We start from the raw sequence: 53,692 nt of genomic DNA, 5'->3' as shown, positions 1-53,692 counted from the left end.
CGGCGGTGGCCGGTGTGTTCTTCGTCGGCCAGTTCATCGAGGGCAACATCCTGCAGCCCAGGCTGGTCGGCAAAAGCGTTGGCCTGCATCCGGTATGGCTGATGTTTGCGCTGTTTGCCTTCGGCGCGCTGTTCGGCTTCGTCGGCCTGCTGATTGCCGTGCCGGCTTCCGCCGCCGTTGCCGTTCTGGTGCGTTTCGCCATCGCCCGCTATCTGGAATCGCCGCTCTACAAGGGCCATGCCGACGAGCCGGTGCCGCCGCTGCAGGTGCGGCGCCGCGGGGGCGCGCGCGGTTGAGCCAGATGCCGGACAAGATCGATCCGCCGCGTCAATTGCCGCTCGATCTAGGCCACGGCACCGGCTATTCGCGCGACGAGCTCGTCGTCTCCAGCACCAACAGCCAGGCGGCGGCGCTTGTCGACCGCTGGCCGGACTGGCCGTCGCCGGTCGTTGTGCTGGCCGGGCCGGCCGGCTCGGGGAAAACCCATCTGGCCTCGATTTGGCGGACCCGCGCCGACGCCGTGAAAGTGGAGGCCGGCCGCATCGGCGACTGCATCGAAAACCTCGGCCCGCATCCGGCCCTGATCGACGATATCGATGCCGAACCGATCGATGAGCACGGCCTCTTCCACCTGATCAACGCGGTGCGCGGCGCCGGCTCGAGCTTGCTGTTGACGGCGCGGCGCTTCCCGTCCGCCTGGGGCGTCAGGCTGCCCGACCTGGCGTCGCGGCTGAAGGCGGCGGCGACCGTCGAGATCCACGAACCCGACGATCTTCTGCTGGCCGGCGTCATCACAAAGCTGTTCGCCGACCGCCAGGTCGAGGTCGAGCCGCATGTCGTGCAATATCTGGTGCGCCGCATCGAGCGCTCGCTGGCCACTGCCATGCGCGTGGTCGAACGGCTCGACCGCACCGCGCTCGAGCGCAAGACGCCGATCACCCGCGCGCTCGCCGCCGAGACCGTCAGCGCCATGGACGAAGGGCAGGGCGAGTTCGAGATTTAGAGGATACAAAATGACGTCTGAATTCAGTGCATACGACATCATTGATCCGTTTCTGATGTCGTGGGCAAATCGGCACGGAATACGGGTCGCCACTAAATATCGCGACGACGATGTCCGTTCTATCTGGGTTTACGACAAGAATGGCAATCGTCGTGCTCAGTTGTGGCTCAATTTGCCTGACGTCAACGGCAACGTAACCATTGTGGCGTCGGTGCTGGATCCTAAAAGCGCTACACAATGGGGTGCCAGAGAGGAACGCCACGCGTCTCCCGAAATGCTGCAAGCCGCCCTTGAAGAACTACGGCCAATGGTTTTTGGCTGGGCCGGGGAAGGTGCATATACCTAGTTCTTACCTCGGCCGGTGTCTCATTTCGGGAAACAAACCTGGCATCTGTCTTGCACCTGACAGCTTGCCGGCTAATCCCGGTCCTGATTGCGTATCAAATCAGGTAGTAGGCTCGCCGGGAGATGGGGCGGTTGGGGTTCTCTTCCCGGCGAGCTTGCCATATGCGGCGATCCGACCAGTCGCCTTGAAGTGTGATTTTCTCGCCAGCTGATAGCGATATTCTCAACGCTGTCGGTCTTGCCTGGAAATAATATCGGCGACGTATTTTGATCGAGAGCCGTCCCACCCGCAGGCCGTGCATCGGTCGCTTTCGAAATTATGTTCGCAGTTTGGATATCCATAGAGCAGAGATGCGCATTCGGCACATAGACTGGCCATTGCGCTGCTGTCGGAAAAATATGTGCTGCCGCACTCATCGCAGGTCGCGATTGGTCGGTCCGTCATTGCTCTAGCCTCGCTACCGTTTCAGACCGATCGTCTCCCCCAAGCGCCGCTTGTTCCACGCCAAAGCGCCGGCGGTAATCGCCAGGCACGAGGCCGGTTATCCTGGCGAATACCTTGCGGAAGGAGCCGGGATCGTCATAGCCGACCTCCCAGGCGATCTGGTCGATCGATCGCATCGTGGTTTCCAGCATCTCGCGCGCCTTGCCGACGCGCAGGTGCTGACAATATTCGGTCGGCTTGAGGCCGGTGGCGCTGCGGAAGCGCCGCAGAAAAGTCCGCTCCTCCAGCCCGGCATGCTCTGCCATGGCGCCGAGCGTCACGTCGCGCGCGCCGTTCGCCTGCAGCCAATGCTGCACCTTGAGGATCGCTTCGTCGTCATGGGTCAATCGCGGCGCAAACGGGCTGTAAAAACGTTGCTCGCGGCCCGGCGGATCGATCAGCATGAAACGGGCTGTGTCCATCATGACGGTTGACCCGAGCACCCGGTCCACCAGCTTCAGGCCGAGATCGGTCCAGGCCATGTAGCCGCCGGCGGTGATGATATCGCCATCATCGATAACCAGCCTGTCGGCGTCGAGCAGGATGTCTGGAAAGCGTAGCGCCAGCGCGTCGCGATAGGCCCAGTGCGTCGTGGCCGCGCGACCGGACAACAGGCCGGTCTCGGCAAGCACGAAGGCGCCGGCACAGACCGAACCGAGCGTCGCGCCTGCCGTGTGGCGATCCCTGAGCCAGCCGGCATAGGGCGCGGCTGCTCCCCGAGCGATCGGATCTCCCAAGGTCGGCGGGAGGATAACCATGGCTGGTTCATTGTCGGCGCCGGGGTCGCTGTCGAAGGTGCGGACTACGGTGTGGCCCGCGTCCTCCAATTGCCAATGACTGACGCGAAGCCTCGCCGCCTCGGGCGACCGCTCGACAGCCAGCCGGTTTGCCAGCATGAAAAGATCGGTCAGGCCGAGCACGGCTGCTTCCTGCACGCCGGGATACAAGACAAGGCCGATTTCGATCAGATCACGCGCAGCCGTCATTTGTCAGTTTTGCCACGTTGAATGTCCGTTTTGCCAATGCTCACCCTGGCCGCACTGTTATAATTTGTCCAGCTGAAGGGGGCTAAAAGCTTCCCTGTTACCCCCAACTTTTCCATCAAGGAGTAGGACGATGAGCACATTCACCACCCATGACGGCACCGAGATTTTCTACAAGGATTGGGGCAAGGGCCAGCCGATCGTGTTCCATCACGGCTGGCCGCTGAGCTCAGACGACTGGGACAACCAGATGCTGTTCTTCCTCGAAAAGGGCTACCGCGTCATCGCACATGACCGCCGCGGCCACGGCCGCTCGTCGCAGACCGCGACCGGCAATGAGATGGACACCTACGCCGCCGACGTTGCGGCGCTGGCGGCGCATCTCGATCTCAGGGATGCGATCCACATCGGCCATTCGACCGGTGGCGGCGAGGTGGCCCGTTACGTCGCGCTTTATGGCGGTGGCGGCCGCGTTGCCAAGGCGGTACTGATCGGCGCCGTGCCGCCGATCATGGTCAAGACCGACAGCAATCCGGGTGGCCTGCCGATCGAGGTCTTCGACGGCTTTCGCGCCGCTTTGGTCGCCAACCGCGCCCAGTTCTACAGGGATGTGCCGGCCGGCCCGTTTTACGGTTTCAATCGCGAGGGCGCCAAGGTCTCGCCAGGGGCTATCGACAATTGGTGGCGCCAGGGCATGATGGGCGGCGCCAAGGCCCATTACGACTGCATCGAGGCCTTTTCCGAGACCGACTTCACCGACGATCTCAAGAAGATTGACGTGCCCGTCCTGATCATGCATGGCGACGACGACCAGATCGTGCCGATCGCCGATTCTGCGCTGCTTGCGGCCAAGCTGGTGAAGCACGGCACGCTCAAGGTCTACAAGGGCCTGCCGCACGGCATGTGCACCACGCATCCGGAGATCATCAATCCGGATCTGCTGGCCTTCATCCAGGGCTGACGGCTTGCATATCGGACGGGCAGCGCGGGCTCGTGCTGTCCGTCCGTCGCTTAAACATGACCGGCGACGGGAGACACACTCGAGCGTGATCCGCTTGCCCTGCCGACGAGATTTGCTTGATGAATGGTCGGAGTGGAGAGATTCGAACTCCCGACCCTCTGGTCCCAAACCAGATGCGCTACCAGGCTGCGCTACACTCCGAACGGTCTGTTGCCTAGTGATTTCGGCCCGCCAAAGCAAGCGTAAAAAGCCATCGGCCTTGCTGCCGACGGCATTGCGCAGTAATGACGGGCTAGTGCATGGCCAGAGAACAGTAATGTGGTCTCGGGGTCGTGTGCTTGCAACCAGCAATGAGGTGGTCATGTCAGCCCGCATTTTCAGCCCAGCCAAAACCGCGATGCAGTCCGGCAAGGCCAAGACCGGCTATTGGGTGCTGGAATTCGATCCGGAGCAGCGCAAGAAGATCGATCCGCTGATGGGCTACACCACGTCCGGCGACATGCGAAGCCAGATCAGGCTGACCTTCGACACCAGGGAAGAGGCGGTGGCCTATGCCGAGAAGGAAGGGCTCGCTTTTCGCGTCGAGGAGCCGAAGGAAATCAAGCGCCGCCAGATTTCTTATGCGGAGAATTTCCGCTATGACCGCAGGACGCCCTGGACGCATTGACGGCCATGCCGGCCCGTGCCGGCGCCAAGAACAAATCAGCCGGTCGTGCGGCCGGCCAGCGGTCCCGTAGCTCAGCTGGATAGAGCACCGGCCTTCTAAGCCGATGGTCACAGGTTCGAATCCTGTCGGGATCGCCAATATTTTCAATGTCCATTCCGGACAGGTTCACTCGCCAGTCGCACAGGATTTCCAACACATGACAGCGATGGGCGCGGCGGCATTGCTGATCCTTGTCCTGACCTATGCCGGCGTCGCAATCGGCAGGATACCCGGGCTGCGCCTCGACCGGGCAGGGATCGCGCTGCTCGGCGGTGCGGCGATGATCGCCATCGGCGCGCTCGACATGGAGGACGCCTACCGCGCCATCAGCTTCGACACCATCACGCTTCTGCTCGGCATGATGATCGTCGTGGCGCATCTGAAAGTGTCGGGCGCCTTTCGCGCGCTCGGCGGGTTCGCCATCGAGCATGCGCATGCGCCGTTCATGCTGCTGGTGATGGTGACGCTGTTAACCGGCGTCCTGTCGGCGTTCCTGGTCAACGACGCCATCTGCCTGGTCATGGCGCCGATCGTCGTCCATGTCACCCGCGTCATCAACCGCAACCCGGTTCCCTATCTGATCGCCACCGCCACGGCCTCGAATTGCGGCAGCGTCGCCACCATCACCGGCAATCCGCAGAACATGGTCATCGGCGCGCTGTCGGGGATTTCCTATCCGGCCTTCTCGGCGGCGCTGGCGCCGGTCGCGGCGTTCGGCCTCGTCGCCGTCATCGTCATCATCCGCATCGTCTACCGCGCCGAATTTTCGCGCAAGGCCGAGCTCAGCCCCGAAGTCTATCGCGGCCGCATGCTGCCGGGGCAGGTGGTGAAGGCGGTGGTCGTCTGTGTCGGTTTGGCGATCGCCTTCTTCGCCGGCGTTCCAGTCGCCAAGGCAGCGCTGATCGGCGGCGCCATTCTTCTTTTGACCCGCGCCATCAAACCTGAGCGCATCTATCGCGAGATCGATGGGCCGCTGCTGTTCATGTTCGCCGGGCTGTTCATCGTCGTCGCCGGGGCGGAGAAGACGCTGCTGACGCCCGACATCGTCGCCTCGGCAAAGGACCTCGGGCTGAATGATGTCTGGCGGCTGTCCGGCTTCACCGCAGTGCTATCCAACATCATGAGCAATGTCCCGGCCGTGCTGGCGCTGAAGCCGTTCGTGCCCGGACTGGAAAACCCCGAGCGGGCCTGGCTGGTCGTCGCCATGAGCTCGACGCTGGCCGGCAATTTCACGCTGCTCGGCTCGGTCGCCAATCTGATCGTTGCCGAGCACGCGCGGGTCTCCGGCAAACCGCTGGGCTTCATCGCCTTCTTCAAGGTCGGCCTGCCGTTGACGCTGGTCACGCTTCTCGTAGGGACGGCATGGCTGGCGGCCTAAAAGCGCGTCGCATTGGACCGGCCTCATGCGGCGCGCATTGGGCTCTTTTTTATGCATGTCGTTGTCGCAAAACCGCTGCACACTTTGCGCGGCATGCATCAGCCAGTCAGGGCGATGTCACCGTCAGATGGCCCCTCATGTTGGGATGGAAGCGGCAGAAATAATCGACCGATTCCGCCTTCTTCACCGTCAGGCTCGCCGCCTTCTTCGGCGGGATCATCACTTCCCAACCGCCGTTGACGGTTGCCGTGTGGGCGAACACGTCCTTGTTCACCCACCTGATCGTGTCGCCGACCTTCGCCTCGATCTTTGCCGGCGAAAACACAAGCTTCTCGATCGTCACCTCGATGGTTTCGGCCTTGGCCGGCGCGGCACCCAAGGCCAATGCCAGCGCAACCCACAGATGCCGCCTCGACATCATTGGCCCAATCCTCACTTCAGCATGCCGGCGACGTGTTCGGCGTGCTGTTCGTGGCCCTGGAATATTTTCAGGCCGGTTTCCAGCAGGCTCTTCAACTCGGCATTGCTGGCCGACGGAATCAGCAGTGTTTCGAGCGCGCCATTGACCTGCTTGTGGTAGGCCACTTCGCTGGCGACATAGGCCTTGTCGAACGCCGCGCCCTTCAGCTTGGCAAGCTTGGCACGTTCCTCGGCCGCCGCCTTGGTCAGCGCCTTGCTGGTCGGATTGTCCTCAGGCGTGACCTTGAGCTTCTTGACCAGGTCGAGAGCCTGTTTGTTGACCGCCTCGTGATCTCGCACCATGTCCTTGGCGAAATCCACGACCTCCTTGTTCTTCGATTTCTTCAGCGCCTGCTTGGCCGCCTCGACGTCAAGCACGCCCGCTGTGTAGGCGATATGTGCGATCTGCGGATCGGTCGGTTTGTCGGCAGCTTGCGACAAGGGCGCTGCGCTAAGCAGGAAAACTGCGGCCAGTGCCGTGGTCGATCGAATAAACATGATGCTCTCCTTCGCCCCGACGCGGAACTGCATCGGGCTTCGTTTTCAGTGATGCTCATTGGATGCAGGTCGCCGCCAAACGTTCCCGCGAAAATCGGCGCGGCCTATCCGGAAAGACCAAGCCGCTGCATCACGGCATTGGTCAGCCGTTCGCAGCGCCGGCCCGCGAAGGGAAAGGCGTCGAGCAGCACCGGGCCGATCTGGTCGTCCAGCGCCTTGCGCACCAGCGCGCGGGCGCGGTGCAGCCGGGTCTTGATGGTTTCTGGTCGCACGCCAAGCAGTTCGGCGGTTTCCTCGATGCTCAATCCCTCGATGACGCGCGCCACGAACACCATCCGGTAGACATCGGGAAGACTGTCGGTTGCCCGTTCGACAAGCTCAAGGATCTGCCGTTGCGCCATCGTCCGCTCCGGATCGTCGCTCGGGTTGAGGGGAAACCGGATGATTTCGGCTTGCGGGTTTTCGGGCATCGCTACCATTCGCCGCTTTTTGCGCAAGCGACCGAGCGCTTCGTTGATGACGATACGCGATAGCCACGTGGCGAGCGAGGCATCGCCGCGAAAGGCCTCGAGATGGGCAAAGGCGCTGACATAGGCCTCCTGGACGATGTCCTCGGCCTCGCTGTCGTTACGCACGACGCCGCGGGCGATGCGGTAGAGCCTTTGGTTGTGCGTCTTGATGATGGTGCGGAATGCATCGCCATCACGTGCCAGAGCGCGGCCGACAAGCTGCATGTCGCCGGAAGCGGCGGGAGTTGCCGTCAACGCAGCAGGCATGGCCGATCTCCTGATAGGCTTCTCATCGCGACATTGGATGCATCGGCCGACAAAAGGTTCCCGACCGATCCCGCCGGCCAGCCTCAATCCGTGTCAAGGACTGGCAGAGGCTATTCTACCGCCTTCACCACACCGCCGCCTCTATTTTGTAGAGCCGTATCATCGGCCGATCGGTCGCCATGATATCGCTCAGGATCGCAATTTTTCCAGGCTGTTACGCCGATTTTCTGACTCAGTGTGAAAAGGTGCTGGCTCAGGCCTCAGCGGCCGCCGCCAGCCCGCGCGCCAGGTCGGCCTTCAAATCCCCTACATCCTCGAGCCCGATCTGCAGGCGCACCAGCGGCCCGTCATACGGGCCCTTGGCGATGGTGCGGTCGCCAAGGAATACCGGCACGGCAAGGCTCTCATAGCCGCCCCAGGAATAGCCGAGGCCGAAAAACTTCAACGCGTCGAGGAAGGCGTGCTGCTGCTTCTGTCCGCCGCCCGCGAGAACGATCGAGAAGATGCCGCTCGATCCGCAAAAATCGCGCTTCCACATGGCGTGGTCGGGATGACTGGGCAGCCCCGGATGCAGCACCTGCGCTACGCCCGGCTGACCCTCCAGCCAGCCGGCGAGGGAAAGCGCGCTCTTTTGATGATGCTCCAGCCGCACGCCCATCGTGCGCAGGCCGCGCAGCACCTGGTAGACGTCGTCAGGCCCGGCGCAGCAGCCCATCGTGTTGAACGTCTCGAAAAGCTGCTTCCAGCAGTCCGCATTGGCCGACACCGTGCCGAGCAGCACGTCGGAATGGCCGGCCGGGTATTTCGTCGCCGCGTGGATCGAGATGTCGACGCCATGGTCGAGCGGGCGAAAGTAGAGCGGCGTCGCCCAGGTGTTGTCCATCATGACGATGGCGCCGGCGGCGTGTGCTGCCTTGGCGATGGCCGGTATGTCCTGCACCTCGAAGGTGTTGGAGGCCGGCGATTCGGTGAGTACCACCTTGGTGTTGGGCCTGAGCAGCGCCGCAATGCCGGCGCCGATGCGGGGCTCGTAATATTCGACCTCGATGCCCAGCCGCTTCAGCATCGTGTCGGCGAAATTGCGGGTCGGATGATAAACGGAATCGACGATCAGCAGATGATCGCCGGCCGACAGGAAGGCGAGCAGCGGCAGCATCACCGCCGCTAGGCCGGACGGCACCGCGACCGTGCCGGCGGAGCCTTCCAGCGCATCGATGGCGCTGGTCAGCGCATCGGTGGTCGGCGTGCCGCGCGTGCCGTAGGTGTATTTCTGGCTGCGCGCCGCCATCGTCGCAGCATTGGGATAGAGTACGGTCGAGGCATGCACGACCGGCGGATTGACGAAGCCGAAATAGTCATGCGGGTTGTTGCCGGAATGGGCGAGCCGCGTGTTGACGCCCATCTCGCTGTCGTCTTTTGCCATTGCTTTTCGTCCCATGGGTTGGTCGTTAGCCATAGTGCGGCGGCATTGGCCGCGCAACCGCACCGCACTCGCCAGGCCAAGGTCTTGAATATGCCAATTCAGCAACGAGCCGTGGATCCGCGGGAAGGCTGCCAAGTGCGCTTGGCAACTCACGGTCGGACTTTGCCGGCTTTATTGGCGCGCTGACCAATTTGCGAGCGCGTTTGTCTGCAATTTCAGGCATTTCAGGCGGTTGGTTTTCAAAGTCTTTCGGATTTGGTCATTTCCCTTGACCTCACAGGAATAATCGCCTTCGATGTTGTTCGTGAATGGGAGGCAGCGCGTCGGTGACGATGCGGGATTCCGGTAACGGGCCGGGATACTTAGCTGCGTTCACACGGGAAAAAGTCAGGTTCGCCTGGAAAAAACAGAAAAGGGTCAGTGGGTCATGAAACACATTGCAATCGGCCTTTTGGGCGCCGCCGCGTTTGGATTCGCGGCTTCGGCCGCATCGGCGAGCACGCTCGACGATGTCAAGGCGAAAGGCTTCATCCAGTGCGGTACCAATACGGGTCTTGCTGGCTTCGCGGCGCCTGACGACAAGGGTGAATGGAAAGGCATCGATGTGGATTTCTGCCGCGCCGTGGCGGCCGCCGTCTTCGGCGATGGCACCAAAGTCAAGTTCACGCCGCTCAGCGCCAAGGAGCGGTTCACCGCGCTGCAGTCGGGCGAGGTCGACATCCTGTCGCGCAACACCACCTGGACCATCAACCGCGATACGGCGCTTGGCCTGAACTTCGTCGGCGTCACCTATTATGACGGTCAGGGCTTCATGATCAACGCCAAGAAGCTTCCGGGCGTGAATTCGGCACTGCAGCTTTCGGGCGCGGCGGTGTGTGTGCAGAGCGGCACCACGACCGAGCTCAACCTTGCCGACTATTTCAAGTCGAACAAGATGGAGTACAACCCCGTCGTTTTCGAAAAGCTGGATGAGGTCAACGCCGCATATGACGCCGGCCGCTGCGACGTCTACACCACCGACCAGTCGGGTCTCTACGGCATTCGCCTGACGCTCAGCTCGCCGGCCGACCACGTCGTGTTGCCCGAGATCATCTCCAAGGAGCCGCTTGGGCCGGCCGTGCGCCAGGGTGACGACCAGTGGTACCACATCGTCAAGTGGACCTATTTCGCGCTGCTCAACGCCGAGGAACTGGGCATCACCCAGGCCAATGTCGACGAGATGAAGAACTCGGACAATCCCGAGATCAAGCGCGTGCTCGGCCAGGAAGCCGACACCAAGATCGGCACCGATCTAGGTGTCTCCAACGACTGGGTCGTCAACATCGTCAAGGCCGTCGGCAATTACGGCGAGATGTTCGAACGCAATGTCGGCTCCGGCAGCCCGCTGAAGATCGCCCGCGGCATCAACGCGCTGTGGACCAAGGGTGGCCTGCAGTACGCTCCGCCGATCCGCTGATCGAAAATGGATCCGGAAGGCAGATCGTCTGCCTTCCGGTCTCTCTTTCCAGGGGACTGTCGAATGGCATCGCAGGAAGTTCTTCGCGAGGAGCCAAGCCGCGGTTCCTTCATCAATGATCCGCGCGTCCGCGGCATATTCTTTCAAGCACTGGTCCTCGTCCTGCTGGTAGCGGGTGTCTGGTGGGTTACCCACAACGTCATCGCCAATTTGACGCGGCTGCATATCGCTTCCGGCTTCGGCTTTCTTAAGGGCCGCGCCGGCTTCGACATCAGCGAAAGCGCCATCGCTTATTCATCGGATTCGACCTATTTCCGTGCCATCCTGGTTGGCTTTATCAACACCGTCATCGTTGCTGTCGTCGGCATCATCACCGCCACCATCATCGGTTTCATCGTCGGCATCGGCCGGCTGTCGCATAACTGGCTGATCAGGAAGATCTGCACCGTTTATGTCGAGGTGTTCCGCAACATCCCACCGCTGCTGGTCATCTTCTTCTGGTATTCCGGCGTGCTCGCTGTGCTGCCGCCGCCGCGCGAGAGCATCAATCTGCCGTTCGGCTCCTTTCTCAACCAGCGCGGCTTCTATTTTCCCCGCGCTATATGGGGCGAGGGCTCCTGGCTGATCCTGGTCGCACTGCTCCTCGGCATCGCCATGGCCTGGTTCGTCGCCCGCAAGGCGCGGCAGCGGCAGATGGCGACGGGTCAGCCGTTCCCGGTGTTCTGGACATCCATGGCGTTGATCGTCGGCCTGCCGTTGCTGGCCTACGCGCTGAGCGGCTTTCCGCTGAGCTTTGAATTTCCAAAGCAGTCGACCTTCAATCTCGTCGGTGGCTTTCAGGTCAGGCCCGAGTTCCTGTCACTCTATCTGGCGTTGTCCTGCTATACGGCCGCCTTTATCGCCGAGATCGTGCGCGCCGGCATCAGGGGCGTCAGCGCAGGCCAGACCGAGGCGGCCGCGGCACTCGGGCTGCGCTCGGGATCGATCCTCAGGCTTGTCGTCGTGCCGCAGGCGATGCGCATCGTCATTCCGCCGCTGACCAGCCAGTATCTCAACCTGACCAAGAATTCCTCGCTCGCCATCGCCATCGGCTATCCGGACCTGACGGCGACGGCCGGCACGGTCTTGAACCAGACCGGGCAGGCAGTCGAAGGCGTGGTGATCATGATGGCGGTGTACCTGGCGCTCAGCCTGATCACGTCGGCGATCATGAACGTCGTCAATGCCAGGATGGCGCTGGTGGAGAGGTAGGGCCATGCAAGAGCACGATATGTCCTGGGTGCGGACGGAGATGGCGCTGGCGCAGCCGGCGCCGTCGAGCGAGCGCGGCCTCACCGCCTGGGTCCGCAAGAATCTGATCGCATCGACCGGCGACGCCATCCTGACCATCATCGGCATCGTGCTGGTTGCCATGATCCTGCCGCAGATCGTCAATTGGGCTTTCATCAACGCCCAGTGGACGGGACCGGACCGCACGGTCTGCGCCACCGTGGCGCAGGGCGGCATCCAGTCGGACGGCTGGACCGGCGCCTGCTGGGCTTTCGTCAACGCCAAGTTCGGCCAGTTCATGTTCGGCCGCTATCCCCTGGAAGAGCGTTGGCGCCCGATCCTAGTCGCCATCCTGTTCGTGGCGCTGCTGGTGCCGCTGCTCGTTCCGCGCGTACCGCGCAAGGGGCTGAATGCCATTCTTCTCTTTTTTGCACTGCCGGTCGTCGCCTTCGTTCTGCTGATCGGCGGCATGTTCGGCCTGCCCTATGTCGAAACCCCGCTCTGGGGTGGACTGCTGGTGACACTCAGCCTGTCCTTCGTCGGCATAGCTGTGTCGCTGCCGGTCGGCATCGTGCTGGCGCTCGGCCGGCGCTCGAACATGCCGATCGTCAAGCTGCTGTGCGTGATCTTCATCGAGACGGTACGCGGCATCCCGTTGATTACGGTGCTGTTCTTTGCCAGCGTGATGCTGCCGCTGTTCCTGCCGGCCGGCGTCAGCTTCGACAAGTTCCTGCGCGCGCTGATCGGCGTGTCGCTGTTTGCCGCCGCCTACATGGCCGAAGTGGTGCGCGGCGGCCTGCAGGCGATCCCCAAAGGCCAGTATGAGGGCGCCGATTCGCTCGGCCTCAGCTACTGGCAGAAGATGGGTCTGGTCGTCATGCCGCAGGCGCTGAAGCTGGTCATTCCCGGCATCGTCAACACCTTCATCGGCATGTTCAAGGACACCAGCCTGGTCATCGTCATCTCGATGTTCGACCTCCTCGGCATCGTCAAGCAGAACTTCTCCGACGCCAATTGGGCGACGCCGCAGACGGCCAGATCCGGCCTGGTGTTCGCGGCGTTCATCTTCTGGCTGTTCTGCTTCGGCATGTCGCGCTATTCAATGTACACGGAACGCCGTCTCGACACCGGCCACAAACGCTAAAAAAGGGGACCTTGTCATGGCCATAGAAAACGCCGTCAGCGCGGAAGAGATCAAGGTCAATGCCGCCAAGATGCACATTTCCACCACCGATGTCGCCATCGACATCATCGCCATGCACAAATGGTACGGCGAATTCCATGTGCTGAAGGACATCAATCTAAAGGTGATGCGCGGCGAGCGCATCGTCATCTGCGGCCCGTCGGGCTCCGGCAAATCGACGATGATCCGCTGCATCAACCGGCTGGAGGAACACCAGAAGGGCAAGATCATAGTCGACGGCAAGGAACTGACCAACGATCTGAAGAAGATCGACGAGGTGCGCCGCGAGGTCGGCATGGTGTTCCAGCACTTCAACCTGTTCCCGCATCTGACCATCCTGGAGAATTGCACGCTGGCGCCGATCTGGGTGCGCAAGATGCCGCGGAAACAGGCCGAGGAAATCGCCATGCATTTCCTCAAGCGCGTCAAGATCCCGGAACAGGCCAACAAATATCCCGGCCAGCTTTCCGGCGGCCAGCAACAGCGCGTGGCGATCGCCCGCTCGCTGTGTATGAACCCGCGCATCATGCTGTTCGATGAGCCGACCTCGGCTCTCGATCCGGAAATGATCAAGGAAGTGCTGGAGACGATGGTCGGGCTGGCCGAGGAAGGCATGACCATGCTCTGCGTCACCCACGAAATGGGCTTTGCGCGCAAAGTCGCCAACCGGGTGATCTTCATGGACCAAGGCCAGATCGTCGAGCAGAACACGCCGGCCGAGTTCTTCGACCACCCGCGCCATGAGCGCACGAAGCTGTTCCTGTCGCAGATCCTGCACTGATCCTGTACGCCGGTTCGGGACAAGACCGGCGGACCGGGCTCTCTGTCTTGCTGGCTTCGCGCGTATTCGACGAGCGCTGACCGTGCGCCCGGCGTCGCCTAGGCTCGTTCCAGCCGGTGCACCGGCCCGGACGCCATGCAGTGGCTGGGGCCAAATTTTCTCTCAAGCTGAGGTGATCTGCCAGACAGCGACGCCGGCAAGGGCGAGACCGGCGGCGCCCTCGATGGCCCGGGAGATGGTTTCGAACAGCCGTGGCTGGCGCGCGAAAAACTGTACAAGCCGTTCGCGAAACACGATCGACAACACGGCGACGCAGGACAGCGTCAGCGCCACGCCGACCATCATGGTGATGGCAAACAGGACGCCCGCTGCCGGAACATCCCTGGACATCGCGAAAGTCATCGCGAAAAGCGTAAGCGGACAAGGGATCAGGCCTGCCATGACGCCGACAGCCTCGCCCTCGTGCCTGTGGTGATGGCTGTGGCTCAAAGCGCGCCAGAGCATCCAGACGCCGATGAGGCCGAGCAGCCCGCGACTGATGTGCTCCAGAAGCGGAGCGCGGCCGACGCTGCCCAATGCTATTGAGACCAATGGCAGCGAGAGAGCCGCAATCAGAACGGCAATCGTCACATGCGTGAACGATAGCGTGATAGATACGAGCAGACCACGCGAGACCTTCGCATCCGAACCGGCAAGATACGTCGCCAGGACGGCCTTGCTGTGCCCCGGCGTCAGCGCATGGGCAGCCCCGAACACGACGCCCATCGGCAGGAAGGCCATGAACGCCAGCCAATTGCCTCCGGCCGCAAGCAGCTTGATCTGTTCGCCGAGCGTCAGATAGATCGTGCGCTGAAATTCGACGAGCGTCTGGAACATCGGACGAGACTAGCAGAAAATCGGCGAGCGTCAGTGCATGTGGCCGTGGTCATGCGTGTGCTCGTGAGGATGGTCGTTCTCTCCACGTTCCGTTGAAAACCGCACATTCGCCTCAGCCAGGGCCGGCATATGCTGGGATAGTTCGTCCTTCAGCGCTGCGGCGATCTTGTTCGCCGCCGACAGCGGCAGGGTTTCGTCCGCGGCAATTGCGATGTCGGCGTGCAATCTATGACCGATCCAGCGCGCCTTGGCATCGACAATGCGCGCGCCCGGAACATGCTCGGCGGCATGTCGGATGTCGTCCATCACACCGGGTTCGATTCCATCCAGCATGCGGGTCAGCACCGAGCGGGCCGATTGCCAGACGATACCGAAGATCGCAATCGTGATCAGCAGACCGACGATCGGATCGGCCAAGGAAAAGCCGAACCAGACGCCGATGGCTCCGATGACCACGGCAAGGCTGGTAAGTCCATCTGTGCGGGCATGGTAGCCGTCGGCAATCAGTGCCGCGCTGTTGATTTCGCGACCGACGCGGATACGGAACACGGCAACCGCCTCGTTGCCGAGGAAGCCGACAATGCCCGCCGCAGTCAGCCAGCCGAGGTGTGTCACCACTTGTGGATTGATCAGCCTGTCGATGGCTTGGTAGGCAGCGACCACAGCGCTGAACAGAATGATGAGCACGATGATGATGCCGGCCAGATCCTCGACCCGGCCCAAGCCATACGTGAAGATCCGCGACGGCTTGCGCCGCGCCAGCACGAACGCAATCCATAGCGGGATCGCCGTGGTCGCATCGCCGATGTTATGGATCGTATCGGCCAGCAATGCCACGCTCCCCGACAACGCAACCACGACCATCTGCAATGCCGCGGTGATGGCCAGGATCACGAACGACCATTTGATTGCCCAGATGCCCCGGTCGGTGGTGGCAATTGTCGCGTCGATGACGCCATGGCTGTGACCGTGCGGACCGTGACCGCCGTGATGATGTGCGGCGTGCGAGCCGAACCCGAGCCATTCCAGAATGGGGACTACGATGGCATTCATAGATATTTCGCCAGCTGCTTAAGTTCCGCCAGCGAGTTGCCGCCGGTTTCCACGCTGTCCGTCAGGCAATGCTCGATGTGATCGTTGATCAGCTCGCGCTTGGCGCTGCTGATGGCCCTTTCGACGGCATGAAGCTGCTGCGCCAGGTCAACGCAAGGGCGATGCGCCTCGATCATCGCCAGCACCGCCGCAAGGTGGCCTTGCGCGCGCTTCAGGCGCTTTACGATGGAAGGATGCGAAGCGTGGAGATGATCTGACATGCCTTCAGCATATCCTCCCGGGGAGGATACGCGTCAAGCTCTAAGTCAGCTGTTCAATTTCCGGAGAGGCTTCACCTTGAACATTGCTTGGTCTATGCCTTCCCCATGAAGAAGCTTGCCCGTTTTCTTGGCCTGCTGGTCGTTGCAGCAGTCCTTGCGGTGGCGCTGGGCACGCTGCTGCCGCGCCCGCTCTGGCCGGCGGCCGTTGCCGATCCGATCGGCACAAGCCACCGTATCCTGATGCTGCAAAATCCGATCCACACCGACATCGCCATCCCGGTCGACGACGATGTGCGCCGGCGCTTCCATTTCCTGGTCGATGCCGGCATTCCAGCAGACATGGCGGAGGTCCGCTACATCGTCTTCGGCTGGGGCGGCCGCGCCTTCTATCTGGAGACGCCGACCTGGTCGGAGCTGAAGGCGGTGCCGGTGATGAAGGCGCTGACGGTCGATGCCTCGGCAATGCATGTCGACATTTCCGTCGACATCGCCGAGCCGCATCGCGACGTCGCTAGCTTCGACATCGGCGAGGAGCGGTTTACGGCGCTGCTAGATTACATTGCGGCAAGCTTCCGGCAGGGGCCGAACGGGGCCATCCCGATCGAGAGTGCGGCCTATTCCCGCTTCGGTCGGTTCTTCGAAGCCAATGGCCATTTCAACGCGCTGGTCGGCTGCAACACCTGGACGGCGGCGGCACTGCGCACGGCCGGGTTGCGCACCGGCTGGTGGAATCCGCTGCCGGCCTCGCTCGGCCTGTCGATGCGGCTTTACAATTGAAGAGGGTTCCGGCTGATCAACGCCGCGATCCTTCGCGCCCCCCTCTGTCCTGCCGGACATCTCCCCCACGAGGGGGGAGATTAGCGGCTTCGACGCCTTGCTAGGTCATGCAACCTTGAAGATTGGCGAAAGCCAATGTGATGGCCAATCTCCCCCCAAGTGGGGGAGATGTCCGGCAGGACAGAGAGAGGCGCTGTCCCGCCAGCCTGTCGTGCGTATCATCGCGCGCCATCGTCCAACGCCCGCCAGCCATAGAGCCAGTCGAGATCGGCGGCGAGTTTTTCGGGCGAGCGCATCGCCAGGAACAGGTTGCGGGCCATCGCCACCGGCCCGGCCGCATGCCAGGCGAGGCGATTGACGGCGCCGCGGCGGGCGACCTGGGCGACGCGCGGCCGCCGCGCCTGTTCCCAGGCGACAAGCGCGCTGCTGAGATCGGCAGGCGAGGTGGCAACGAAACCGGCAAGGGTTACCGCGTCTTCGATCGCCATCGCCGCGCCCTGTGCTGCAAACGGCGTCATCGCGTGCGCCGCATCGCCGGTCAGCGCGATGCCTTCCGGCGTCGTCCACCGCCGCTGCTCGACAATGTGGATCGGCCATGCCGTCCACGGCGCGGCCTCGTTCGCCAAGCGGACCAGCGCCGGCGCGGCGCCACGCATGGCGCTGGCGAGGATGGCGGGGTCGGCATGCCCTGACCAGCCCTCGGCGATGCGCTCGCCCTTGGTGAAGGCCGCGAGGTTGAAGGCAGTGCCACGGCTGACCGGATAGGCGACCATATGGAAGCCTGGATAGAGGAATGCGGTAACGCAATCGGGCGCACCGATCACCCTGAAGGCTTGTCCGGCGGGGCTGTCGGCGGCCACCGTGGCGCGCCAGGCAAGCTCGCCCGAAAACCGGCTTCTCCGGAAATCGGCTGCGTTGCGGGCAAGCGTTTCTCGCACCGACGACCAGACGCCATCGGCGCCGATCAGCAGACAGCCAGCCTCGACCGTGTCGCCATCAGCCGATGCAGTGACGGTAACACCTTTCGATCCGGCTGCGATGTCGGTCACCCGCGCGCCGGCGATCAGATCGATACCGGGCTGCTCCGAAACTCGCTGCATCAGCGCTGACTGCAGATCCGCGCGGTGGGCAACGAGATAGGGCGCTCCCCAGCGCGTTTCGGCCGCCTGGCCAAGCGGTACGCGCGCCAGCTTGCGCAGCGTGGCGGCATCCTTGAGCACGACCGCCTCCGGCCGCACCGCCGTCGGCAACAGCCGATCGAGTACGCCGAGCTGCCGTAGGATGCGCGTCGCGTTGGGCGAAAGCTGGATACCGGCGCCGGCAGCCTCGAGGTGCTGCGCCTGTTCGAACAGTTTTATCCGATAGCCGCGCTCGGCGAAGGCCAGTGCCGCGGTCAGCCCGGCGACGCCCGCCCCGGCGATGACCACCTGCCGGGACTGCGTTTCCTGCATCAGGCTTGTCGCGGAAGAATCAGGCGGCCTGGTCGAGATAGAGGCAGCCCGGCGGCTGCGTTTCCAACGCCTTCAGCTTCGGCGAATAGCGATAGAGCGTCGAGCAATAGGGGCAGACCTTTTCATTGTCGTCGCCCATATCGAGAAATACATGGGGGTGGTCGAAAGGCGGATTGGCGCCGGTGCACATGAATTCCTTGACGCCGATGTCGATTGCCGGATAGCCCGCATCGTTCTGGAAATGGGGAATGGAACCGCCTGCCATCGTCGTCTCCTGATCTTGTCGATTGCATCTGGATCATAACCCGTCTCTTTGCAAGATCGATGAAATGAAACTGTCGCAAAAGCCTGTCAGAGGATAAGTTAAGCCGGTTAAGGCTATGGTCGTCGAACGGTGTGGGAAGAGCGGAAACCATGAACGAACTGAAGCCGGTGCAGAACGAATTCATCACCGTCGAGGCGGCGAGCCGCGAAGGCGGCAATCCCGACCGCTTCGTCAACCGCGAGTTTTCCTGGCTGCAATTCAACCGGCGCGTGCTCGAAGAGTCGCTGAACGCCAATCATCCGCTGCTCGAGCGTGTTCGCTTCCTGTCGATATCGGCCGCCAACCTCGACGAGTTCTTCATGGTCCGCGTTGCGGGTCTTGCCGGCCAGGTGCGCGAGGGCATCGTGCTGAAGAGCCCGGACGGGCGCACGCCCGAGCAGCAGCTCGAACAATTGCTGCGCGAGGTCGAGCGCCTGCAGGAGGACCAGCAGAAAAGCCTTTCGGCGCTGATGCTGCTCCTCGACAAGGAAGGCATTGAAAGCATCACTCGCGAGGCGCTGAGCAAGGACGAGAAGGCCTGGCTGGAGGACCATTTCCAGGAGCAGGTATTTCCGGTGCTGACACCGTTGTCGATCGATCCGGCGCATCCGTTCCCGTTCATTCCCAATCTCGGTTTCTCGATGGCGCTGCAATTGCGCCATCGCAAGAACGGCGAGGAAATGAGCGCGCTTCTGCGCCTGCCGGTGGCGCTGAGGCGCTTCATCCGTTTGCCGGATCGCAAGCGCCATGTCCGCTTCATCCCGCTCGAGGAGGCGGTCGGTCTTTATATCGGCAAGCTGTTCCCAGGCTATGAGGTCAAGGGCTCCGGCACGTTCCGCATCATCCGCGATAGCGATATCGAGGTCGAGGAAGAATCAGAGGATCTGGTGCGACTGTTCGAGACGGCGCTGAAGCGCCGCCGCCGCGGTTCGGTCATCCGTATCGAATTCGACATGCTGATGCCGCCCGAGTTGCGCGACTTCGTCGCCGGCGAGCTTGGTGTCTCGGCAAGCCGCATCAGCGTGCTCACCGGTCCGCTGGCGCTCAGCCAGATTTCGGAGATCGTCGCCGTCGCCCGCGACGATCTGAAGTTCACGCCCTATAACCCGCGTTTTCCCGAGCGCATCCGCGAGCATGGCGGCGATTGTTTTGCCGCGATCCGCGAGAAGGACATCATCGTCCACCACCCCTACGAATCCTTCGACGTGGTGGTGCAGTTCCTGCGTCAGGCGATGGCCGATCCGGAAGTGGTAGCGATCAAGCAGACGCTCTATCGCACCTCCAACGACAGCCCGATCGTACGCGCTTTGGTCGACGCCGCCGAGGCCGGCAAGTCGGTGACCGCGCTGGTCGAGCTCAAGGCGCGTTTCGACGAAGAAGCCAACATCCGCTGGGCCCGCGACCTCGAGCGAGCCGGCGTCCAGGTCGTCTTCGGCTTCCTCGAACTGAAGACCCATTCGAAAATGTCGCTGGTCGTGCGCCGCGAGGATGGCAGGCTGCGCAATTACGTGCATCTCGGCACCGGCAACTACCACCCGGTCACCGCGCGCATCTACACCGACCTGTCCTTCTTCACCACCGCCCCGACGATCGCGCGCGATGTCGCCCAGCTGTTCAACTTCATCACCGGCTATGCCGAGCCGGCCGAGCAGATGCGGCTGGCCATATCGCCGTTCACGCTGCGCGACCGCATCCTCAAGCACATTTCCGATGAGATCAGCCACGCGCTGGAGGGCAGGCCGGCCCGCATCTGGATGAAGATGAACGCCTTGGTCGACCCGATCGTCATTGACGCGCTCTACGATGCCAGCCGCGCCGGCGTCGAGATCGATCTCGTCGTGCGCGGCATCTGCTGCCTGAGACCGCAGGTGCCCGGCCTATCGGAGAACATTAGGGTGAAGTCGATCGTCGGCCGTTTCCTTGAGCACAGCCGCATCTATTGCTTCGGCAACGGCCACGGCCTGCCATCGGACGGGGCGATCGTCTACATCTCCTCGGCCGATCTGATGCCGCGCAATCTCGACCGCCGTGTCGAGACCATGGTGCCGATCACCAATCCAACTGTGCACGAACAGGTGCTCGGCCAGATCATGCTCGGCAACATCATGGACAACCAGCAAAGTTTCGACGTATTGGCTGACGGAACCTCCCGGCGCGTCGTGCTGGAGGAGGGCGAGGAACCGTTCAACGCGCAGGAATATTTCATGACGAATCCGAGCCTGTCCGGACGGGGCGATGCGTTGAAGTCGCATGCGCCCAAGCGCATCGCGCAGTTCAAGCGCCGCAAGAAACAGAACGCAGCGACGGGCTGATGATTTCAGCGTCCCAGGGCCGGCTCCAGGACCGCCGACCGCTGTCCATCATCGATATCGGATCGAACTCGATCCGTCTTGTCATCTATGAGGGGCTGGCGCGCTCGCCGACCTTGCTGTTCAATGAAAAGATGCTGGCCGGCCTCGGCCGCGGCATCGTTTCGACCGGAAAGCTCGATCCCGAGGCGGTGACGCGCTCGATGGAAGAGTTCCGCCGTTTCCGCGCGCTCTCCGACCAGGCCGGCGCCGAGCGCATGTATGTGCTGGCGACCGCCGCCGCCCGCGAGGCGGTCAACGGCCCCGACTTCATCCACCGCGCTGAGGATGTGCTCAAAACCGAGATCCAGGTGCTGAGCGGCCGCGAGGAAGCCCATTATTCGGCGCTCGGCGTCATTTCCGGTTTCCATCCGGCCAACGGCATCGCCGGCGATCTTGGCGGCGGCAGCCTCGAATTGATCGACATTGACGGTGAGACGATCGGTGACGGCATCACGCTGCCGTTGGGCGGCCTGCGCCTGCAGGACATGGCGAAGAACTCGCTGACCCAGGCGGCAAGGATCACGCGCGAGCAACTGGCGCGGGCGAAATTGCTGAAGGGCGGGCAGGGCAGGGCGTTCTACACGGTCGGCGGCACCTGGCGAAACCTCGCCCGGCTGCACATGGAAATGACCAACTACCCGCTCGGCGTCATGCACCATTACGAGATCGGCATCGAAAGCGCCGCGAACTTCCTCCGACAGGTCGCCAAGGCCGAGATCGATAAGATCAAAGGCATCGAGGGCATCTCCAAGAACCGCCGCTCGCTGCTGCCTTATGGCGCCATCGTGCTGCAGGAGATCATGGCGGCGATGCAGCCGTCGAAGATCATCGTGTCGGCGCTGGGCGTGCGCGAGGGCTTTCTCTACTCGCTGCTCGACAAGGCCGAGCAGAAAGCCGATCCGCTAATCTCGGCGGCGGAAGAGCTTGCCCGCCTGCGCTCGCGCTCGGTCGACCACGCGCATGAGCTTGTAGAGTGGACCGGCAAGGCGTTCGCTGCCTTCGGCATCGACGAAACCAGGGATGAGGCGCGCTACCGCCACGCCGCCTGCCTGCTCGCCGATATCGGCTGGCGTGCCCATCCCGAATATCGCGGCAAGCAATCGCTCAACATCATCGCCCACGCCTCGTTCATCGGCGTCGACCATCCCGGCCGCGCCTTCCTGGCGCTTGTCAGCCTGTTTCGCCACGAGGGCGTGTTCAATGAAGCCGCTCCGGAAATCCGCGGACTGGCGACACCGCGCTATCTCGAGCGCGCCCGCGTGCTGGCCGCGCTGCTGCGCGTCGTCTATTTGCTGACTGCGGCAATGCCAGGCGTCATGCCACGGCTGAAATGGGAAAACCGCGGCAATGGCGTGCTGGCGCTGGTGCTGCCGGCAGCGCTGGCCGATCTTTACGGCGAGCGGCCGGCCGGCCGGCTGGCACAGCTGGCAAAGGTAACCAATCGCCGGCTGGTGCTGGCGGTCGAGGGCGGGCCCAGTATTTCAGTGAAGTAGTTTGAGGCACGACGCCAATTGCATGTGGCAATTCGCTGCGAGCTCCACGCTTGGGAGAAGGTCGTGAAATCCAGTCAAATCCTGCTGCTGCTGCTTTCCATCCTGCCATTGTTGATTTTCGACGCGGCCAGAGCTCAGACGGTTTCCAAGGTTTCCGTTGCTGCAAAAGGCGCGTTTGAGTTTGAGAAGAGTTATCCAAAAGCCGCAGACGGAAAAACACCGTTCAATTTGCTCACAGGTTTTCTAAAACCTAAAAGCGGGCAAAAGATAAAATATTTTGTATTTAGAATAAGCGACGAAATGATCAAATTTCAAAGATCGATTTCGATGAACACGTTTTATGCGGACGTTAATCTCTGTCCTGGCGCTGTCGATCGAACCGTGTCCGTTCATCAGCCCCTCGGCAACTTTCTTGAGCCTATCGTGGGCCGAACCGACCTGTTGCCATACGTTAAGAGGGCAAGCCTGATCCAATTGCGCAACTACCTGTATGTCGCGATTGACAGCAATCTTCGGAGCTACTCCCCCAAGGGCGCAGATCAATATGGATATGAATGGCTGCCGATCGCGGTGGAAAGCAGACAGGTTTGCCTGACCATCAGCGTCGGTCGAATGGGGCATGGCGCCTTTCTCTCTCAGCCCATAAACATAACCAGGCTTGCGGAGTTCGTCTTTCTCGACAGCAAATGAGCCGAACCGGGCGGCAGCTTAGCCAGTCCCTGCAGCCATCCGGCCGTCGGCCGACCATGCACCCGCGCCAGCCATCGCCAGCGCCAGAAAACCGCCTGATATCGCGATGTCCTTCATCAGCATCTGCGAATGCATGAAGGTCAGCGTCGGATCGCCGCCGCCCTGGCCATAGTGGCCGATGAACGCTGTCGCGACGCAAAAGGCGGCGAGCAGCAGCGCCACGACCGGCGTCTTGAAGCCGACGAGGATGAGCAGCCCGGCGATCAGCTCGAACAGGCCTGTCGCCCAGGCTACGAGCGTTGGCAGCGGCAGGCCGAGGCCGGCAAAATAGCCTGATGTGCCGGCAACGTCAGTAAGCGCGTGGAAGCCGGACGGAACGAAAAGTGCGGCGAGCAGCAATCGGGAAAGCAGAAGCAGCGCATTGCGGGGCATCTTCACCTCCGTTGTCGACGGCCGCTTGGCCTGGCGCCCGATCTTAGCAGGTTTTCCGTCAGCGGACCGAAGGGCACAAACCGACAACGAAAAAGGGGCGCGGAAAATTCCGCACCCCTTTTGTCCAAGCAATGCTGGACTGCTTCAGCCGCGCTTGGCGTCGATCGAATAGGCGCCTGGGCCCGAGGAGGCCAGCACGAGGAAGCCGCCGGCAATCGCGACGTTCTTCAGGAAATTGATCATCTGCATCTGATCGGCCCAGCCGGTGTGGGCGACCAATGCGGTGGCAACGGTGAAGATCGCCATCACCCAGCCGACGATCCGGGTCTGGAAGCCGACGAGGATGGCGAGGCCGCCAAGCAGTTCGATCAGGCCGACGACAATGGCGGTCACCATCGGCAGCGGCAGGCCGAGGCTGCCGAAATAGCCGGCCGTGCCGGCAATCGCCGTCAGCTTGCCGAAGCCGGAAAGCAGGAAGATGACCGAAAGCAGGATGCGGCCGAGCAGGATCGTGCCCGAGGCGCCGGCGGCGGTGCCGGAACCGGCAAACGAAGTGTTGGTGGACGTGTTGGTGGACATGCGTAACTCTCCAGAAGGGTTTGGCCAAACGGCTTGGGATACCCGTCTAGTTAGCGCAGGCCGACTGTTCACCAAAGACGCCAGATTGGTTACGGATTGTTCACCCAGGTAACGTTTTCGCGATCAACTTACCCCGGATGCGTCATGTCCTGCGGCCGCACCAGCCGCTCATAGTCGGCTTCGCTGACCAGCCCGGTGGCCAGCGCTTCCTCGCGCAGCGTTGTGCCGTTCTTGTGCGCCGCCTTTGCAATCTTGGCCGCGTTGTCGTAGCCGATCGTCGGCGCCAGCGCGGTCACCAGCATCAGCGAACGGTCGAGTGCCGCCTTGATGTTGTCCTCGCGGGCCTCGATGCCGACGACGCAATTGTCGGTGAACGACACCGAAGCGTCGGCCAGCAGCTGCACCGACTGCAGGAAACAATAGGCCATCAGCGGATTGTAGACGTTGAGTTCGAAATGGCCCTGGCTGCCGGCGAAGCTGATCGCCGCATTGTTGCCGAAGACCTGCACGCAAACCTGCGTCATCGCTTCGCACTGGGTCGGGTTGACCTTGCCCGGCATGATCGACGAGCCCGGTTCGTTTTCCGGCAGCGACAATTCACCGAGGCCCGAACGCGGGCCGGAACCGAGCAGACGGATGTCGTTGGCGATCTTGAACAGCGCCGCCGCGCAGGCATTGATGGCGCCGTGCGAGAAGACCATGGAATCATGGGCGGCAAGCGCCTCGAACTTGTTCGGCGCGGTGACGAAATCGATGCCGGTGATCGCGGCGATACGCGCCGCCACCTTTTCGGCAAAACCGACCGGCGCGTTGAGGCCGGTGCCGACCGCGGTGCCGCCTTGCGCCAATTCCTGCAGGCCGGGCAGGGTCAGTTCGATGCGCTTGACCGACGAGGCGACCTGCGCCGCATAACCGGAGAATTCCTGGCCGAGCGTCAGCGGCGTCGCGTCCTGTGTATGGGTGCGGCCGATCTTCACAATATGGGCGAAAGCCTTGGTCTTGGCCTCGAGTGCCGCATGCAAATGTCTTAGCGCCGGCAGCAGGTCGTGGATGATGCGCTCGGCGCAGGCGATGTGCATTGCAGTCGGATAGGTGTCGTTCGACGACTGGCTCATATTGACGTGGTCGTTGGGATGCACCGGCTTCTTCGACCCCATGACGCCGCCCAAAAGCTGGATCGCCCGGTTGGAGATCACCTCATTGGCGTTCATGTTGGACTGCGTGCCCGAACCGGTCTGCCAGACGACCAGCGGGAAATGCTCGTTGAGCTTGCCGTCGATGACCTCCTGGGAGGCCTCGATAATGGCCTTGCCGATCGCCGGATCGAGCCGCTTCAGCTCCATATTGGCCTCCGCTGCCGCCCGCTTGACGATGCCCAGCGCCCGCACGATCGAGGCCGGCTGCTTTTCCCAGCCGATCTTGAAATTGGCCAGCGAACGCTGCGCCTGCGCGCCCCAGTAACGGTCGGCGGCGACCTCGATGGGACCGAACGTGTCGGTTTCGGTTCTGGTCTCTGGCGCGCTCACGAAGTCTCTCCGGTTTGCAATTTGCAAACGGCGTATCGCGTTGCACAAATGCCTTCAAGCGGAGATTGCGGGTGACGGGAATGCAAATCGGTTGAAGGTGCTGGCAATCTCCCCACTTGAGGGGGAGATGTCGCCGAAGGCGACAGAGGGGGTCGGTAGGTCTTGACGCAACTCCCATAGCGGACGAAACAGGCTGGTGTTCCACGCGAGACGACCCCCTCTGGCCTGCCGGCCATCTCCCCCTCGAGGGGGGAGATCGCAACCTCACCCCGCCGTGTATCCTCCATCCACGGCGAAGATTCCGCCGCTGGTCCATGCCGCTTCGTCGCTGGCGAGATAGACGGCGATGCCGGCAAGGTCGCCGGTTCGGCCGATGCGGCCGAGCGGGTAGCTGCGCTCGACATAGGCCTTGAGCTCGGCTTGCGCGGCCTCAGGCAGGTTTTCGATCGACCTGCGCCGCATCGCTGTGTCGACCGTGCCGGGCGCGATGGCGTTGACTCTTATGCCGCGCGGCCCGAGCTCGAAGGCGAGCGACTTGGTCAGCGAATTGAGCGCGCCCTTCGACAGCGAATAGAGGCTGGACGGCCGCTTCGGGATCATCTTATGCGCGAAATAGGACGAGATGTTGATCACCGAGGCCGCGCCCGGCGCGAGATGCGGCAACAGCCGCTGGGTGAGGAAGAATACCGCCGTGACGTTGAGTGCGAAGGACTGCTGGAACTGATCCTCGCTGACGGTTTCGAACGGCACAAGGAACGCCACGCCGGCATTGTTGACGAGGATATCGACAGGTGGGCCGCGCCTGGCATGCTCGACCACGGCATCGATGCCGGCGCTGGCCGACAGGTCGGCCGAAAGCGCTTCGACATTATCCCCGAGCTGCTTGCGGGCGGCGTCGAGTTTTTTGCCGTCGCGGCCGACGATCAGCACGTCCGCGCCTTCGCGCAAAAACGCCTCGGCGATTGCCAGCCCGATCCCGTCCGAGCCGCCGGTGACCAGTGCCCGTTTGCCGCCTAGTCTCATCCAACACTCCCGCGCACTGCCGCCTTCCGCCGGCGGCATGACCCCAGAGCAGCGCTGCCTGCACTCCGGGTCAAGTCGCCTGCCTATCCCAGCGTATGAAACTTCGCCTCGTCTCACCGCCCAAGCAGCGATTGTGAGGTTGGCGACAGCCGCAAAGTCTCAGTCGGCTTGGCCATACGTGACTGGACGCTCTGCTCGAACACTTGCCACTCCGGGGAGGCAGCCAAGGCTGCCTCGTGGCGGGCATGTGCATCGGCGCTGGCGAAACCGGTGATGCTGATGAAGACGTTTTCGCTGGCCCGCACCGGCAGCCGCGGAAAGCTGTTTTCGGCATGTTCGGTAACGAAGGCGGCGAGCGGCGACGCGCCAAATGCGGCGAGCACCGGAAGGGCCGCGGTCTGGAAGTCGTTGGCGAAACGGGCTTCCAGGCCCGGTTGCAAATGATGAATCCTGATGACAATAATTGCCTGCAAATCGCTGCCTGCGCACGGTTTTTCGAGGTCCGCCTGGGGTACTCGTTTCGATCCCGAGAGGTCTAGGCTCGCGCCCGGCCAGGCCGGCTTCAGCAGCAGCACGTCGTCGGATGAGATCATCGTGGCGTTGGCGGCGTCGCGCCAGGCAGCCCAGACCGGCCCGTCATAGAAGGCGGTCAGAGCGTTTTTCCGCGCTTCCATACCGTCGAAGCCGCGCAGCCAGACGAACATATCCGGCCGGTCGAGATCGCGGAACTGGCCGATGATGGTCATCCCCGCCGTTTCCTGGCCCTCGATCAGCTGATTGTCGAAGATGCCGATCAGTGTCTCGCGCCGGCCGGGTTTCAGCGTGTATTGCCTGAGTTCGACGACGGGCGAGGCGAGCAGATCGGGATTAGGTATGGCGTTCAAAGGCAGGTTCATCGCGCGAGCTCCAAAACAGGACAGTCATCCTGTTTTACAAAACAGACCGATTGTCCTGTTTTGTCAATCTGCTATCGTGTGAAGATGTCAGCAGAGATATCCGCTCGCCCAAGGTCGCGGGCTCAAAAACGCACCAACGACCCCGAAGGCATGCGCAAAAAGGTGCTCGATGTCGCCGAGGAGGCGTTTCAGGCACGCGGCTATCATGCATCCAGCATGGGCGACCTGATGGCGACGGCGGGCGTCACCGGCGGCGCGCTGCACCACCATTTCCCAACCAAGAAGGCGCTGGCGCTCGCAGTGATCGAGGAGCGGGTCGCCGCCGCCGTAGAAGAGACTTGGATCGCGCCGATGCGGATGGCTCCCTCAGCGCGCGAGGGCGTGCGCTCCGTGTTCGCGGCCGTCGCGGCGGAGCTGGAGCAGCAGGGTTTCGTGCGCGGCTGCCCGCTCAACAACCTGGCGCATGAACTGTCGCTTGCCGATCCGGATTTCCGCATTGCCCTTGCCGGCATTTTTTCGACCTGGCGTCAGGCGATCGCCGACAAGATCAGCGCCGACCAGCAGGCGGGCCGGGAGCTGGGCACCGATCCGCAGCGCTTCGCAGCGCTCGCCGTCGCCAGCTATTCGGGCGCCATGTCGATGGCCAAGACAGCACAGGACGCGAGCGTGCTGCGTGACTGCCTGATGGCGTTGGAGCAGGGAGTTATGTCGTCCAAAGCAGGAACGAGGCGACGTAGCAGGATACTGCACAGAGCCCTCTGACGCCGGCAGGACAGTCGCTCACTATGACCGAGGCGGGGAGGCCGAGCTCTTAATTCGGCAGCGGCTTGATCAGCTCGTAGCCGACCACGCTTTCGGCACTGGTGCCCTCGTCATAGCGCCTGGCCACAACTGCCTGCAGGTCGGGTGCGTAAAGCGCGGTAAACTCGTCCCGCATCTCGCCGGCCTCGCTCCTGATGGTCTGCTTGACCGCGAGCACGGAGTATTTGCAATCACCCAGGCTGAACGTCTCCTTGCCCTTGATGTTGATCTCCAGCGTCTCGGTGCCCTTCGGCGGCTTGTTCGGTGCGAGACGGGCAAATACGATCTTGCTCTTGGCACCCGCCTTCAGCGGGAACACCTTCCTGAGATCGGAAAACGGGATCATCGCCAGCTGCCCCGTGCTGCTGTCGCGAAACACCTCGATCAGCCCGCCGAACAGGTACTGCGACTGCGGCGATTGCGACTGGTATTTGTTGGCAACCGCCACCATTCCGCCCGCCGCCGGACGAAATTCGCTGTGGATGCCAGCCCTTTCGAGAATGAAGCCGGCCTTGGCCGATTTGGCGTCGATGCACTCGGCGCCATGCGCCGCGCTCGTCACCGCCAGAATGGCCATTGTCATGCCGATGGATGCAGTGTTCATGGCGTCCTCCTCTGCCCGCGCAAATTGAATGCCGAAAGCAATGCCAGACCTGGGGGAACGTGTCGACACACTTTGCGAGCAACTGGACTGCCGGTCCGCGTCGTGCTGAATTTTAGCGCATGATGCATCGCATTTCCGCCCGGCCGGTTTCCCGGCGCAGGTTCCTGATGAAGGCAGCGGCCGTTGCCGCGGCCGGCGCCGTTTCGCGCCCGGCCTTCGGCCAGACCGGGCAGCGCATCCCGCCGATCGACGCCACTTTCCTGTTTATCGCTGATGTCCATGCCTGCCGCATGGCGAACGGATTGAGCCCGCACTGCGAGCAGGAGGGCAAGACAGACGCTGCCTTGCTGCGCAACGTCGCCGCACTCAACGGCGTCGGCGACAGGCAATGGCCGGCTGAAATCGATGGCGTTGCCACCGCCCTGCGCTCGACGGGCAAAATCGGCACGCCGCTCGGCCTCGTCGTTGGCGGCGACATCACCGATGATGGCGGCGGCCAGATCACCCAGCCCAGCGAGGGCACGCAACTGCTTCAGTTCAGCCAGCGCTACCAGCAAGGCGTCGGCCCCGACCGCGTGCACATGCCGGTCTATGTCGGCCTCGGCAACCACGACCTCGACCAGAACGGCCCGCGCTCGCATGTCGACTGGTACCGCCGCGAAATGCGCGACTACGTCGAGGTCAACCACCGCCCCGGCGTGTTCTTCAAGCCGCCTGCGCCGGCGACCGACTACGACGTCGAGACCGACTGCTATTCATGGGATTGGGGCGGCCTGCATCTTGTCCAGACGCACCGTTTCGCCGGCGATACCGGCCATGGCGCCGTCAGCAGCCTGCCATGGCTGAAGCAGGACCTGGCGACTTATGCCGGCGACGGCCGCCCGGTCATCCTGTTCCAGCATTATGGCTGGGATACTTTTTCGATCGAAAGATGGGACGCCGCCGAGAAAACCTTCGACGACGCCGGCAAGGGTCCGCCCCACTGGTGGAGCGAAGCCGACAGGCAGGCGCTGCTGGCTGTGCTGAAGGGTTACAACGTCGTCGGCGTCTTCCATGGCCACCAGCACGCGACGCCGATGATCTACCACCGTGACGGGGTCGACTTGTTCAAGCCGAAGGCCGCCTTCATGGGCGGCTTTGCGTTGGCGCGGGTGACGGGAAACAGCATGGATGTGGTGCTGGGCGAAGCCGCCGGAGATCATGGCGAGGTCACCTTCACCAATGCATACAGCAAAAGCCTGACTTTCTGACGGGCAGGAGAGGGCCAAAAAGGCGGCCGAGCCGCCTTTTCCTGGTTCACGAAGGGCCGGCGTCAAAGCGCCTTCTTCACCTTCTCCTTCACGTCGCCGTAAGCCTTCTGCATCTTGCCGGTCGCCTTGTCGACGTCGCCTTCGGCCTCGGCGCGCCTCTTGCCGGTGGCCTTGCCGGCGGTCTGCTTGACCGAGCCCTTGGCTTGCTTGGCAACGCCGGCAACCTGATCCTTGTTCACCATCTCGCATCTCCTGGACCGTTCGCCTGGAGAAACGGTCGCGGATCGCTTAGGTTCCGGGTTCTGCCCGTCGATTGGGATAGCTTCCGGCCGCGAAGCCGACAGGATAGGGTGCACCAGAACGCCCGAACAGACAGGGCCGGAGGGACAATGGCTGAATTCACGCTCTTCCTCGGCAACAAGTGTTTTTCGTCGTGGTCACTGCGGCCGTGGCTGGCGATGAAGTATCTGGAGATCCCGTTCGAGGAAGGTCTTGTGCGCCTGCGCACGCCCGAGACCGCGGCCAATCTGGCCAGGATATCGCCGACCGGCCAGGTGCCGGTGCTGAACCATCGGCTGCCGAATGGCGAGGTCCGGATCGTCTGGGAAACCCTTGCCATCCTTGAATATCTCGCCGAGCTGTTTCCCGGGAAAGAGCTTTGGCCGGCCGACATCGGCGCCCGCGCGCTGGCCCGCTCGGCGGCGACAGAGATGCATTCCGGCTTTCGCGAGGTCCGCTATGGCTGGCCGATGAATTTGCGCCGGCCAAAAGGCTACAAGCCGCTCGACGCCGAAGGTGAGGCACAACGGGCGCGCATCGAAGGGCTATGGCGCGAATGCCGCGAAAAATACGGCAAAGGCGGCCCGTTCCTGTTTGGCCATTTCACCGCGGCCGACGCCATGTATGCGCCGGTCGTCACCCGCTTCGACACCTATGGCGGCACGCTGGCAACCGATACCCGCGCCTATGTCGACGCCGTGCTTTCGATGCCGGCGATGCGCCACTGGTATGCCGAGGCGGCGAAAGAGCCTTGGCCGGAGCCCGGCCCAGACGAATAGAGCCGAGCAACCGGCAAACTGGTCTTCCACTTCGCGGCCCGCGGCCTATCTGAAGATCGGGCTGGGGCCTTGGAGACTTCACAATGACATCTGTTTCTTCCGCACTGGCCGGCAAGGTCGCACTCGTCACCGGCGCCTCCTCGGGCATCGGCGAGGCAACGGCTGTGGCACTCGCAGCCGCCGGGGCCAAGGTGGCGATTGCCGCACGCCGCGCCGATCGTCTCGAAGCGCTGGCCGCGCGTATCGAAGAGGCCGGCGGCGCTGCGCTCCGCATCGAGGCTGACGTCACCAGCAACGACGATGTCACCGCCATGGTCGACAAGGTTGTCGCCGAATGGGGCCGCCTCGACATCCTCGTCAACAATGCAGGTGTCATGCTTCTGTCGCCGGCCGCCGATGCCGAACTCGACGACTGGCGCCGCATGGTCGAGCTCAACCTGCTGGCGCTGATGGGCGTCACCAAGGCGGCGCTGCCGCATCTCAGGGCCGCCAAGGGTCACATCGTCAATGTCTCGTCGATCGCCGGACGCGTCGCCAATCCCGGCGCCAGCGGCTATGCCGCAACCAAGTTCGGCGTCGTCGGCTTTTCCGAATCGCTGCGCCGCGAAGTCTACGCCGACAAGGTTCGCGTCACCGTCATCGAGCCTGGCCTTGTGCGCACCGAACTCGGCGACCATGTCACCAACCCGGCGGCGAAGGCCGGGCTCGACCAGCGGCTCGCCGCCATGGAGGCGCTGACCGCCGAGGACATCGCCGCGGCCATTCTCTACGCCGTGGGCCAGCCGGCACACGTCAACGTCAACGAGATCGTCATCCGCCCGACCGACCAGGAACGGTGAACGGCGTCAGATATTTTCGCTACGCCTCAAATCCCGCCCGCAGGAAATCGCCACACTCCTCGACCAGCCGCGACGGGTCCCTCGCGAGGTAGACGCCGAAATCCGCCATCGGCGCCGGCGGCAGGTTGAAGCGTCCGTTGAGGCTTTGGCAGTCGGGCGGCAGTCCTTCCTGCAGCAGAAGGCCGATGCCAAGCCCGGCCCTCAGCGCCGAGATCAGTGTCGCGAAGGTCGACACGCGGCAGCCGATCTTCCAGCCGATCCCGGCCTCGGCGAGCGAGGCCAGCATCCTGTCCTGCCAGGAGCAGGCGCCTTCGAAGATGATCAGCGGAAGCTCAACCTCGTCATCGATCTCGATCATGCGGCTTGCCGCCCAGACCAGCTGTCGTGACAGATGGCCTCGCGGCGCCTTTGTGAAGCGCGCCGGATCGGCCATGACGATGTCGCATCTTCCTTCGCCCAAAGACTTGCTGAGATCGCTGCTGCTGGCCGACGTCAGCTCGATCTCCACGGAAGGATGCCGGCGGCGGAAGTCGGCGATGATCAACGGCAGCCGCGTTACCGCCAAATCCTCGACGATGCCGAGCCGGACACGGCCGACCAGCCTGCGGCCTTCTATCTCGCGCCTGGCATCGTCGCCGATCGCGATGGCCTTGCGGGCGAAGGCGAGCAGGATCTCGCCGGCCTCGGTCAGCGTCACGCCGCGCGGCGAACGGCGCAGCAGCTCGGCGCCGACTTCACCCTCGAGGCGCTGAAGCTGCATGCTCACCGCCGCCTGGGTGCGGGCAAGCCGATCGGCCGCCCGGCTCACCGTTCCCGTATCGGCCACGGTGACGAAGGCGCGCAGCAGCCTGACGTCGATATCTCCAGTCATAAGAAGTCCTGATAGCTGTGTCAGCACTATCAGGCTACCTGAAAGCCCGATCTGAATTCAAGGTCCGCTCGTCCAACGAAAACAGGAGCAGCCACCTTGTCCTACAGAAGAAGATTTGAGGAGCTCGGTGTCGCCTGGCCGTCACTCGAGCGGCCCGCTTTGCCGTTCTCGCCGACGGTTCGGGTCGCCGACATCGTCTATGTCTCCGGTCAGATCCCCGAGATCGGGCAGGAGATCGCCGCGATCGGCCAGGTCGGCGCAGAGATCGATCTGGCCGCGGCGCGGAATGCCGCCCGGCTCTGCGCGGCCAACATCGTCTATTGGCTGGACAAGGAATTGGACGGCAATCTCGACCGCGTCGTGAAATTCGCCAAGCTGACCGTCTATGTGAACGCGGCGGCCGGCTTTGCGGCCTATTCGGAGGTCGGCAACGGAGCATCCGAATTTCTGCTCCATGTTTTTGGCGAGCGTGGCGAGCATGCCCGCTGCTCGCTCGGCATGGCCGGCTTGCCGGCCAATGTTCCGGTCGAAGCCGACGCCATTGTGCATGTCCGCTGATGCACGCCCAAAGCATGCACTCAGGGCTTATCCGGGAGTGCGCAGCGAAACCAGGGGAGGCTTGGCTTGATAAGTACAAATTTTGAGGGGCGGAAGGCGCTGGTTCTCGGCGGAGGCAAGGGCCTGGGTTTCGGCGTCGCCGAAGCGCTCGCGGCGAAAGGCGCCGAGATCATCCTGGCCGGACGAGGGAAGGAGACCCTGGATGCGGCGCGGCGCGCGATCGAGTCCGCCGGCCCCGTCTGCTCGACCTTCAGCGCCGATCTTTCCGATAACGACAGCGTCTCCCGGCTGATCCGTGCCATCGAGGACGAGCATCAGCGGATCGACATCGTCCTGCTCAATGGCGGCGGCCCGCCGCCCTTCGCGGCCAGCGTCTTCGATGCGAGCGTCTGGGAGAAGCAGTTCACCAGCATGGTGCTGAGCCAGATGCGCATCGCCATTTCTTTCCTGCCAGGCATGCGGTCGCGGCGCTGGGGGCGCATCATCGCCGTTTCCTCCACGTCCGTCCGCGAGCCGATCCCCGGCCTCACCGCTTCGAATGCGTTGCGCGCGTCGCTTGCCGGCTGGGCCAAGACGCTGGCCGGCGAAGTGGCGGCGGACGGCGTCACCGTCAACCTGTTGCTGCCTGGCCGTTTTGCGACGGACCGGACGAAACAGTTCGACGCGATGGACGCCGCCGACAGGGGTGTGGACGCTGCTGTGATCGCCGCCGAGAGTCAGGCCGAAATCCCGGCAAAGCGCTACGGGACCCCCGCCGAATTCGGCGCGGTTGCCGCATTCCTGGCCAGCGACGACGCCGCCTATATCACCGGCGTGGCTTTGCCGGTGGATGGCGGGTTCAGCCGGGCCATGCTGTGAGGGGCAGGGTGCAGCGGCGCGAATGGTCGCATCACAGGAACGCCCCTCGTGCCTTTTATCTGCGCGGGGGGCGTCCTGTTTGTCGTCCGCCTCTCTCAAGATCGCTCTTTCAAGAACGGCTTTCGACACCGAAAGAATGCCCGCGGTGCCAAAATGGTTCCCGGCTGATTGGTTTTTTCGGCGGGCAATAGCCCGGCTTTCGCCGTCCGATGTGCTGGCGCGGGCCGCCGCCGCGCGTCTCCGCGAGTGTGGAAAATCAAAAAAATTGACACAACGCGCAAAGAAGTCTATAAGAATTTTGTCGATATTTGTTTGACCGACTTTTGTTATCCGCGTGCTTAGGCGCGCCTTTGGCGAACTTCCCCCATCAAAATCGAGACAAACGTTGTTGTGCATCCGCATGACGGCGAACGAATATTTGCCATGGAAAGGGTTCGTTATGAGCACAGGCACAGTTAAATGGTTCAACGCCACCAAAGGTTTTGGTTTTATTCAGCCTGACGACGGTTCTGCCGACGTTTTTGTCCACATCTCAGCCGTCGAGCGTGCCGGAATGCGCGACATCGTCGAGGGCCAGAAGCTTGGCTACGAGATGGTCCGCGACAACAAGTCGGGCAAGATGTCCGCCGACCAGTTGAAGGCGGCCTAAAACGGAATTAAGCCTCACCGGTGACCACAGATGTACTGGCACCGGTGAATGGCAAATTCCAGCGCATGATCGCGGGGATGTTAAGTCCCCGCTCATGCGCATGAGAAGAACGTTTCCTTGCGCGTCTCTCGGGATGCGCGGGCGCTCTCATGGAAGGTCAGGCGGTGCCTGGCCTTTTTCATTTTTGCGCTTCGATCGCCGAAAGAGCGCCGCTCGACGGCCCGGACGTGCTAAGGACGTTCCAGCAATTTGAAACCGGCTGCCGTATTGCTTTGTGCGGGATCCTGGCCGAAAGACCAGTCTCGCCACTTTTCGGCGGCGTGCTCCGAACCGGGAGAAAGACCTTGACCGCAACTTCAAAGAAACCCCGCGACCAGGCCGAATCCATTTTCAGCAAGACGCGGACCCAGTCGATGTCGCTCGACCGCATCAATTCCGAACGGGATGCCGTCAGCCAAGCCCGCGAAGCCAAGACCGCGCGGCTGCGCGAATTGCGCCTGGAGAAGGAAGCCGACGACATGGCGGCGGCGGTTGCGGTCGCGGCCTCGCCGAAACGCGCAGGCAAACGCTGATGGCCACCAAACGCGTGCCTCAAAAGGCGATCGCCGCAGATTCGACCATCGCCGATGTCGTGGGCGAACTAGACAAGCCGGTCGAATATGTCCGGCGCGTGCTCGAAAAGCTCGAGCGCTGCAGGCGTGTCCACGGCGATGCCCAGGTTCGGCTCGGCGTGCGCGGTCGTGCCGAATGCCCCAATTATCTGATCGAATACGTCCGGGAAAACGCCAAGACCCGCGAGCGCGTGACCTTTCAGGATGCCGCCTACAGCGGCAGTACGCATCGCGAGCTGGCGCCCCGGCACATCGAGGAAGCCAGGAACTGGTCGCCCGAAGAAATGAACATCACGGCCGTTTCGGCGCTCATCGGCCGCCTTCGCAATCCGAATGCGCCATCATCGCGTTTCTCTGACGAGGATTGATATGGCAATCAAGTTTTCCGCCAAGGGCCAGCCGGCAGCGCCTGCTGCCGCCGTGAAGCCGGCCAAGCCGGCGGCCGCGCCAAAAACCGGCGAAGCCGCCGAAGCGGGCACCGATCTGTTCAGGTCGCCGGCGGAAGCACCGCCGCGCAAGCCCAAGAAGAAATAGCGCCCTTGCAGCAAAATGCCGACCGGAAATCTGCGCCAAGGCTGCTTGCCCTGGCGGTCGCAGAGGAGTTTTCGTCGCCACAAGAGGGCGCCGGTCCGATTGCCTTCGATTGCCAGACCTGTGGCGCCTGCTGCGCCTACTCGTCCAGATGGCCGCGCTTCTCCACCGAGGATGACGCGCAGCTCGACCTTATCCCGCAAAAATACGTGGCTGCCGACGAAGCCGGTATGCGCTGCGACGGCGCGCGCTGTTCGGCACTGTGCGGCGAGGTCGGCAAGTCAACGGCCTGCGGCATCTACGACATCCGCCCCGACGTCTGCCGCGCCTGCATGCCGGGCGATGACGACTGCCTGATCGCGCGTCGGGCTCAAGGTCTGCCGACGCTGTAATGACGGCCCTCGGGCTGGCGTCTCAGTTTGAATTTCGTCAATCAGATGCGCGAAAGTCGCTGCGGTAGAGGCCGGGCGATCGTCCGGTCAATCGTTTGAATGCCTGCGAGAACGACGGCACCGATTCATATCCGACGGCGTGCCCGATCTCGCCAATGTTCTGGTTCGTTTCCCGCAGAGCCTTGGCGGCAAGGTTCATCCGCCACCGGGTCACATAGGACAGCGGCGGCTGTCCTACCAGTTGAGCGAAGCGACGCGCGAAGGTGGCCCGGGACTGTGCTGCGCCGCTGGCAAGGGAAGCGATGGTCCAGGGATTGCCCGGCCGCTCGTGGATCAGGCGCAAAGCCTGCGCAATGCCTTTGTCGCGCAAGGCGCCAAACCATCCCCCTGTTCCGAGTGGCTGATGTTCGATCCAGGCGCGCAACAAGAAGATCAACGTGCTGTCGAGAAGGCGTGGGGCGACAATGTCGTGGCCGCCGAGATCGGCTTTCGCTTCGACCTGCAGAAGTTCCAGGGCAAGCCGCAGCGGCTCGCTGGTGTCGATCTGATTCCGGGTCAAATGAATCAGCGGAGGAAGCAGCGAAACCATCGGATATGGCCCGACGCCGTCGAGTGAATATCTCGCACAAAGAAGAGTTGTCGCGCCGCTTTCGCTTTTCGGTTCCGCTCCGCTCCGATTTGCGGAAAGGACGGCGGATATCGATGCCGTCGGTGCATCCGCCGGATTGCAAAGGGCATGCCCGATACCGCTCGCGACAAGGATGACATCTCCCTCGCCTAAGCGGATCGGCTCCCTTTCACCGGCTAACCGCAGCCAGCATTCGCCGTTCTGTATGACGTGGATGGCGGCATTCCTTGTCGGATCCACCGAAATACCCCATGGCCGATGCAGGGTCGCGCTGCCGATCATGGCGCTGCCAAATCTCAGCGAAGCAAGAACTTCGGACAAGGCGTCCATGAGAACCATCCTCCAACGATGAATAGGACGACGCTATTAGACGATTGGATAAGAATCTAGTGGAATAGCGTATCGACCATCTCACAATCGCAACAGATCATGTTGGCAATGTCGGCGTGCGGACGCTCCTGTCCACACCGGGCAGAAGCAGGCACGGGAAGGAGCAAAACATGCGTGACGAACCATCAAATCCATTTCCAGCCGAGAGTCATAATTCGCTCGAGACCAACAAGACGATCGTCCTGGACTTCATCGACAAAGCAGTAAACCAAGGCAACATCGAAGCTGCTTCGATGCATTTTGGCGAACGCTACATCCAACACAATCCGAACATTGCGGATGGTGCGGAAGGCTTCAAAGCCTATCTGCAGCAGCTCAAACAGTCATTTCCCCTCGTGAAGGGAGAGGTGAAGCGGATTTTTGCCGAAGGGGATTTCGTCATCGTGCACATGCACGCAAAACGCGAACCGGAGGAGGAGGGCTTGGCCATTGTCGACATTTTCAGGCTGAAGGACAGCAAGCTGGTCGAACACTGGGAAGTTCGGCAGCCCATCGCGGATAGCAAGCTGCACGCCAATAGCATGATCTGAATGCGGACAGGCTCTCAGGCTGGCTTGTGCCCGCACGTTTCGCTGATTACGCTGCCGGCGGCGGGGCCAGCACCGGGAGACCATCTGTGAGCATCGAATTTCTGTTGACGTCGCTGATTGTCGTGGCTTCGCCCGGCACCGGCGTTCTCTATACGCTGAGCGCCGGGCTTTCACGTGGTGCGCGCGCCAGCATCATTGCCGCTTTCGGCTGCACGCTCGGCATCATTCCGCACATGGCGGCCGCCATCACCGGCCTCGCGGCACTGCTGCATACCAGTGCCGTCGCCTTCGAGACGCTGAAATATCTCGGCGTCGCCTACCTGCTCTACATGGCCTGGAACACGCTGAAGGAGAAGGGCGGCCTGAGCGTCGAAGAAAATGTTGCGCCGCGCTCGGCCGGCAAAGTGATCACTTCGGGCATCCTCATCAACATCCTCAATCCGAAGCTGTCGATCTTCTTCTTTGCCTTCCTGCCGCAATTCGTCAGCACCACCGAACCGCATGCGCTGTCGCAGATGCTGGAGCTCAGCAGCGTCTTCATGCTGCTCACCTTCGTGGTCTTTGTCGGCTACGGCGTTTTCGCGGCGTCAATCCGCAGCCATGTCGTGTCGCGGCCAAAGGTGCTGACCTGGATGCGCCGTACCTTCGCCGGAGCCTTTGTCATGCTCGGCGCCAAACTGGCGCTGGCGGACCGGTAGACAGGAAGGTCGCGGGCAGCGCAAATCTATCCTTTGACATAGCCCATGGCCTCGACGATCTGCCCGTCCGCCACGCGCATCAGGTTGACGCCGCGCAGCGAATTGCCGTCGGCCATCCAGTAGCGCCAGCGGATCGTCGCCCGGTCGCCGGCGGCGAAAGTTTCTTCGATGTCGAAGCGCGTGCCGGGTCCGGTCGCGATCGCCGACCACAGTTCGACGCAGGCGCCCTTGCCGATGCGGCGGGCGCCGTCCGGGGCCGGCGTGGTGTTCTCGATCACGCAATCTTCCGCCACCAGATCGTCGAGCGCCGACGGGTCGTGGCGCTGGAAGACGTCGTTGTAGCGCCGCATGATCTCGGCCGTTTCGGCGGAGCGTTTGGCCGCGGCGATGTCGATGACAAGTTCCTGTGTCATTGGATATTCCTTCCCTTCAGTGATCGGTAGCGGTTTCGACGAGGCGGGCCTTGAGCGTGATCACTGCGACGCCGGCCAGCGCCCGCGACACGAGGCAGCTCTCCTTGGCCGTCTGCGCCAGCCGCTCGAACTCCCCCGCCGCCAGCCCGGCGACGCTTGCCTCGGTCTCCAGCTTGATACGGGTCAGCGTCGGTCCGGCCGCGGTGGCGCCGAGATGCGCTTTCGCGATCGTGCGGATGCGTGCGGGAGTGTAACCTTCGCGGCCGAGGATGGCGCTCAGCGCCATCGAGAAGCAGCCGGCATGCGCCGCGGCAATCAATTCCTCGGGGTTGGTGCCGGGACCGTTCTCGAAACGCGACGGGAACGAGTAGGCGCCTTCGAAGACGCCGCTGCCGAGCTTCAGCCGGCCCGAACCTTCCTTCAACGATCCCTGCCATTGGGCCTCTGCTTCACGAATGGTCATTGTGTCTCTCCTTTGATTTGAGGGGTCGATCAGATTTTGGGGCGGACCAGTCAGGCGCTGTCGACGACCACTTTCCCGAAGACGTCGCCTTGCTGGAAATAGCGATAGGCGTCGTTGGCCTCGTCGAAGGCGAACACCTTGTCGATGACAGGCTTAAGTCGATGCACCGAGATGGCGCGCAGCATGGCTTCGAGGTTGGTGCGATTGCCGACGAACAGGCGGCTGATGGTGGCGAGGCTGCGCTGGTAGACCGGGCCGGGAATCTGCACCGTCCCGCCTTTCGCATCCTGGATGGTGAGAAGCACGATTCGCCCGTAAAGCGCGCAGGCGATCATCGATTGCGCGAAGGTCGGCGGGCCGCCGGTCTCGACGACGAGGTCGATGCCGCCGGTCTGCTCGCGCATCGCAGCACCCCATTCCGGCATGTCGGCGGTCGAGACGACGAGGTCGGCACCCAGCGCCTGCAGCCGGTCCAGCTTCTCGTTGCGCGAGCTGACTGCCACGACACGGCAGCCGAGCAGCTTGGCGAATTGCAGCGCAAATAGCGCGACGCCACCTGAACCGATGACAAGAACCCATTGGCCGGGCTTCGGCATTTCGGCCGCCGTCACGGCATTCCAGGCGGTCAGGCCGGCGCAGGTTAGTGTCGCCGCTTGATGCCAGTCGAGATGATCGGGAAGCCGCACCGCCCATTGCTCGTCGAGCACGGCGTATTCGGCCAGCATCCCGTCCAGCGTGCAGCCAAGCTGGTCGATCAGACCGGCATTGATGCGGCCATCGATCCAGCGCGCAAAATAACTGCCGGTGACGCGGTCGCCGACGGCAAAGCGGGTGACGGCCTCGCCGACGGCAACGACTTCGCCGGCACCGTCGCTCAGCGGGATAACGCCTTGGCGCGGCGCCAGCGGGTAGGTGCCGTTGAGGATCATCGTATCGCGGCGGTTGAGCGAGGTGGCGCGGACACGCACGACGATCTCGTGCGGCTTCGGCGTCGGCTGCGCCTCGTCGCGCATCACCAGGCACTTGGTCCCGCAGGTTCCTTCAAGACGATAACTGCGCATTTGCCTCTCGATATGTAGACTGATCTACATATTATGTAGACCGATTGTCATATTCGAGGCAAGGCCTATAATGCTCACTCCTGACAGAGGTTGACATGGCGAACGACACCCGCACCCGCATACTCGAGACGACCGGGCTGCTGCTGAGGCAGCGCGGCTACCACGGCACGTCGCTCAACGATATTTTGAGCGCCTCAGGCGCACCGAGAGGTTCGCTCTACTTTCACTTTCCGGGCGGCAAGGACCAGCTGGTCATCGAGGTGACGCGCGACAGCGTCGCCGATGTGACGCAGAGGCTGGACGCCGCACTCGCTGCCGAAAAGGATCCGGCGGTGGCTGTCCACCACATTTACCAGTCGGTCGCCCGCATGTTGGAGGACAATCGGTTCACGCTCGGTTGCCCGATCGCGCCCGTGGTGTTGGACTCGCCGACAGACGTGCCGGAACTGGCCGAATTGTGCCGGTCCGCCTTCGAGCAGTGGATAGGCTTGCTCAGGGCGGCCTTCGTCAGGGCAGGGGTGCCCGAGCGCCGCGCGTACGCGCTCGCATTGCTGGTCGAATCATCGCTGGAAGGGCTGATGGTGATCGCACGCGCCACCCACGACCGCGCCCCGGTGCTGGCGGTAGCCGATGAGGTCGCGGCGCTGATTGAGGGGGCATTGCCGGCCAAGAGTGCCGCTGCCGCGGTGCATTGATATCGCCGCTTGAGCCGGGGCAGCCCGCTATGAAGCAAACAAAAAGGGCGGCATCGCTGCCGCCCTTTCCGTAAGCTTGCGAGATTGGCTGGATTAGAAGTCCATGCCGCCCATGCCGCCCATGCCGCCGCCGCCCATGCCGCCAGGCATGCCGCCGCCAGCCGACTCCTTCTTCGGAGCCTCCGCGATCATGGCTTCGGTGGTGACCAGCAGGCCGGCGACCGAGGCCGCGTCCTGCAGAGCCGTGCGCACAACCTTGACCGGATCGACGATACCCATGGCGATCATGTCGCCATATTCGCCGGTCTGGGCGTTGTAGCCGAAGGTTGCCCCCTTGTTCTCAAGGATCTTGCCGGCAACGATCGATGCTTCCGCACCGGCGTTGGCCGCGATCTGGCGGGCCGGAGCCTGCAGCGCGCGGCGCACGATGTTGATGCCGGCGGCCTGGTCGGAGTTGGCGCCGGTTGCCTTGATGCTCAGCGAAGCGCGCAGCAGTGCGACGCCGCCGCCGGGAACGATGCCTTCTTCGACGGCCGCGCGGGTCGCGTTGAGGGCGTCATCGACGCGGTCCTTCTTTTCCTTGACTTCCACTTCGGTCGCACCGCCGACGCGGATGACGGCAACGCCGCCCGCCAGCTTGGCGAGACGTTCCTGCAGCTTCTCCTTGTCGTAGTCCGAGGTGGTCTCCTCGATCTGCTGCTTGATCTGGGCGACGCGGCCCTGGATTTCGGCCTTCTTGCCGGCGCCGTCGACGATGGTGGTGTTCTCCTTGGAGATCGACACCTTCTTGGCGCGGCCGAGCATGTTCAGGCCGACATTCTCGAGCTTGATGCCGAGGTCTTCGGAAATGACCTGGCCACCGGTGAGGATGGCGATGTCTTCCAGCATGGCCTTGCGGCGATCACCGAAGCCCGGCGCCTTGACGGCAGCGATCTTCAGGCCGCCACGCAGCTTGTTGACGACCAGCGTGGCCAGGGCCTCGCCTTCGACATCTTCCGAGATGATGACCAGCGGCTTCGAGGTCTGCACGACGGCCTCGAGGATCGGCAGCATGGCCTGCAGGTTGGAGAGCTTCTTCTCGTGGAGAAGAATGTAGGCGTCTTCCAGATCCGCAACCATCTTCTCGGCGTTGGTGACGAAGTAGGGCGAGAGATAGCCGCGGTCGAACTGCATGCCTTCAACGACTTCAAGCTCGGTCTCGGCGGTCTTTGCTTCCTCGACGGTGATGACGCCCTCATTGCCGACCTTCTGCATCGCTTCCGCGATCATCGAGCCGACCGACACGTCGCCATTGCCGGCGATAGTGCCGACCTGGGCAACCTCTTCCGAGGTCTTGATCTTCTTGGCGTTCTTGATCAGCGTCGCGACGACGTCGGCGACGGCGAGGTCGATGCCGCGCTTGAGGTCCATCGGGTTCATGCCGGCGGCAACCGACTTGTGGCCTTCCTGGACGATCGATTGTGCCAGAACGGTCGCGGTGGTGGTGCCGTCGCCGGCGATGTCGTTGGTCTTCGAAGCAACTTCGCGGACCATCTGCGCGCCCATGTTTTCGAACTTGTCCTCAAGCTCGATTTCCTTGGCGACGGTGACGCCGTCCTTGGTGATGCGCGGTGCGCCGAACGACTTGTCGATGACGACGTTGCGGCCCTTGGGGCCGAGCGTGACCTTCACCGCGTCGGCGAGGATGTTGACGCCGCGCAGCATGCGCTCACGAGCGTCGCGGGAGAATTTTACGTCTTTGGCAGCCATTTTTAGCTCCTGGCAGGGGCTTGGATTGAGCCCGAAGATTTAAACGAGGGTGAGGCCGATATTCAGCCGATGATGCCCATGATGTCGGATTCCTTCATGATCAGAAGGTCTTCGCCATTGAGCTTGACTTCGGTGCCCGACCACTTGCCGAACAGGATGCGGTCACCGGCCTTGACGTCCAGCGGGACGAGCTTGCCGGCTTCGTCGCGGGCGCCGGAACCGACGGCGATGATCTCGCCTTCCTGCGGCTTTTCCTTAGCCGTATCGGGGATGATGATCCCGCCCGCGGTCTTGGATTCGGATTCGACCCGACGAACGACCACGCGGTCATGAAGCGGGCGGAACTTCGACTTTGCCATTTTTTATTCCTCGATGAGAATGGTGAGAACAGTTCCTCCGTCCGGCGGCGCCGGACATGTGGTTAGCACTCATCTTGGGGGAGTGCTAACGTGGCGCTGAAATAGGCTGGCAGCTCGTGCGAGTCAAGGCGCCCGCTGGGCATAATCAGGACAATTGCTTCAAACGGATACTTGACCAAGTCAACTAAATCGCTGATCTTGCCGGGAGGAGGATGCCATGACCATTCATCATCACCCAGGCAAGGAGCGGATCGACGCGGTGCGGGCCTTCAACCGCTTCTACACCCGCCAGATCGGGCTGCTCGACGAAGGGCTGCTGAAAAGCACCTTCTCGCTGACCGAGGCGCGGGTGCTCTATGAGCTGGCGCATCGCGATGGCCTGACCGCCACCGACCTTGCGCGCGATCTCGGCCTCGATGCCGGTTATCTCAGCCGGCTGCTGAAGAAGTTCGAGGAGCGTGATCTGGTCGAGCGCGCCACGATCGAGGCGGATGCGCGGCGCTCATCGATCGCGCTGACCAAGGCCGGGCGGCAGGCCTTCGCGCCGCTGAACCAGGGTTCGCACGACCAGGTCGCGGCTTTGCTCGAACGGCTTCCAGTTCCCGAACAGGACAGGCTGGTCAAGGCCATGCAGACGGTGCAGCGTTTGCTGGGCGGAAGCGCCGAACCCAAAATTCCCTATATGCTGCGGCCCCTGCAAGTCGGCGACATCGGCTGGATCATTCATCGCCAGGGCCTGCTCTACGCGCAGGAATATGGCTGGGACGAAACCTATGAAGCGCTGGTCGCCGAAATCCTCGGTGCCTTCGTCAAATCCTTCGATCCGAAATGGGAACGCAGCTGGATCGCCGAGCGGGAAGGGGAGGTCGTCGGCTCGGTCTTCGTCGTGCGCCAGTCGGACGCGGTGGCGAAGTTGCGCCTGCTCTATGTCGAGCCGTCGGCGCGCGGCCTCGGCATCGGCAAGCGGCTGGTCGAGGAATGTGTCGGCTTTTGCCGCGCCAGGGGCTACAGGACACTGACGCTGTGGACCAACGACGTGCTCGCCGCCGCTCGCCACATCTATGAGGCTGCGGGCTTTAAATTGACCAACGAGGAGCGCCACCATTCCTTCGGCAAGGATCTGGTCGGCCAGAACTGGAATTTGGAGCTGTAGCAGCGCCGCAGAATTTCGAGCATCGGCCTGGGGCGGTCGCTCAGGTCGCAGGCTTAATGTTTTGGTTCAAGCGAAAGAAATTGGTGGGATCATACTTGTTCTTTAGTGCGGCCAACCTCGGATAATTCTCGCCGTAAGCCGCCAGAACCCGATCAGTGCCCTCTTCGCCGAGATTATTGGCGTAGACGCCGCCGGTCGAGAACGGTCTCATTGCATCCCACAGGTCGCGCGCCCATCGGATGTGCGTTTCGTCGTCAGACGGATTGTCCCAGATCGATATCGGGAAGCAATCGTAAAGTGCATCTCTGTTGGCGTAGGGCGTTCCGTCCATCGGTACTCGCGAGATGGCGCCGCCAACCTGCTGCAGGACTAGAAGCGATTCGCTGGGTGCAGTCATGTAAGCCGCAAGCATGGTATCGATCGCCTGATCTGTGATTTCGCGCATGAACTGCGCCTTCCAGTAGTAGCGCCGCCCGCGCGGAAAGAGGCTGTCCCCGGCCGATTGGATTTGAAGATAGGGGACAGGAGCAATCCGGCGCTCAACTGGCGTGCCATACTCTCTCAGAGGTTGAATGATTTGCTGGCCTTCGTCGAGTGGGCCGATGTAGCACGCCGATATGCTGAAGAAGCGTTCGCCCGAGGGCGCCGTCACAAGTGCTGCATCCAGGCTCAGCTCATCCGGGGCGCCGCTCGAGAACGCACGATAGAACCGCATCGCTTCGCGTGCCTCTTCGTAGCGGTATAGCATCGATCCCGCGATGAGGAGCGGACCCACGGGATGGAGCTTGTATTCGAAGGTGGTGACTATTCCGAAATTGCCGCCGCCGCCCCGAATGCCCCAGAACAAATCTGCATTTTCGGCCGCGTTTGCCGTGACCAACCGGCCGTCCGCCGTCACGATTTCGACAGCGACAAGGTTGTCGCAGCTCAGTCCATGTTTGCGGCCAAGCTTGCCGAACCCGCCGCCGAGTGTCAGTCCGGCTATGCCGGTATCCGCATTGACACCCATGGTCGTCGCAAGACCATGGGCCTGTGTGGCTGCGTCGAACTCGCCCAGGTTTAGGCCGGCTTCTGCGCGCGCAACACGGCGGATCGGGTCGACTTCGATCCGCTTCATGCGTGACACATCGATCACCAAGCCGCCGTCGCATACCGAACTGCCGGCGACGTTATGACCACCGCCGCGGACGGCGACGAGGAAGCCTTGCGATCGGGCGAAGTTGACGGCCGTGACGACATCGCTGGATTCGGCGCAATAGAAGACAGCCGCCGGCCTCTTATCGACCATGCCATTCCAAACTCTGCGCGCCTGGTCATAGCCAGGGTCGTCCGGAAGGATCAGATCGCCGCGAATCGCCTGCCTGAGCCGGGCGATATCTGGCGCCTGCAACGTCGGCTCGGAACCGTCTATAAGCTTGAACATGCTCATCGAGGGATACCCTTCGTGATCCAGCATTGGACAGGACGCTGTCGTTCACCGGATCATAATGATCTCATGCGGCGCCATTCGCTGCAAAATCGAATATCTCAGTCGCTGGATGAGCTAAATTCATCTAAACTGCCTGGATGAGAAAACTTCCGCCGCTCGGGTCGCTTCGCGCCTTCGAAGCCGCTGCCAGGCTGATGAGCTTCAGGAAGGCCGCGACGGAACTCGGAGTGACGCCAACGGCCATCAGCCACCAGATTCGATTGCTGGAGGAGGTCTGTGGGCAACTGCTGTTCCGGCGGCGCCCACGACCGCTCGTGCTCACAGGCGTGGGCGAACGGCTATTCCCGGTAATTTGCAGCGGCTTCGACGCTTTCGCTGCGGCAATAGCATCAGCCTCGGCCGGAGTTGGCCATCGCCCGTTGCGCGTGACGAGCCCAAATGCATTTGCCAGCCGATGGCTGGTTCCGCGCCTGTCGAAGTGGCGCGAACAGCATCCGAACATTCCACTGGAGATCATCGGGACAGACGCCGTTCTGGACCTGCGAGCCGGTGACGCCGACGTCGCGATCCGCTATGCGCGCAGGATGCCGCGGGATGTTCCCGCGCAGGAAATTTTTCGGGACGCATTCTTTCCGGTATGCAGCCCGGAGCTGTTCGCAGGAGGCGACCGACAGATCGAGCGCGCCGCCGATCTGCTGCAATACCCGCTCATCCATTTCAATTGGACGAACCGCGACCCGGAAGCGCCGACTTGGCAACGATGGCTGGCGATCGCACGCTCGATCGATCCCAGCATCCCCAATGCCAACCAGGCATGGGACCTAAGCTTCCGCGAAGAGCTGCACGCGATTGACGCGGTAGCGGCAGGCCAAGGTATCGCTATCTGCAGCGATGTGGTCGTCAGTGGCGAACTCGAGGCTGGCAGGCTAGTCAAGGCACATGATCTCTGTCTGCCAGGCTATGGCTTTTACCTTGCCTGCGTAGCCAATCACTCCCGACAAGCGCATATCGAAGCGTTTTCCGCCTGGATGAGATCGATAGTCTGAGCATCTGAACGCCGATCTTCTGCATGCTCGTCACAAGCGCCCGGCGTAATAAATTGCTAACCACGATCGCCCTGCACCGACTGCCATGCACACATGCCGGCTTCTGGCCCAATCCGGCTCCTTGAATTATGAGCACGCTTATTATATATGTCGCTCATGGTTTCCGACGGCATCGACAGATTGGGCTTTTTGATCCACGACGTGCAGCGCCTGATGCGCAAGCGCTTCGAGGCGCGCGCCAGTGGTTTCGGCCTTTCTTCGGCGCAATGGCGGCTTCTGGTACGTGTCGCCAAGGAGGCGGGTGTTGCGCAGGCGCGGCTTGCTGAGCTTCTCGAAATCGAGCCGATCAGCGTCTCGCGTCTTGTCGATCGCATGGAGGAGGGCGGCTGGATCGAGCGCCGTCCCGACGCAACCGACAGGCGAGTGCGCATGATTTTCCCGACCGCCAAGGCGAACGCGGCCTACGCCCACGTCAAGAGCCTTGCCGGCGAGGTTTATGAGGAATCGCTCGTTGGCGTTTCGCCGGAAGATCGCCGCGTCCTGGTCAGGGCGCTGGAGACAATGGTGCAGAATCTTGCAGATGGTGAGACGCCGCCCCCGGAAAAAGTGAAGAATACGGAAGGCGCAGCAGCATGAACGCGGTAGCCAAACTAGATGAGAATGCGGCCAAGCTGGAGATGGAAGCTCCCGCGAAGCCGGCGGCAGTTCCGGTAACGGTCGCTCCGCAGATAGCTCCGGCGCCGGTGGCGCCGAAGAAGAAGCGCCGTGCCGGCCGCTTCCTTTTGATGTTTGTGCTGCCCGCTGCGTTGATCGCCGGCGGCAGCTATGTCTGGGTGACCGGCGGCCGCTATCAGGAGACCGAGAACGCCAATCTGCAGCAGGCCAAGGTGTCGATAGCCGCCGATACGGCGGGCCGCATCGTTCAGGTCGACATTTTCGACAACCAGTCTGTCAAGCAGGGCGACGTGTTGTTCGCTATCGATCCCGAGCCCTACCGGATCGCATTGGCCCAGGCCGACGCGGCGGTGGCCGGCGCACGGCTCAATGTCGAGCAGCTGCGTGCGGCCTACAGCCAGGCGCTGGCGCAGGAGAAGTCCGACGAAAGCCAGGTCCAGTACGCGCAGTCGCAATATGACCGCGCCGCCGACCTTGCCCAGAAGGGCATCAACGCCAAGTCGTCTCTGGACGAAGCCAAGAACGACCTCGACAAGGCGAAGCAGCAGCTGGCCGTGGCCCAGCAAGGGATCGTCAGCGCCAAGGCGGCACTTGGCGGCAATCCCGACATCGAGACCGACAAGCATCCAACGGTAATGGCGGCGCTCGCCGCACGCGACAAGGCGGCCTACGATCTGGTCCAGACCACGGTCAAGGCACCTGCCGACGGCATCATCAGCCAGGCCGCTTCGTTCAAGGTCGGCCAGTATGTCGGTTCGGGCACGCCGCTGTTTTCGCTGGTCGAGACCGGCGACACCTGGGTCGACGCCAATTTCAAGGAAACCCAGCTCACCAACATGAAGCCGGGCCAGAAGGCCGAAATCGTGGTCGATACCTATCCGGGCAAGACGTTCGAAGCCACCGTCAAGGCGATCGGCGCCGGCACCGGGGCCGAGTTCTCGCTGCTGCCCGCGCAGAACGCCACCGGCAACTGGGTCAAGGTCACGCAGCGCATTCCGGTCCGCCTGGAATTGGCCGATGCCGACGCCAAGACGGCGCTGCGCACCGGCATGAGCGCGACGGTCACGGTGGACACCGGCGTTTCCCGCGGGCTGCCGAGCATTTTCCGCCGCGCCACGGCAGGCGAGGCCAGGTAAAGAGGCCTGGTAGCGGCCGCATAGCAAACAGCGAGATGGATGCAGGATTGGTCCGAGGGAGGCGCAGGAAAAGTTGAATGCGTGGACGGGCTGCGCTGTAGCCTGCCTGAGCAGACAACGCCGCGCAGGATCTTCGGTCCTCAGGTTTCCGGGCGGCAGGCGCCCGCTTTGTCGAGACGCTCAGTCGATGTAACCCCCACATCGATGCTCGCGTCCCACCGCGATGAGGGTCTCTCTACAGCGGGGCCTCGCCGTCCGGAAACCTAATGTACACGTTTTTGTTACCTGCTGGAAGTTTTACGTCATGAGCAGCCCAGAACCCTTTCGCGAAGTACCGCACCGCGGCCTGATCACAGTTGCGCTCATGCTTGCGACGATCATGCAGGCGCTCGACACGACGATCGCCAACGTTGCGCTGCCGACCATGACCGGCGATCTCGGCGCCTCCCCCGACAACATCAACTGGGTGTTGACCTCCTACATCGTTGCCGCCGCGATCATGACGCCGGTGACCGGCTGGCTGGCCGACCGCTTCGGTCGCAAGGAGCTGTTCCTGACGGCCGTGGTCGGTTTCACCGTCTTTTCAATGCTGTGCGGCATCGCCTGGAGCCTTGAGACCATCGTTTTGTTCCGGCTCATGCAAGGCGTGTTCGGCGCGGCCATCGTGCCGCTGTCGCAGACCTTCCTGCTCGACATCAACCCCAGGGAACGCCACGGCCAGGCCATGGCTATCTGGGGCGCGGGCATCATGCTGGGACCGATCCTTGGCCCGACGCTGGGTGGCTGGCTGACCGAGAATTTCAACTGGCGCTGGGTGTTCTTCATCAACCTGCCGGTCGGCATCATCGCCTTCCTCGGCATGGCCGCATATCTTCCCAGCGTCGCCCGGCGGGTGCGCAGCTTCGATTTCTTCGGCTTCACCATGCTCTCGCTCGGTGTCGGCGCGCTGCAGCTGATGCTCGATCGCGGCGGCGAGGTCGACTGGTTTTCCTCGATCGAGATATGGATCGAGCTTGGTCTTTCCATCACCGGCTTCTGGGTATTCACCATCCACACGTTGACGGCGGAGCACCCCTTTATCGACCCCAAGATCTTCCTCGATCGCAATTTCGTCACCGGGCTGGCGTTCATCTTTGTCATGGGCGTGCTCATCCTGGCGAGCATGTCGCTGCTGCCGCCAATGCTGTCGACCATCTTCGGCTATCCGACCCTCACCATCGGCGTCGTCCTGGGGCCGCGCGGTGTCGGCACGATGATCGCGATGCTGTTCGTCGGGCGGATCATGCACAGGATCGATGCCAGGATCCTCGTCGTCATTGGCTTCCTGCTGACCGCGCAATCGCTCTACACGATGTCGAGCTTTTCGCCGCAGATGGACAACTGGCTTATCCTCAGTTCCGGCGTGATCCAGGGCCTTGGAATGGGAATGGTGTTCGTGCCGCTGTCGACCGTGGCTTTCGCCACGCTCGACGCACGTTTCCGCACCGATGCAACGGCGCTGTTCAGCCTGGTGCGCAATCTTGGCTCGTCGATCGGCGTATCGGTGGTGACGGTTCTGCTGGTACGCAACACGCAGATCAACCACGCCGAGCTCTCGGCCTATATCAATCCGTTCAATCCCAACCTCTGGGCGGCATCGCCGGCAGCGGCGGGCGGCGATGCGACGGCGCTGTCGCTGATGGATCGCATGGTCAATATCCAGGCGATGATGATCTCCTACGTCAATGATTTCAAGCTGCTGATGATGATGACACTGCTTGCTGTCCCCTTTGTTTTCCTGCTGCGCAAGCCAAAGGCTGCGCCGCCCGCCGGTGGGGCGCCTGCCGCGCATATGGACTAAGTCTCACGGCTCCGGCACCGCGACCGGCTCACGGCTTCCGTTGCCTGTGCCGGTAGCGTCGGTTCACCTGCCATTAGTATATCCGGACCAATATGCAGTCGCTTTTGGGTTGAAGGCGAGCCTCCTTTGCTTGCCTCAAGCATCAGCGGGAGGAATTGTGTTTGGCCACGAAGTCATCCAGGCAAACCGCCGACGCGCCCGAATCCGCAAATTTGACGACGCTGGCACAACTGGCGACTGCCTCATATGAGGCCCTCGAGCGCGAGCTTCGCGCCACGATTGCGGCACTTCAGGACCAGGCACTGCGGTTCCAGACCGCGATAGAGAACATCTCGCAAGGCATCTGTTTCTTTGATGCCGATGAACGGCTGATCCTGTGCAATCGACGCTATGCGGAAATCTATCGCCTTGCACCGGAGCAATTGCAGCCGGGTGCGGCGCTGCGCGAAATCGTCGAGCGGCGCGTCGCTGTCGGAACCTCGGCAATGAATGCGGACGCTTATCTGGCGTTGGCCCGGGCAGTCAATTCGGGCGCGGCTTCGGGGAACTGGACAGCCGAGCTCGCCGATGGCCGGACAATTCAGGTCTGCCATCAGCCGATGCCTGACGGCGGCTGGGTGGCCACGCATGAGGACATCAGCGAGCTCAGCGCCAACCGCTTGGTCGTCGACGAGCGTATCTCCTTGCAGACGCTGATCGACCTGGTGCCTGACTACATGTGGGTGAAGGACACCGAAAGCCGCTTCGTCGTCGCCAACCGAGCCATTGCGTCCGACAGCGGTCGAGACAGCACGAGCGACATGATCGGTCTGAGCGACTTCGACCTTCACGCGCCGGATCTTGCGCAGAAATTTCGCGTCATCGAGCAGCAACTGATGCGCGACGGACAGCCGATGATCGACGAGGAGGAGTTCGTCGTCGATGCGTCAGGCACCGGCAAATGGTTCCTGTCTACGAAACTGCCGTTGCGCAACGTTCAGAACAACATTTTCGGCCTCGTCGGCATTGCCCGCGACATCACTGCGCGCAAGCAGGCCGAAATCCTTCGCGACGGGCAGACGCATATCCTCGAGATGATCGCAAAGAGCGCTCCCCTCGAAGACGTGCTCGAGCGGCTCATGCGTCTGGTCGAGTCCCAACTGGCGGGGATATTCGGTTCGGTCTTGCTGCTCGACAAGGATGGCAGCCACTTGCGCCACGCCGCCGCGCCGAGCCTGGCGAGAGACTACACCGACGCCGTCGACGGCGCCGCGGTAGGCCCAAGGGCAGGGTCTTGCGGTACCGCAGTCTATCGGCGCGAGCCGGTGATTGTCGCTGACATCATGCAGGATCCGCTTTGGCAGGACTATCGCGAACTCGCGCGGCCACACGGTTTGCGTTCATGCTGGTCGACGCCGATCCTGTCGCATCAGGGCGCCGTGCTCGGCGTTTTTGCGATGTATTCTGTGACGGTGCGCGAACCGACCGAGGCCGAGACTCGCCTCATCGATTTCACCACGCGCATCGCCGGGATCGCCATCGAACGCAAACAGGCCGAAGACCGGATCCACTTCATGGCCAATCATGACGTGCTGACCGGGCTTCCCAATCGCGCCTTGTTGGAGGACCGGCTTTCACAGGCGGTCTTGTACGCCCAGCGATACGATCGCTGGGTGACGGTGGTGTTCATCGATCTGGACAATTTCAAATTCGTCAACGACACGCTCGGCCACAATGCCGGCGACGAGCTCCTGAAAATCGTCGCAAGTCGCATGGTCGACTGCGTCCGGGCGACCGATACCGTCGTGCGACTTGGCGGCGACGAATTCGTCGTCGTGCTTTTCGACCAGCCGGCGAACGTCGATCTCGTTTCCGAGACCTTGCAAAAGCTCAGGGCTGCACTCGCCGAGCCGGTTCGGCTCGGAGCGCATCTTGTGCGGGCGACGGCCAGTATCGGCATTGCCAACTATCCCAAGGATGGAACGGATCCCGATACGCTGCTGGCAAATGCCGATGCGGCCATGTATCGCGCCAAGGAGTTCGGCCGCGATAATTTCCAGTTTTACGCTCCGGAGTTCAACACCAGGGCGCATGAAAAATTCGTGCTTCAGGAAGAGTTGCGAAACGCCTTGGCGCGTTCGGAATTCACGCTGCTCTACCAACCGCAGGTGGACCTTCGGTCAGGTCGGGTTTTTGCGGTCGAGGCGCTGATACGCTGGAACCACCCAACGCTTGGCACGGTAATGCCGACGATGTTCATCCCGACCGCCGAGGAGACAGGTCTGATCGTATCGATCGGCGACTGGGTTCTGCATGAGGCGTGCCGGCAGAACAAAGCCTGGCAAGACGCAGGACTGCCGCCCTTGACCGTTTGCGTGAATGTGTCGGCGCGGCAATTCAGGGAGCGCAACCTGATCGATCGCATCGTCAGCGCGCTGAAGGACAGCGGCCTGGAGGCCAGGTATCTCGAGCTGGAGGTGACCGAGAGCCTTATCATGCAGGATATCGAGCTGGCGGTCGCCACCATGAACGCCCTGCAAAGCCTGGGTGTCCAGATCTCGATCGATGATTTCGGCACCGGCTATTCCAGCCTCAGCGCACTCAAGACCTTTCCCGTGGCGCGGCTGAAGATCGACAAGTCCTTCATCAAGGATCTCGCCGCCGACGAGAACGATCAGGCTGTGGCCAGCGCGGTGATTTCATTGGGGCAAAATCTCAACCTGAGGGTCATCGCCGAGGGCGTTGAGACAGATGATCAGGTGGCTTTCCTGCGCAGGAACAATTGCGACGAAATGCAGGGCTATCATTTCAGCAGGCCGGTTTGTGCGCAGGACGTCGAGGAATTGCTCGGCGGCGGCCGCAAAGACTGACGGGTCGGCCATCCTGCAGGCTTCCGCCGACCAAATGGCGGAAATTATCTACCGAGCACAAGGCACCAATAGCGAAGCGTGCTGTCGCGGCCGTCGCGCACATAGGCGAGGCCGAAGCGGGTGAAGCGCGGGTCGAGCAT

Annotated in this window: 60 protein-coding genes and 2 tRNA genes (2 of these 62 only partly in view); 35 read left to right on the top strand and 27 right to left on the bottom strand. The window is 62.5% G+C overall.

The genetic code is table 11. The features are described 5' to 3' along the window. The 3 genes in view from NKI52_RS19710 to NKI52_RS19700 are tightly spaced (at most 10 nt apart) and all read left to right on the top strand, a layout consistent with a single transcriptional unit that may run on beyond the window. Positions 1 to 296, top strand: the 3' portion of a protein-coding gene (locus tag NKI52_RS19710) for an AI-2E family transporter (protein WP_031212006.1). 931 nt of this gene lie to the left of the window's left edge; 296 of the gene's 1,227 nt are visible here — the last part of the coding sequence; the start codon falls outside the window, past its left edge; it ends in the stop codon at positions 294 to 296. Positions 297 to 301: 5 nt separating this feature from the next. Continuing rightward, positions 302 to 1,003: a DnaA regulatory inactivator HdaA gene (gene hdaA, locus NKI52_RS19705; protein WP_023677644.1), complete on the top strand. Its 702-nt coding sequence runs from the start codon at positions 302 to 304 to the stop codon at positions 1,001 to 1,003. Between the two features lie 10 nt (positions 1,004 to 1,013). Continuing rightward, positions 1,014 to 1,349, top strand: coding sequence for a hypothetical protein (locus NKI52_RS19700; RefSeq protein WP_352594419.1), 336 nt, complete (start codon positions 1,014 to 1,016; stop codon positions 1,347 to 1,349). A 440-nt stretch (positions 1,350 to 1,789) separates the two neighbouring features. Here the strand turns inward: NKI52_RS19700 and NKI52_RS19695 are convergent, their stop codons facing one another. Continuing rightward, positions 1,790 to 2,818 carry a GlxA family transcriptional regulator gene (locus NKI52_RS19695; protein ID WP_352594420.1) on the bottom strand — a complete coding sequence of 343 codons (1,029 nt, stop codon included), beginning with the start codon at positions 2,816 to 2,818 and terminating at the stop codon, positions 1,790 to 1,792. Positions 2,819 to 2,948: 130 nt separating this feature from the next. Between NKI52_RS19695 and NKI52_RS19690 the strand changes: the two genes are divergently transcribed. Then, a complete protein-coding gene (locus NKI52_RS19690; protein ID WP_352594421.1) occupies positions 2,949 to 3,776 on the top strand; it encodes an alpha/beta fold hydrolase in 828 nt (275 codons plus the stop codon). A 124-nt stretch (positions 3,777 to 3,900) separates the two neighbouring features. Here the strand turns inward: NKI52_RS19690 and NKI52_RS19685 are convergent. Then, a tRNA-Pro gene (locus NKI52_RS19685) sits at positions 3,901 to 3,977 on the bottom strand. 160 nt (positions 3,978 to 4,137) lie between these two features. Between NKI52_RS19685 and NKI52_RS19680 the strand changes: the two genes are divergently transcribed. The 3 genes from NKI52_RS19680 to NKI52_RS19670 all read left to right on the top strand — a co-directional run bounded on the left by NKI52_RS19680 (position 4,138) and on the right by NKI52_RS19670 (position 5,860). Then, on the top strand, positions 4,138 to 4,443 hold the full coding sequence (locus NKI52_RS19680) for an ETC complex I subunit (protein ID WP_023677641.1): 306 nt from the start codon (positions 4,138 to 4,140) through the stop codon (positions 4,441 to 4,443). Between the two features lie 60 nt (positions 4,444 to 4,503). Further along, positions 4,504 to 4,580: transfer RNA gene (locus NKI52_RS19675), tRNA-Arg, on the top strand. A gap of 59 nt (positions 4,581 to 4,639) precedes the next feature. Beyond that, on the top strand, positions 4,640 to 5,860 hold the full coding sequence (locus NKI52_RS19670) for an anion transporter (protein WP_352569726.1): 1,221 nt from the start codon (positions 4,640 to 4,642) through the stop codon (positions 5,858 to 5,860). Positions 5,861 to 5,966: 106 nt separating this feature from the next. On the opposite strand, the gene NKI52_RS19665 is transcribed toward NKI52_RS19670, so the two are convergent. The 4 genes from NKI52_RS19665 to NKI52_RS19650 form a co-directional block, all read right to left on the bottom strand. Beyond that, positions 5,967 to 6,278: a cupredoxin domain-containing protein gene (locus NKI52_RS19665; RefSeq protein ID WP_352699215.1), complete on the bottom strand. Its 312-nt coding sequence runs from the start codon at positions 6,276 to 6,278 to the stop codon at positions 5,967 to 5,969. Between the two features lie 14 nt (positions 6,279 to 6,292). Next, entirely contained in the window at positions 6,293 to 6,817 is a 525-nt protein-coding gene (locus NKI52_RS19660; RefSeq protein WP_023677638.1) for a DUF4142 domain-containing protein, read from the bottom strand. A 104-nt stretch (positions 6,818 to 6,921) separates the two neighbouring features. Then, a complete protein-coding gene (locus NKI52_RS19655; RefSeq protein WP_352699165.1) occupies positions 6,922 to 7,593 on the bottom strand; it encodes an RNA polymerase sigma factor in 672 nt (223 codons plus the stop codon). Between the two features lie 253 nt (positions 7,594 to 7,846). Further along, positions 7,847 to 9,016, bottom strand: coding sequence for a cystathionine beta-lyase (locus NKI52_RS19650; protein WP_352699163.1), 1,170 nt, complete (start codon positions 9,014 to 9,016; stop codon positions 7,847 to 7,849). A 427-nt stretch (positions 9,017 to 9,443) separates the two neighbouring features. Here NKI52_RS19650 and NKI52_RS19645 point away from each other — a divergent pair, with 427 nt between their 5' ends. The 4 genes from NKI52_RS19645 to NKI52_RS19630 all read left to right on the top strand — a co-directional run bounded on the left by NKI52_RS19645 (position 9,444) and on the right by NKI52_RS19630 (position 13,705). Further along, positions 9,444 to 10,472 (top strand): amino acid ABC transporter substrate-binding protein, encoded by a 1,029-nt coding sequence (locus tag NKI52_RS19645; RefSeq protein WP_023677635.1) that lies wholly within the window; start codon positions 9,444 to 9,446, stop codon positions 10,470 to 10,472. A 63-nt stretch (positions 10,473 to 10,535) separates the two neighbouring features. Next, a complete protein-coding gene (locus NKI52_RS19640) occupies positions 10,536 to 11,723 on the top strand; it encodes an amino acid ABC transporter permease (RefSeq protein ID WP_023677634.1) in 1,188 nt (395 codons plus the stop codon). A gap of 4 nt (positions 11,724 to 11,727) precedes the next feature. Next, the gene (locus tag NKI52_RS19635) at positions 11,728 to 12,885 is read left to right on the top strand and encodes an amino acid ABC transporter permease (protein WP_352616744.1); all 1,158 of its coding nucleotides are present in this window, start codon (positions 11,728 to 11,730) and stop codon (positions 12,883 to 12,885) included. A gap of 70 nt (positions 12,886 to 12,955) precedes the next feature. Continuing rightward, positions 12,956 to 13,705 (top strand): amino acid ABC transporter ATP-binding protein, encoded by a 750-nt coding sequence (locus NKI52_RS19630; RefSeq protein ID WP_031212005.1) that lies wholly within the window; start codon positions 12,956 to 12,958, stop codon positions 13,703 to 13,705. Positions 13,706 to 13,867: 162 nt separating this feature from the next. On the opposite strand, the gene NKI52_RS19625 is transcribed toward NKI52_RS19630, so the two are convergent. The 3 genes from NKI52_RS19625 to NKI52_RS19615 are packed head-to-tail and all read right to left on the bottom strand — an operon-like array spanning position 13,868 to position 15,894. Beyond that, a complete protein-coding gene (locus NKI52_RS19625; protein ID WP_023677631.1) occupies positions 13,868 to 14,581 on the bottom strand; it encodes a HoxN/HupN/NixA family nickel/cobalt transporter in 714 nt (237 codons plus the stop codon). 30 nt (positions 14,582 to 14,611) lie between these two features. Then, on the bottom strand, positions 14,612 to 15,634 hold the full coding sequence (locus NKI52_RS19620) for a cation diffusion facilitator family transporter (protein WP_023677630.1): 1,023 nt from the start codon (positions 15,632 to 15,634) through the stop codon (positions 14,612 to 14,614). Continuing rightward, positions 15,631 to 15,894, bottom strand: coding sequence for a metal-sensing transcriptional repressor (locus NKI52_RS19615; protein WP_023677629.1), 264 nt, complete (start codon positions 15,892 to 15,894; stop codon positions 15,631 to 15,633). Before NKI52_RS19615 ends, NKI52_RS19620 begins: the two co-directional genes overlap by 4 nt. A 105-nt stretch (positions 15,895 to 15,999) precedes the next feature. Here NKI52_RS19615 and NKI52_RS19610 point away from each other — a divergent pair, with 105 nt between their 5' ends. Beyond that, entirely contained in the window at positions 16,000 to 16,671 is a 672-nt protein-coding gene (locus tag NKI52_RS19610; RefSeq protein WP_352699160.1) for a TIGR02117 family protein, read from the top strand. A 218-nt stretch (positions 16,672 to 16,889) separates the two neighbouring features. Here NKI52_RS19610 and NKI52_RS19605 read toward each other — a convergent pair whose 3' ends face one another. Continuing rightward, the gene (locus tag NKI52_RS19605; RefSeq protein WP_352645978.1) at positions 16,890 to 18,122 is read right to left on the bottom strand and encodes an FAD-dependent monooxygenase; all 1,233 of its coding nucleotides are present in this window, start codon (positions 18,120 to 18,122) and stop codon (positions 16,890 to 16,892) included. Between the two features lie 19 nt (positions 18,123 to 18,141). Next, complete coding sequence (locus NKI52_RS19600; protein WP_023677627.1) at positions 18,142 to 18,387, bottom strand: zinc-finger domain-containing protein; 246 nt, start codon at positions 18,385 to 18,387, stop codon at positions 18,142 to 18,144. Between the two features lie 149 nt (positions 18,388 to 18,536). Here NKI52_RS19600 and NKI52_RS19595 point away from each other — a divergent pair, with 149 nt between their 5' ends. The 3 genes from NKI52_RS19595 to NKI52_RS19585 all read left to right on the top strand — a co-directional run bounded on the left by NKI52_RS19595 (position 18,537) and on the right by NKI52_RS19585 (position 22,960). After that, entirely contained in the window at positions 18,537 to 20,738 is a 2,202-nt protein-coding gene (locus tag NKI52_RS19595; protein WP_352645976.1) for an RNA degradosome polyphosphate kinase, read from the top strand. Then, positions 20,738 to 22,270 (top strand): exopolyphosphatase, encoded by a 1,533-nt coding sequence (gene ppx / locus NKI52_RS19590; RefSeq protein WP_352699158.1) that lies wholly within the window; start codon positions 20,738 to 20,740, stop codon positions 22,268 to 22,270. The genes NKI52_RS19595 and ppx overlap by 1 nt, the downstream gene beginning before the upstream one ends. A 63-nt stretch (positions 22,271 to 22,333) precedes the next feature. Continuing rightward, the gene (locus tag NKI52_RS19585; protein WP_352569737.1) at positions 22,334 to 22,960 is read left to right on the top strand and encodes a hypothetical protein; all 627 of its coding nucleotides are present in this window, start codon (positions 22,334 to 22,336) and stop codon (positions 22,958 to 22,960) included. A gap of 18 nt (positions 22,961 to 22,978) precedes the next feature. Here the strand turns inward: NKI52_RS19585 and NKI52_RS19580 are convergent, their stop codons facing one another. The 5 genes from NKI52_RS19580 to NKI52_RS19560 all read right to left on the bottom strand — a co-directional run bounded on the left by NKI52_RS19580 (position 22,979) and on the right by NKI52_RS19560 (position 27,416). Further along, positions 22,979 to 23,392: a DoxX family protein gene (locus NKI52_RS19580; protein WP_352569738.1), complete on the bottom strand. Its 414-nt coding sequence runs from the start codon at positions 23,390 to 23,392 to the stop codon at positions 22,979 to 22,981. A 144-nt stretch (positions 23,393 to 23,536) separates the two neighbouring features. Continuing rightward, a complete protein-coding gene (locus tag NKI52_RS19575) occupies positions 23,537 to 23,971 on the bottom strand; it encodes a DoxX family protein (protein WP_023677622.1) in 435 nt (144 codons plus the stop codon). A gap of 128 nt (positions 23,972 to 24,099) precedes the next feature. Next, positions 24,100 to 25,497, bottom strand: a complete 1,398-nt coding sequence (gene fumC, locus NKI52_RS19570; protein WP_023677621.1) for a class II fumarate hydratase — start codon at positions 25,495 to 25,497, stop codon at positions 24,100 to 24,102. 264 nt (positions 25,498 to 25,761) lie between these two features. Continuing rightward, positions 25,762 to 26,520, bottom strand: a complete 759-nt coding sequence (locus NKI52_RS19565; protein ID WP_023677620.1) for an SDR family NAD(P)-dependent oxidoreductase — start codon at positions 26,518 to 26,520, stop codon at positions 25,762 to 25,764. A gap of 113 nt (positions 26,521 to 26,633) precedes the next feature. Then, positions 26,634 to 27,416 carry an NIPSNAP family protein gene (locus NKI52_RS19560; protein ID WP_023677619.1) on the bottom strand — a complete coding sequence of 261 codons (783 nt, stop codon included), beginning with the start codon at positions 27,414 to 27,416 and terminating at the stop codon, positions 26,634 to 26,636. 150 nt (positions 27,417 to 27,566) lie between these two features. Between NKI52_RS19560 and NKI52_RS19555 the strand changes: the two genes are divergently transcribed. Continuing rightward, positions 27,567 to 28,178: a TetR/AcrR family transcriptional regulator gene (locus NKI52_RS19555; protein ID WP_352595764.1), complete on the top strand. Its 612-nt coding sequence runs from the start codon at positions 27,567 to 27,569 to the stop codon at positions 28,176 to 28,178. A gap of 49 nt (positions 28,179 to 28,227) precedes the next feature. Here the strand turns inward: NKI52_RS19555 and NKI52_RS19550 are convergent, their stop codons facing one another. Beyond that, positions 28,228 to 28,821, bottom strand: coding sequence for a hypothetical protein (locus NKI52_RS19550; protein ID WP_023677617.1), 594 nt, complete (start codon positions 28,819 to 28,821; stop codon positions 28,228 to 28,230). 119 nt (positions 28,822 to 28,940) lie between these two features. On the opposite strand from NKI52_RS19550, the gene NKI52_RS19545 reads away from it, so the two are divergent. Beyond that, complete coding sequence (locus tag NKI52_RS19545) at positions 28,941 to 30,071, top strand: metallophosphoesterase (RefSeq protein WP_023677616.1); 1,131 nt, start codon at positions 28,941 to 28,943, stop codon at positions 30,069 to 30,071. A gap of 62 nt (positions 30,072 to 30,133) precedes the next feature. On the opposite strand, the gene NKI52_RS19540 is transcribed toward NKI52_RS19545, so the two are convergent. After that, the gene (locus NKI52_RS19540) at positions 30,134 to 30,313 is read right to left on the bottom strand and encodes a CsbD family protein (RefSeq protein WP_031212003.1); all 180 of its coding nucleotides are present in this window, start codon (positions 30,311 to 30,313) and stop codon (positions 30,134 to 30,136) included. A 147-nt stretch (positions 30,314 to 30,460) separates the two neighbouring features. On the opposite strand from NKI52_RS19540, the gene NKI52_RS19535 reads away from it, so the two are divergent. Further along, the gene (locus NKI52_RS19535) at positions 30,461 to 31,129 is read left to right on the top strand and encodes a glutathione S-transferase family protein (protein ID WP_352595761.1); all 669 of its coding nucleotides are present in this window, start codon (positions 30,461 to 30,463) and stop codon (positions 31,127 to 31,129) included. Between the two features lie 83 nt (positions 31,130 to 31,212). Next, entirely contained in the window at positions 31,213 to 31,968 is a 756-nt protein-coding gene (locus NKI52_RS19530; protein WP_023677613.1) for an SDR family NAD(P)-dependent oxidoreductase, read from the top strand. A 19-nt stretch (positions 31,969 to 31,987) separates the two neighbouring features. On the opposite strand, the gene NKI52_RS19525 is transcribed toward NKI52_RS19530, so the two are convergent. Then, positions 31,988 to 32,839: a LysR family transcriptional regulator gene (locus NKI52_RS19525; RefSeq protein WP_023677612.1), complete on the bottom strand. Its 852-nt coding sequence runs from the start codon at positions 32,837 to 32,839 to the stop codon at positions 31,988 to 31,990. A 96-nt stretch (positions 32,840 to 32,935) separates the two neighbouring features. On the opposite strand from NKI52_RS19525, the gene NKI52_RS19520 reads away from it, so the two are divergent. The 7 genes from NKI52_RS19520 (at position 32,936) to NKI52_RS19490 (ending at position 36,438) form a co-directional block, all read left to right on the top strand. Continuing rightward, on the top strand, positions 32,936 to 33,397 hold the full coding sequence (locus tag NKI52_RS19520) for a RidA family protein (protein WP_023677611.1): 462 nt from the start codon (positions 32,936 to 32,938) through the stop codon (positions 33,395 to 33,397). Positions 33,398 to 33,463: 66 nt separating this feature from the next. Then, entirely contained in the window at positions 33,464 to 34,255 is a 792-nt protein-coding gene (locus NKI52_RS19515; protein ID WP_352569747.1) for an SDR family oxidoreductase, read from the top strand. Between the two features lie 439 nt (positions 34,256 to 34,694). Beyond that, positions 34,695 to 34,904: a cold-shock protein gene (locus NKI52_RS19510; RefSeq protein ID WP_010915421.1), complete on the top strand. Its 210-nt coding sequence runs from the start codon at positions 34,695 to 34,697 to the stop codon at positions 34,902 to 34,904. Between the two features lie 344 nt (positions 34,905 to 35,248). Further along, positions 35,249 to 35,476, top strand: a complete 228-nt coding sequence (locus NKI52_RS19505; protein ID WP_352468355.1) for a hypothetical protein — start codon at positions 35,249 to 35,251, stop codon at positions 35,474 to 35,476. Beyond that, positions 35,476 to 35,883, top strand: a complete 408-nt coding sequence (locus NKI52_RS19500; protein ID WP_292664441.1) for a hypothetical protein — start codon at positions 35,476 to 35,478, stop codon at positions 35,881 to 35,883. Before NKI52_RS19505 ends, NKI52_RS19500 begins: the two co-directional genes overlap by 1 nt. 1 nt (position 35,884) lies before the next feature. Continuing rightward, complete coding sequence (locus NKI52_RS19495) at positions 35,885 to 36,049, top strand: hypothetical protein (protein ID WP_023722752.1); 165 nt, start codon at positions 35,885 to 35,887, stop codon at positions 36,047 to 36,049. A gap of 50 nt (positions 36,050 to 36,099) precedes the next feature. Continuing rightward, positions 36,100 to 36,438: a YkgJ family cysteine cluster protein gene (locus NKI52_RS19490; protein WP_352468390.1), complete on the top strand. Its 339-nt coding sequence runs from the start codon at positions 36,100 to 36,102 to the stop codon at positions 36,436 to 36,438. 37 nt (positions 36,439 to 36,475) lie between these two features. On the opposite strand, the gene NKI52_RS19485 is transcribed toward NKI52_RS19490, so the two are convergent. Further along, the gene (locus tag NKI52_RS19485; protein ID WP_352699155.1) at positions 36,476 to 37,396 is read right to left on the bottom strand and encodes an AraC family transcriptional regulator; all 921 of its coding nucleotides are present in this window, start codon (positions 37,394 to 37,396) and stop codon (positions 36,476 to 36,478) included. Positions 37,397 to 37,566: 170 nt separating this feature from the next. Between NKI52_RS19485 and NKI52_RS19480 the strand changes: the two genes are divergently transcribed. Both NKI52_RS19480 and NKI52_RS19475 read left to right on the top strand, forming a co-directional pair. Further along, positions 37,567 to 37,986: a nuclear transport factor 2 family protein gene (locus tag NKI52_RS19480; RefSeq protein WP_352517837.1), complete on the top strand. Its 420-nt coding sequence runs from the start codon at positions 37,567 to 37,569 to the stop codon at positions 37,984 to 37,986. 86 nt (positions 37,987 to 38,072) lie between these two features. Then, complete coding sequence (locus tag NKI52_RS19475) at positions 38,073 to 38,684, top strand: LysE family translocator (protein ID WP_352578272.1); 612 nt, start codon at positions 38,073 to 38,075, stop codon at positions 38,682 to 38,684. Between the two features lie 26 nt (positions 38,685 to 38,710). Here NKI52_RS19475 and NKI52_RS19470 read toward each other — a convergent pair whose 3' ends face one another. The 3 genes from NKI52_RS19470 to NKI52_RS19460 are packed head-to-tail and all read right to left on the bottom strand — an operon-like array spanning position 38,711 to position 40,621. Beyond that, positions 38,711 to 39,097 carry a nuclear transport factor 2 family protein gene (locus NKI52_RS19470; protein WP_352699153.1) on the bottom strand — a complete coding sequence of 129 codons (387 nt, stop codon included), beginning with the start codon at positions 39,095 to 39,097 and terminating at the stop codon, positions 38,711 to 38,713. Positions 39,098 to 39,113: 16 nt separating this feature from the next. Further along, on the bottom strand, positions 39,114 to 39,560 hold the full coding sequence (locus NKI52_RS19465) for an OsmC family protein (protein WP_352699151.1): 447 nt from the start codon (positions 39,558 to 39,560) through the stop codon (positions 39,114 to 39,116). Between the two features lie 50 nt (positions 39,561 to 39,610). Beyond that, positions 39,611 to 40,621, bottom strand: coding sequence for a zinc-dependent alcohol dehydrogenase family protein (locus NKI52_RS19460; RefSeq protein WP_352699149.1), 1,011 nt, complete (start codon positions 40,619 to 40,621; stop codon positions 39,611 to 39,613). 95 nt (positions 40,622 to 40,716) lie between these two features. On the opposite strand from NKI52_RS19460, the gene NKI52_RS19455 reads away from it, so the two are divergent. Beyond that, a complete protein-coding gene (locus NKI52_RS19455; protein ID WP_023677598.1) occupies positions 40,717 to 41,316 on the top strand; it encodes a TetR/AcrR family transcriptional regulator in 600 nt (199 codons plus the stop codon). A 93-nt stretch (positions 41,317 to 41,409) separates the two neighbouring features. Here the strand turns inward: NKI52_RS19455 and groL are convergent, their stop codons facing one another. After that, a complete protein-coding gene (gene groL, locus NKI52_RS19450) occupies positions 41,410 to 43,065 on the bottom strand; it encodes a chaperonin GroEL (RefSeq protein WP_352541606.1) in 1,656 nt (551 codons plus the stop codon). 62 nt (positions 43,066 to 43,127) lie between these two features. After that, entirely contained in the window at positions 43,128 to 43,424 is a 297-nt protein-coding gene (gene groES / locus NKI52_RS19445; RefSeq protein WP_006203049.1) for a co-chaperone GroES, read from the bottom strand. 217 nt (positions 43,425 to 43,641) lie between these two features. Between groES and NKI52_RS19440 the strand changes: the two genes are divergently transcribed. Beyond that, positions 43,642 to 44,577, top strand: coding sequence for a bifunctional helix-turn-helix transcriptional regulator/GNAT family N-acetyltransferase (locus NKI52_RS19440; protein ID WP_352569757.1), 936 nt, complete (start codon positions 43,642 to 43,644; stop codon positions 44,575 to 44,577). 40 nt (positions 44,578 to 44,617) lie between these two features. Here NKI52_RS19440 and NKI52_RS19435 read toward each other — a convergent pair whose 3' ends face one another. Next, entirely contained in the window at positions 44,618 to 46,006 is a 1,389-nt protein-coding gene (locus NKI52_RS19435; RefSeq protein ID WP_352569759.1) for an FAD-binding oxidoreductase, read from the bottom strand. A 137-nt stretch (positions 46,007 to 46,143) separates the two neighbouring features. Between NKI52_RS19435 and NKI52_RS19430 the strand changes: the two genes are divergently transcribed. The 5 genes from NKI52_RS19430 to NKI52_RS19410 all read left to right on the top strand — a co-directional run bounded on the left by NKI52_RS19430 (position 46,144) and on the right by NKI52_RS19410 (position 53,552). Further along, entirely contained in the window at positions 46,144 to 47,052 is a 909-nt protein-coding gene (locus NKI52_RS19430) for a LysR substrate-binding domain-containing protein (RefSeq protein ID WP_352699146.1), read from the top strand. Positions 47,053 to 47,208: 156 nt separating this feature from the next. After that, positions 47,209 to 47,688, top strand: coding sequence for a MarR family winged helix-turn-helix transcriptional regulator (locus NKI52_RS19425; protein ID WP_352699213.1), 480 nt, complete (start codon positions 47,209 to 47,211; stop codon positions 47,686 to 47,688). Then, positions 47,685 to 48,863, top strand: a complete 1,179-nt coding sequence (locus NKI52_RS19420; protein ID WP_352699144.1) for an HlyD family secretion protein — start codon at positions 47,685 to 47,687, stop codon at positions 48,861 to 48,863. The genes NKI52_RS19425 and NKI52_RS19420 overlap by 4 nt, the downstream gene beginning before the upstream one ends. Positions 48,864 to 49,167: 304 nt before the next feature. After that, complete coding sequence (locus NKI52_RS19415; protein WP_352699142.1) at positions 49,168 to 50,703, top strand: DHA2 family efflux MFS transporter permease subunit; 1,536 nt, start codon at positions 49,168 to 49,170, stop codon at positions 50,701 to 50,703. A 161-nt stretch (positions 50,704 to 50,864) separates the two neighbouring features. Then, positions 50,865 to 53,552 (top strand): EAL domain-containing protein, encoded by a 2,688-nt coding sequence (locus NKI52_RS19410; RefSeq protein WP_352699140.1) that lies wholly within the window; start codon positions 50,865 to 50,867, stop codon positions 53,550 to 53,552. 44 nt (positions 53,553 to 53,596) lie between these two features. Here NKI52_RS19410 and NKI52_RS19405 read toward each other — a convergent pair whose 3' ends face one another. Beyond that, positions 53,597 to 53,692, bottom strand: partial view of a CAP domain-containing protein gene (locus NKI52_RS19405; RefSeq protein WP_352569762.1) — the end only. Its footprint extends 423 nt past the window's final position; 96 of the gene's 519 nt are visible here — the last part of the coding sequence; the start codon falls outside the window, past its right edge; it ends in the stop codon at positions 53,597 to 53,599.

It is taken from the genome of Mesorhizobium sp. M0590 (assembly GCF_040320905.1).
GTDB lineage: Bacteria > Pseudomonadota > Alphaproteobacteria > Rhizobiales > Rhizobiaceae > Mesorhizobium.
The sequence above is the reverse complement of the archived record's forward strand: the minus strand, read 5'-3'. Positions and strand labels throughout refer to the sequence as shown.

What these genes read in the sequence shown, in the direction of transcription:
- hdaA (WP_023677644.1), top strand. Translation starts at nt 302, where the DNA reads ATGCCGGACAAGATCGATCCGCCGCGTCAATTGCCGCTCGATCTAGGC.
- NKI52_RS19700 (WP_352594419.1), top strand. Translation starts at nt 1,014, where the DNA reads ATGACGTCTGAATTCAGTGCATACGACATCATTGATCCGTTTCTGATG.
- NKI52_RS19695 (WP_352594420.1), bottom strand. Translation starts at nt 2,818, where the DNA reads ATGACGGCTGCGCGTGATCTGATCGAAATCGGCCTTGTCTTGTATCCC.
- NKI52_RS19690 (WP_352594421.1), top strand. Translation starts at nt 2,949, where the DNA reads ATGAGCACATTCACCACCCATGACGGCACCGAGATTTTCTACAAGGAT.
- NKI52_RS19680 (WP_023677641.1), top strand. Translation starts at nt 4,138, where the DNA reads ATGTCAGCCCGCATTTTCAGCCCAGCCAAAACCGCGATGCAGTCCGGC.
- NKI52_RS19670 (WP_352569726.1), top strand. Translation starts at nt 4,640, where the DNA reads ATGACAGCGATGGGCGCGGCGGCATTGCTGATCCTTGTCCTGACCTAT.
- NKI52_RS19665 (WP_352699215.1), bottom strand. Translation starts at nt 6,278, where the DNA reads ATGTCGAGGCGGCATCTGTGGGTTGCGCTGGCATTGGCCTTGGGTGCC.
- NKI52_RS19660 (WP_023677638.1), bottom strand. Translation starts at nt 6,817, where the DNA reads ATGTTTATTCGATCGACCACGGCACTGGCCGCAGTTTTCCTGCTTAGC.
- NKI52_RS19655 (WP_352699165.1), bottom strand. Translation starts at nt 7,593, where the DNA reads ATGCCTGCTGCGTTGACGGCAACTCCCGCCGCTTCCGGCGACATGCAG.
- NKI52_RS19650 (WP_352699163.1), bottom strand. Translation starts at nt 9,016, where the DNA reads ATGGCAAAAGACGACAGCGAGATGGGCGTCAACACGCGGCTCGCCCAT.
- NKI52_RS19645 (WP_023677635.1), top strand. Translation starts at nt 9,444, where the DNA reads ATGAAACACATTGCAATCGGCCTTTTGGGCGCCGCCGCGTTTGGATTC.
- NKI52_RS19640 (WP_023677634.1), top strand. Translation starts at nt 10,536, where the DNA reads ATGGCATCGCAGGAAGTTCTTCGCGAGGAGCCAAGCCGCGGTTCCTTC.
- NKI52_RS19635 (WP_352616744.1), top strand. Translation starts at nt 11,728, where the DNA reads ATGCAAGAGCACGATATGTCCTGGGTGCGGACGGAGATGGCGCTGGCG.
- NKI52_RS19630 (WP_031212005.1), top strand. Translation starts at nt 12,956, where the DNA reads ATGCACATTTCCACCACCGATGTCGCCATCGACATCATCGCCATGCAC.
- NKI52_RS19625 (WP_023677631.1), bottom strand. Translation starts at nt 14,581, where the DNA reads ATGTTCCAGACGCTCGTCGAATTTCAGCGCACGATCTATCTGACGCTC.
- NKI52_RS19620 (WP_023677630.1), bottom strand. Translation starts at nt 15,634, where the DNA reads ATGAATGCCATCGTAGTCCCCATTCTGGAATGGCTCGGGTTCGGCTCG.
- NKI52_RS19615 (WP_023677629.1), bottom strand. Translation starts at nt 15,894, where the DNA reads ATGTCAGATCATCTCCACGCTTCGCATCCTTCCATCGTAAAGCGCCTG.
- NKI52_RS19610 (WP_352699160.1), top strand. Translation starts at nt 16,000, where the DNA reads ATGAAGAAGCTTGCCCGTTTTCTTGGCCTGCTGGTCGTTGCAGCAGTC.
- NKI52_RS19605 (WP_352645978.1), bottom strand. Translation starts at nt 18,122, where the DNA reads ATGCAGGAAACGCAGTCCCGGCAGGTGGTCATCGCCGGGGCGGGCGTC.
- NKI52_RS19600 (WP_023677627.1), bottom strand. Translation starts at nt 18,387, where the DNA reads ATGGCAGGCGGTTCCATTCCCCATTTCCAGAACGATGCGGGCTATCCG.
- NKI52_RS19595 (WP_352645976.1), top strand. Translation starts at nt 18,537, where the DNA reads ATGAACGAACTGAAGCCGGTGCAGAACGAATTCATCACCGTCGAGGCG.
- ppx (WP_352699158.1), top strand. Translation starts at nt 20,738, where the DNA reads ATGATTTCAGCGTCCCAGGGCCGGCTCCAGGACCGCCGACCGCTGTCC.
- NKI52_RS19580 (WP_352569738.1), bottom strand. Translation starts at nt 23,392, where the DNA reads ATGCCCCGCAATGCGCTGCTTCTGCTTTCCCGATTGCTGCTCGCCGCA.
- NKI52_RS19575 (WP_023677622.1), bottom strand. Translation starts at nt 23,971, where the DNA reads ATGTCCACCAACACGTCCACCAACACTTCGTTTGCCGGTTCCGGCACC.
- NKI52_RS19565 (WP_023677620.1), bottom strand. Translation starts at nt 26,520, where the DNA reads ATGAGACTAGGCGGCAAACGGGCACTGGTCACCGGCGGCTCGGACGGG.
- NKI52_RS19560 (WP_023677619.1), bottom strand. Translation starts at nt 27,416, where the DNA reads ATGAACCTGCCTTTGAACGCCATACCTAATCCCGATCTGCTCGCCTCG.
- NKI52_RS19555 (WP_352595764.1), top strand. Translation starts at nt 27,567, where the DNA reads ATGCGCAAAAAGGTGCTCGATGTCGCCGAGGAGGCGTTTCAGGCACGC.
- NKI52_RS19550 (WP_023677617.1), bottom strand. Translation starts at nt 28,821, where the DNA reads ATGAACACTGCATCCATCGGCATGACAATGGCCATTCTGGCGGTGACG.
- NKI52_RS19545 (WP_023677616.1), top strand. Translation starts at nt 28,941, where the DNA reads ATGATGCATCGCATTTCCGCCCGGCCGGTTTCCCGGCGCAGGTTCCTG.
- NKI52_RS19540 (WP_031212003.1), bottom strand. Translation starts at nt 30,313, where the DNA reads ATGGTGAACAAGGATCAGGTTGCCGGCGTTGCCAAGCAAGCCAAGGGC.
- NKI52_RS19535 (WP_352595761.1), top strand. Translation starts at nt 30,461, where the DNA reads ATGGCTGAATTCACGCTCTTCCTCGGCAACAAGTGTTTTTCGTCGTGG.
- NKI52_RS19530 (WP_023677613.1), top strand. Translation starts at nt 31,213, where the DNA reads ATGACATCTGTTTCTTCCGCACTGGCCGGCAAGGTCGCACTCGTCACC.
- NKI52_RS19525 (WP_023677612.1), bottom strand. Translation starts at nt 32,839, where the DNA reads ATGACTGGAGATATCGACGTCAGGCTGCTGCGCGCCTTCGTCACCGTG.
- NKI52_RS19510 (WP_010915421.1), top strand. Translation starts at nt 34,695, where the DNA reads ATGAGCACAGGCACAGTTAAATGGTTCAACGCCACCAAAGGTTTTGGT.
- NKI52_RS19500 (WP_292664441.1), top strand. Translation starts at nt 35,476, where the DNA reads ATGGCCACCAAACGCGTGCCTCAAAAGGCGATCGCCGCAGATTCGACC.
- NKI52_RS19495 (WP_023722752.1), top strand. Translation starts at nt 35,885, where the DNA reads ATGGCAATCAAGTTTTCCGCCAAGGGCCAGCCGGCAGCGCCTGCTGCC.
- NKI52_RS19485 (WP_352699155.1), bottom strand. Translation starts at nt 37,396, where the DNA reads ATGGACGCCTTGTCCGAAGTTCTTGCTTCGCTGAGATTTGGCAGCGCC.
- NKI52_RS19480 (WP_352517837.1), top strand. Translation starts at nt 37,567, where the DNA reads ATGCGTGACGAACCATCAAATCCATTTCCAGCCGAGAGTCATAATTCG.
- NKI52_RS19470 (WP_352699153.1), bottom strand. Translation starts at nt 39,097, where the DNA reads ATGACACAGGAACTTGTCATCGACATCGCCGCGGCCAAACGCTCCGCC.
- NKI52_RS19465 (WP_352699151.1), bottom strand. Translation starts at nt 39,560, where the DNA reads ATGACCATTCGTGAAGCAGAGGCCCAATGGCAGGGATCGTTGAAGGAA.
- NKI52_RS19460 (WP_352699149.1), bottom strand. Translation starts at nt 40,621, where the DNA reads ATGCGCAGTTATCGTCTTGAAGGAACCTGCGGGACCAAGTGCCTGGTG.
- NKI52_RS19455 (WP_023677598.1), top strand. Translation starts at nt 40,717, where the DNA reads ATGGCGAACGACACCCGCACCCGCATACTCGAGACGACCGGGCTGCTG.
- groL (WP_352541606.1), bottom strand. Translation starts at nt 43,065, where the DNA reads ATGGCTGCCAAAGACGTAAAATTCTCCCGCGACGCTCGTGAGCGCATG.
- groES (WP_006203049.1), bottom strand. Translation starts at nt 43,424, where the DNA reads ATGGCAAAGTCGAAGTTCCGCCCGCTTCATGACCGCGTGGTCGTTCGT.
- NKI52_RS19440 (WP_352569757.1), top strand. Translation starts at nt 43,642, where the DNA reads ATGACCATTCATCATCACCCAGGCAAGGAGCGGATCGACGCGGTGCGG.
- NKI52_RS19435 (WP_352569759.1), bottom strand. Translation starts at nt 46,006, where the DNA reads ATGAGCATGTTCAAGCTTATAGACGGTTCCGAGCCGACGTTGCAGGCG.
- NKI52_RS19430 (WP_352699146.1), top strand. Translation starts at nt 46,144, where the DNA reads ATGAGAAAACTTCCGCCGCTCGGGTCGCTTCGCGCCTTCGAAGCCGCT.
- NKI52_RS19425 (WP_352699213.1), top strand. Translation starts at nt 47,209, where the DNA reads ATGGTTTCCGACGGCATCGACAGATTGGGCTTTTTGATCCACGACGTG.
- NKI52_RS19420 (WP_352699144.1), top strand. Translation starts at nt 47,685, where the DNA reads ATGAACGCGGTAGCCAAACTAGATGAGAATGCGGCCAAGCTGGAGATG.
- NKI52_RS19415 (WP_352699142.1), top strand. Translation starts at nt 49,168, where the DNA reads ATGAGCAGCCCAGAACCCTTTCGCGAAGTACCGCACCGCGGCCTGATC.